Below are 55,607 nucleotides of genomic sequence, written 5' to 3' on the forward strand. Positions count from 1 at the left end.
CGCGACTGGGCGCGTAAAGAGACCTACACCGCGGTGATGGATATCGTGCGCGAGCACTCCGGCGCGTACGGCATGGGCGTCGATTACGCCTACACCATGGTGCACAAAGCGCCGTCTCGCCAGAAGAGCGAGCACCGCACCTTAGCGCCGGTCCCGGCACGCTAAGTTCCGCTGGCGGGCTGGTCCCTCATCCGGCTCGCCGCTGCCTCTTTCTCTGGAGTTCACAATGAGTACTGGGCTGATATCCCTTGCGGCAGGCGTGTTGATTGGCCTGATGTATGCCGTGCTGAAGGTGCGCTCCCCCGCGCCGCCCGCGCTGGCGCTGATTGGCCTGCTGGGGATGCTGGCGGGTGAACAGGCGACGCGACATCTGTTATCCCGTGACGGCGCGCCGCCGCCTCCGGTGACCGTTCCGCAGGTCAAATCGCAGACGGGAGCATCGTCATGAAAGCATGGATAATTTCGCTGGTGTGCGGCGTGGTTGCTGGGGTAATTTACGCCCTGCTCGACGTGCATTCCCCGGCGCCGCCGGTTGTCGCCCTGCTTGGCCTGTTTGGCATGCTGGTGGGCGAACAGCTCATCCCGGTGGGACGGCGTTTACTGAGTCGCGAACCGCTTACCCTCGCCTGGTTTCGTCACGAATGCGTGCCGAAAATCAGCGGCACGGCGCCCCCTGCGCCCGCGAAGGACGATCGAGACGTTTAATGATTTGTGAGAGGAAAGAGAGCATGACGCTGCCGTGGCGCATTGCCATCATTGATGACGAACGATCCGTCCGCAGCGGGCTGAGTAATCTCCTGGAGTCGGAAGGCTATGCCGCCGATACGTTTGATTCGGCAGAGGTGTTTCTGAGCCATCCTTTCGCCCTGTCCGGCGCGGCGCTGGTGATCACCGACATCAAGCTGCGGGGCATGAGCGGCCTGGAGCTGTTTGAAAAGCTGCGGCTGCTGGCGGTACCGCCTCCGCCCGTGCTCTTTATCTCCGGTCATGCTGATGAAAATATGCAGCGGTACGCTCTTGATCTGGGCGCCGCTGCATTTTTGCGTAAGCCTATTAACATCGATATTCTGCTGGATCATATTCAGCGGGAGATGGCCCGCCGACAATAAGGATCGCGGATGAACGAACACGAGCAGCCTGCATTCTGGCCCGCCCAGGGGAATCTTCACCAGGGGCGGGTTTTTGTCCTTAAAGAGGATGTGATTTTTACCGTGCTGGCGCAGGAGGGCGGAATCGCCTGGATGCACGCGCGACATCCTCATTCCGGCGGCTCGTTCATTATCGCCACCGCGGTCAGCGACGAAGAGGAAGAGCGGGCCACCCGGCTGCTTAAAAACGAGTTTGCGCTGCGCGACGCGCTGCAGGACAGCTGGGCCATTCGCGCCGTCGCGTCCACCCAGTATCGGGGGCGCTTCGCGCTGGTGTACGCCCCGTTTGCGTTTGAGCTGCTGGCGCGGCGCGCGGGCAGGGCGATCTCGGGCATCACGCGCTTTATCGAGATGGCGATCCAGATCTGCGTTCCCCTGCGCCAGATGCATCTACAAAACCTGATCCACGGCGATATCAAGCCCGGCACGATTTTTGTTCATCACGATGCCACCTGCCGTCTGGGGAGCTTTGGCCTTTCCAGCAGTCTCTCCGATGCCATCACCCAGACCCGGCTTGCCGTTTCAGGCGGTACGCCCGCGTATATGTCGCCGGAGCACACCACCCGGACCCAGCGCCCCGTCGACGGCCGCAGCGATCTCTACAGCCTCGGCATGGTGCTGTACGAACTTCTGACCGGACGCCTGCCGTTTGAGCTGGGGGAGGACGATCGGGCCAACTGGGCGCACTATCATATTGCCTCCGCGCCGCTGGCCCCGGACGCGATCCGCCCGGACGTGCCGGGAATGCTGTCGACCATCATCCTCAAGCTGCTGGAAAAGCACCCCGATAACCGCTACCAGACGGTCGACGGGCTGATTGCCGACCTCCGCCGCTGCCAGGCGACGCTGACCTGCGAGGGCGAGATCGTCGCCTTTACCCCCGGCCAGCAGGACCGCACCCCGGCGATCCATCTGGCGGACTCCCTCTTCGCGACGCATCCGCAGGCGAATGACGTTATTGCGGCGTTTGAGCGGGTGGGGCAGAGCCTGATGCCGGAGCTGGTGACGATCGGCGGGCCGTCGGGGAGCGGCAAATCTTCGATCATCGCGACGGCGCTCAAAACGCTGCAGCAGCGCACGGTGCTGCTGGCGGTGGGCAAAGTCGACCAGTTTTCGCCATCGCTGCCCTACGGCGTATTAAGTTCCGCGTTCCGCACCCTGACGCTGCACCTGCTGGGGCTGCCCGCAGACGAGGTGGCGAAGTGGAAAATCCGCCTGTCTCGCGCCCTGGAGGGGCACGAGGCGCTGGCCGTCAGCCTCGTGCCCGAGCTGGGCCTGCTGCTTGAGAGCAAGCCGCGCTTCTCGGCCGATACGTTTTCCATAGATGCCCGGGCGCGCTTCAGCCATATGGTGCTGGCGCTGGTAAAAACCTTTGCCTCGCAGGGTTGCCCGCTGGTACTGGTGCTCGACGATCTCCAGTGGAGCGACGCCGCCAGCCTGCACACGCTCAAATATCTGCTGATGAACTGCGGCGCTGTTCCGCTGCTGGTGGTCGCGGCCCACCGGGATATCAGCGCCGTGCCCGACGCCGCCCTGCAGGCGCTGCTTGCGGGCCTGCCGGAAGCGGCGCAAAACGCGAGCGAGATTGTCCCGCAGGCGCTTTCCGTGAAAGCGGTGGCGCGCTGGCTGGCGACGGTATTTCGCACCCGCAGCGCGGCGACGACCGACCTCGCCACGCTGATCCACGAGAAGACGGGCGGCAACCCGCTCTTTGTGCACGAGTTTTTCCGCCGCATCGTGGATGACGGCCTGGTGGTGCACAACAAATATCAGGACAAGTGGCACTACGATCTGCAGGCGATCCGCGCCAGGCACTACACCGAAAACCTCGTCACCCTGGTGCTGGAGCAGCTTGAAGAACTTCCCGACGAGACGCGCCGCCTGCTGGGCAGCATCGCCTGCCTCGGCGGCACGGGCGAGATGGAGATGATCTGCCGCGTGGTCGGCATGTCGATGGCGGAAATGCGCTATGCGCTGCACCCGGCGGTGATGGCCCAGCTCATCGTGCTGGCGGAAAAAAAGTATGCCTTCACCCATGACCGGGTGCAGGAGGCCGCCTTTGCGCTGCTGGATCGGCATGAGAGAAGCCATATTCACCTGACCACCGCCAGCCTGCTGGCCGACGCCGCGCGTCAGGCGGCGGGGAACGAGCTGCTGTTCCGCGCCGTTCACCACGTCACGGCCGCGCTGGACAGCATCCAGCCCGCCCCGCAGCGCGAGATGTTCCGCGAGCTGAGCCTGCTGGCCGCGCGACGCGCGAAGCGCTCGGGGGATTATCCTTCGGCGCTCGGCTATATCCAGACCGCCAGAGCGCTGGGCAACGCCGGGACGGTGTCGGACTTTATGCTCGATATCGAAGAGGCGGGCTGCGAGTTTGCGCTGGGGCACCTGGAGCGCACCCGCGAGCTGTGCGACGCCATTCTCGGCTGCCCCGGCGGGCTGACCGAAAAGGCGCTGGCGGCCAACCTGCTGGTGGAGGTGTACATTCGCCAGTCGGACAGCCGTCTGGCGCTGGAGGCGGCGCTCTGCTGGCTGGGGATTTTCGGGATCCAGATTAGCCGCTATCCGGAAGATGCCGACTGCGACGAGGCCTGGGAACACTTCTGTAACCGCGCGGGTGACGCGCCGCAAACCCTGTTTGCCCAGCTGTCGCGGATGGACAACCCGGAAACCGAAGCGGTGTTGAACCTGCTCTACAGCGCCAGCATTTGCGCCAGCTTCATCTGCCCGCGACTGCACTTTTTGCTGCTCTGCCGCATGATGCACCTGACTCTCGACCACGGCATTACCGGCGCCTCCACCACGGCGATGGCCTGGTTTGGCGTGCTGATTGGCCACCGCTACGCCGAGTATCGCCTCGGGTTTCAGTACGGCACGCTGGCCCGCGAGCTGGTCAATCGCCACGGCTACGACGCCTTTGAAGCCAAAACCCTGCTGCCGCTCGACCAGCTCAGCGTCTGGACCCAGCCTTTATCGTTTACCATCGAGTGCGCGAAGGCCTGCTTCACCTCGGCGGTGACCCACGGGGATATGACGATGGCCTGCTTTGCGGCCTGCCACCAGGTGATTAACTTCCTCTCGCGGGGCGATCACCTGGACGGGGTGCTGACCAGCATCGATCGCGGCCTGGCGTTCGTGCGTAAAACCCACTTCCAGGACGTGGAGACCATTTTGATGGTCCAGCGCGGCTACGTTGAGTTTCTGCGCACGCCGGTCATCGGCACCTGGAGCGCGTCGCAGGTGCTGCCGGAGGCGCTGCTTCCCGCGTCGCCGGAGCAGGCGCCGGAGAAGAACTCCACCATGCTGTTCTGGTACTGGCTGTATCGCGGCATGGCGCACTTTACCTGCGGCGAATATGCCGACGCGCAGGCGGATCTCGAGATGGCGGGCTGGTACGCGTGGTCTGCGCCGGGCCACATCCATCTGCTGGATTACCATCTCTACAGCGCCCTCGCGCTCTCCCGTCAGCTGACGCCGGAGACCTTCTCGGCGAATCACCGCCGCAGCATTCACGCCCACTACGACAAAATCGCCCTCTGGGCGCGCGTTAATCCCGGCACGTTCGCGGATAAAGAGGCGCTGATTTACGCCGAAATCGTGCGTCTGGACGGAATGAACAGCATTGCGCTCGAGCAGTATGAGAAGGCGGTCCGGCTCTCCCGCGAGGGCGGCTTTAACCCGATCAACGCTCTGGCCCACGAGCTGGCGGGCCGCTTTGCGCTGTCCTGCGGTTACCCGACCGCCTCAGACGCCCACTTCCGCGGCTCGATTGCCGCCTGGGGCCGCGCGGGCGCGCAGGCCAAGGTGCGCCAGCTGGAGCAGGATTTCCCGCACCTGCTGGCCTCCGGGCAGGCCAGCGCCTACGACACGGTGGCGTTCGCCCAGAATGAGACGATCCGCGATCTCCAGAGCGTCATCAAAGCCTCCCGCGCGCTGTCGGAAGAGATTAACCTTGAGCGCTTAATCGAAAACCTGATGACCATCCTGCTCGAACGCGCCGGGGCGCAGCGCGGCCTGCTGCTGCGCGTGAGCGAGAGCCTCATCCCGGAGATTGAGGCCAGCGCCTGGACCAGCACCGAGGGCGTGCGGGTGCGGATCCTGAAAGACGTGCCGACGGCGACCGACCTGCCGCTGTCGGTGCTGGCGGCGGTGATCCGCACCGGGCAGGAGATCCGCACCGGCAGGCCGGAGGAGTTCCATCCCTTCAGCCAGGACCCTTATCTGGTGACCTCGGGGGCGGCGGTCATGTGCGTCCCGATGTTCAAACAGGCGCGGCTGGTGGGCGTGCTCTACCTCGAAAACCGCCTGATGCCGGAGGTCTTCACCGCCGAGCACTCGCGCGTGGTGAGCCTGCTGGGCGCCCAGGCCGCGGTATCCCTGGAGACGGCGCGGCTGTACGCCGAGCTGCTGGCGGAGAACATCCAGCGCCGACGGGTGGAGAAAGAGCTGCGATCCAGCCAGACCTCGCTGATGCTCGGCGAGCAGATCAGCCACACCGGCAGCTGGCGCTGGGAGCTGGAGCAGGATCTGATGTTTGTCTCGGAAGAATACGCCCGCATTCTCGGCCTGCCCGGGCAGCAAAAGACGATCTCCATGGCGGAGTTTTTGACCTTCGTCCATGAGGACGATTACGCCCGCATCAGCGCCATCGTCACCCAAAGCGTGCGCGACGGGCTCTCCATGCGCGCGGAGTTTCGCGTTAAGCGTACCGACGGCTCAACGCGCTACATCCTCGGGATTGGCGATCCGGTGGGCGTGGGCAGCGAGGTGAACGAGTATTACGGCATCATCACCGATATCACCGGCCAGCGCGCGGCGGAGGATGCCATGCGGGTCGCGCAGGCGGATCTGGCGCGGGTTTCCCGAGCCACCACCGTCGGGCAGCTGACCTCCTCCATCGCCCATGAGATCAACCAGCCGCTGATGTCGATCGTCTCGAACGCCGGGGCGAGCCTGCGCTGGCTCAACCGCGAGCCCGCCCGGCTGGATAAAGTGCGTGAGGGGCTGGAGGAGATCGCCGCGGAAGGCGCGCGGGCGGGGGAGATCATTCGCAGCATCCAGTCCCTGACGCGCAAGCAGGATCCCACCTTCTCGCGCATCGACATGCACTACCTGATCCACCATATCATCACGCTCTCCCGCAGCGAGCTGGAGCAGAGACACATTAGCGTTGATTATCTGTTACAGGCGCAGAACAGCTTTATCACCGGCGATAGCGTGCAGATCCAGCAGGTGCTGTTGAACCTGGTGATGAATGCGGTAGAGGCGATGGCCGAGGTGAAGGATCGCGCCAGCACCATTACCCTCAGCACCGCCAACGCGGACGGGAAGGTGATCGTCGAGATCGCCGATACCGGGAGCGGCATTGAGCCCGAGCGGCTGGAGCAGATTTTTGACTCGTTCTACTCCACCAAGGCGCAGGGGATGGGGATGGGGCTGACCATCAGCGCCAGCATCATCGAGCGTCACTGCGGGAAGCTGAGCGCGCGCCGCAGGGAGCCGTACGGCACGGTGTTCGCGTTTGCGCTGCCGCTGGCGGCGCAGGAAGGGTAAAGGTTACTCCGCAGGCTGGCTATTGGTCAGGCGCTCAACGGCCCTGACCAGCTCCGCCACGGAGCGCACCTGCATTTTCTCCATCACGCGGCGACGGTGCACCTTAACCGTGATCTCGCTGACGCCCAGCTCGGCGGCAATCTGCTTGTTCAGCATGCCGCTTATCGCCAGCGTCAGCACCTCGTGCTCGCGCGGGGTGAGGGACATGTGGCGCTGCTTCAGAGCATAGTGCTCTTTATTGCGCACGGCGTTGTGTTCCGCCAGCTGAAGCGCGGACTCGATGGCGTCGATAAGCGCGGTGGATTCGACGGGCTTGGTGAGAAATTCGTACGCGCCGCCTTTAATGGCGCGCACCGACATCGGGATAGTGCCGTGGCCGGTAAGAAAAATAATCGGGATTTCGCGCCCGCTGTCCTTAAGGGCATCAGCCACCTCAAAGCCCGAGATGGCGGGCATTTGCATATCGAGGACCACGCACGACGGGAGCTCTTCAAAGCGGTGTTGAAGAAACGCTTCTGCCGATGAAAAGCCGACGGCGTTCAGGTCCGCCGAATCCAGCAGCCCGATCACGGACTGCCTGACCGCGTCATCGTCATCAACCACATACACAATGTGTTCCATTCACCGCCCCGGTGCTGATTTACATGTCGAGGATGCAAACAATCCCGCCGGTTACGTAAGGGACTGTTTATGCTGACTTTCATCTTAACACATTAACTATCATTATCATTTAACAATATGATAACCGTATGAAGATGAAGTATAGCGATCCGTGACCGGAGCGGTGAAGGAACGAAACGCTGATTTTATGCACCCACAAGCTCAATGCGGTTGCCGTCCGGATCCGCAATTACCGCTTCATAGAAGCCGTCCCCGGTCATGCGAGGGGCGCTGAGCAGCGTGCCGTTGGCCTGTGCCCGCTCCGCCATGCTGTCGACCTGCGCTTTGCTGCCGACGTTGATGGCGATATGCGCCCAGCCGATAAACTCCGGGTGCGCAGGGGCGTCGGGCAGATCCGGCAGCGTCATCAGCTCGATGGTCGGCCCGTCATCCAGCGTAATAAAGTGTGATTCGAAACCGGGGCGATTTTTACTGACGTAGCGTTCGTTACTGCGGCCACCAAACACCGTTTCCCAGAACTGAACCTGCGCGTTCAGGCTACGGGTCCAAAGTGCGACATGGGCAATATTCATAAGATCCCTCGTTATTTGTCTGTGAGGACTTTCACCGGTAAAACAGGCTACACTCTGGTTTTGAGCGCGACAAGCTGAGGAAATAACAATGCACTACACACTGAAAGATAGCGACAAGGAAAAAGCGGAAGGGTCAAACGGCGCGGGCGCTCTGCAGCAAAAACTGCTGGAGTCTCGTTCGATTGTGATCTCCGGTGAGATCAACCAGGAGCTGGCGCAGAAGGTCATCACCCAGATGATCCTGCTGCAAAGCGTCAGCAACGATCCGATCAAGCTGTACATCAACAGCCAGGGCGGCCACGTGGAAGCGGGCGATACCATCCACGACTTCATCAAGTTCATCCGCCCGGAAGTGCACGTCATCGGCACCGGCTGGGTGGCGAGCGCCGGGATCACCATCTTCCTGGCGGCGAAGAAAGAGCACCGCTACTCGCTGCCAAATACCCGCTTTATGATCCACCAGCCGCTGGGCGGCGTGCGCGGTCAGGCAACGGATATTGAGATCGAAGCGCGCGAGATCATCCGCATGCTGGATCGCGTGAACAAGCTGATCGCCGACGCCACCGGCCAGCCGCTGGAAAAAGTGAAAAAAGACACCGATCGCAACTTCTGGATGTCTCCGGCAGAAGCGCTGGACTACGGCATTGTGGGTAAACTGATTACCCATTATGACGAGCTGAAGCTCGATTAAGTTTTCGCGGCGTGTTTGAGTCGGGTGGCGGCTTCGCCTTACCCGACCTACACGCCCTCGTTTGACCCATGACAAGTTCCCCCTCTGCCTTCTTGCCTATAATCGCGCCTGTTTCCCCTCTCACTGGTGCTACCCATGGCGTATCAACTGAACCTGAACTGGCCGGAATTTCTTGAGAAATACTGGCAAAAACAACCCGTAGTGCTGAAAAATGCCTTCCCGAATTTTGTCGACCCGATTACTCCGGACGAGCTGGCAGGGCTGGCGATGGAGCCGGAAGTCGATAGCCGTCTGGTGAGCCATTTCAACGGCAAATGGCAGGCCAGCAATGGTCCGTTTGAGCATTTTGACGATCTGGGCGAAACCGGCTGGTCGCTGCTGGCGCAGGCGGTGAACCACTGGCATATGCCCGCCGCGGAGCTGGTGCGTCCGTTCCGCGTCCTGCCGGACTGGCGTCTGGACGACCTGATGATCTCCTTCTCCGTGCCGGGCGGCGGCGTGGGTCCGCATATCGATCAGTACGACGTGTTCATCATTCAGGGGATGGGCAGCCGCCGCTGGCGCGTGGGCGACAAGCTGCCGATGCGTCAGTTCTGCCCGCATCCTGCGCTGCTGCATGTCGATCCGTTCGAGCCGATCATCGACGAAGATCTGGCCCCGGGCGATATCCTCTACATCCCGCCTGGATTCCCGCACGACGGCTTTACCCATGAGACGGCGCTCAACTACTCCGTCGGCTTCCGCGGGCCGAACGGTCGCGATCTGATCAGCAGCTTCGCCGATTACGCGCTGGAAAACGATCTGGGCGGCGAGCACTACAGCGATCCGGATCTGAGCTGTCGCGAACACCCGGGCCGCGTGGAGCAGTACGAGCTCGATCGCATTCGCCAGATGATGTTCGACATGATTAGCAAGCCGGATGATTTCACAAAATGGTTCGGCAGCTTTGTCTCCACGCCGCGCCACGAGCTGGATATCGCCACCGCCGAGCCGCCGTACGCGCCGGAAGAGGTGCTGGACGCGCTGCAGGGCGGCGAAACGCTGTCTCGCCTGAGCGGCCTGCGCGTGCTGAACGTCAACGGCAGCTTCTTTATCAACAGCGAACAGCTGGAGACGGTAGACGCGAAGGCGGCGGATGCGCTGTGCCGCTACACCGAACTCGGCCAGGCCGAGTTGGGCGATACGCTGAATAACCCGGCGTTTGTTGAAGAACTCACCGGGCTGATTAACCAGGGATACTGGTACTTCGACGAGTAACCTGCCTGTTGCCCGGTGGCGCTGCGCTTACCGGGCCTACAGGATCGGTTTTCTCCCTCTCCCTGTGGGAGAGGGTCGGGGTGAGGGCATCAGGCCGCACTACTCCTCCATTGCAATCACAATCGCTTCACCCATCTTCTTCAGCGCCTCGCGATTCTTCTCCGTCGGCGGAAGCGCCACGTTGATCCGCAGACAGTTGCGGTACTTCCCGGAGGCGGAAAACAGCGATCCGGCCGCGGCCTGGATCTTCAGCCGACACAGCTGCTTGCTGACGCACACCATGTCGACCTTCTCCGGCAGCTCAATCCACAGCAGGAAGCTGCCCTGCGGGCGCGTGACGCAAATCTCCGCCGGAAAATACTGCCGCACCCAGCAGGTGTAGGTTTCCATATTCTGCTGATAAATCTGACGCATACGGCGCACGTGGCGATGGTAATGGCCGTCGCGAATAAACGCCGCCACCGCCATCTGCGTGCCCGGCACGTTAAACCCGCCCGCGGCGTATTTCATGTGCATTACCCGGTCGTAATAGCGCCCCGGCACAATCCAGCCGACGCGCAGGCCCGGCGCCACGGTTTTGGTAAACGAGCTGCAGAGGATCACGCGGCCGTCGATATCCATCGAATGAATGGTGCGCGGGCGCGGGTACTCTGCCGCCAGCTCGCCGTAAATATCGTCCTCGACAATCACGATATCGTGCCGCTGGGCCAGGGCTAAGACCTGCTTTTTCCGCGCTTCCGGCATGATAAACCCGAGCGGGTTATTGCAGTTGGGCACCAGAATCACGGCCTTGATCGGCCACTGCTCCAGCGCCAGCTCTAACGCCTCGATGCTGATCCCGGTCTCGGGATCGGTAGGAATTTCAATCGCCTTGATGTCAAACCCGCGCAGCATCTGCATGGTGCCGTGAAACGACGGCGACTCCACCGCCACGATATCCCCCGGCTTGCACACCGAGAGCAGGGCAATCGACAGCGCGCCGTGGCAGCCGTTGGTGATGACAATCTCGTTCGCCGCTACGGTGGAGCCGCCGTCCAGCATCAGGCGGGCGATCTGCTCGCGCAGCTCCAGGCGGCCGTCGAGCACGTCATAGCTCAGCATCTCGGCAGGATTATGCTGCGCGATGCGGCTCATCTCGCGCCACAGGGGCTTCAGGCTCGGCTGGTTAATATCCGGCGAGCCGCCGCCGAAGGAGATCATCTCTTTGTCGGCGCGGGCGTCCAGCAGCATCATCACCTCATCCCACTGGGTGACGTCCACGGGGCGCTGCACCGGGCGCGTCATGGCCGGAACCGGCGGCTGGGCCTTGCGCTGCGAGACAAAATAGCCGGAGCGCGGCTGAGGGGTGATCAGCTGGAGATTTTCGAGGATCTGATAGGCCTGCTGTATGGTGCTGATGCTCACGCCGTGCTCCTGGCTCAGCGTGCGCACCGACGGCAGACGTTCGCCGCTGCGATACAGCCCTTGTTCAATACGTTCTGCCAGAAGGTTGGCCAGATGTTGATAGCGCGTCATGCTGTATCCTTTGTTTTCACCATACAGATTACAAAACCAGTACAGATTGCCGTAAAAATTGGCATGCAGATACTGTTTTAGCGGATCTGTATGTTAAACAAAAGGTGTTTTTGAGTCTGTATTGCACAGGCCGATTTCCAGGATGATAACCCCACTGGTACAGTGAGGAGAGCATCATGGAATTCTATGAGAATCGTTCAAAACGTCCGTTCGTCGTGTTTGTCTGGATCGGCAAAACGATCTGCAACTGGTATCGCATCAACCGCACTCGCCGCATCCTGAGCCAGATGAGCGACGAGCAGCTCAAGGACGTTGGTTTATCCCGCAATGATGTTTAAACCGTAGGCCGGGTAAGGCGTAGCCGCCACCCGGCGATTTCAGCTCAACAGCGCAAGCGTCTGCCGCTTCGGCCTCTCCAGCAACGCCAGCGCCTCTTCATACGACCGCACGTTGTTATAGCCCATCACCAGCCCGTAGCGTTTGCCCGAGCCGCGATACCACTCCGAAAGCGCATTCACCTGCAGCTGCTGTTCCTGCCAGCAGCGCGCCACTTCCCGGTCACCGCTGCCTCTGGTCAGGAACGCCACAATATGCATCCCGCCGTCGTTTTGCTCGGTGAAAAACAGATCGCCATACACCTCGCGGAGAGCCGCAATCATCCAGTCGCGGCGGGTCTGATACAGCGCGCGCATCTTTTTCAGGTGACGGAAAAAATGCCCTTCGTTGAGAAACGCGGTGAGGATCTTTTGCGTCAGCACAGGCTGGCCGCTGGTGGTAATGTCCGCGCAGTCGGTAAAGGCCCCGACGGTGCTGGCGGGCATCACCACGTAGCCCATGCGCAGCGACGGCATGATAATTTTACTGAAGGTGCCCATAAAAATTACCCGGTCGTGCTGGTCGAGGCTTTTCAGCGACGGCAGCACCTTGCGGGTGTAGTGAAACTCACCGTCGTAATCGTCTTCGATGATCCACGCCTCGTTCTGGCTGGCCCAGTCGAGCAGCTGCTGCTTGCGCGGCAGCGATAGCGTGACCGCCAGCGGGCTCTGGTGCGACGGGGTGACGATGGCAAAACGGGCATCGCGATGGTGACGGAGCAGGTAGTCCGTGTCGATACCTGAACGGTCGACCGGCACCGTGTGCAGGCGCGGCACGATCCGCTTGAGCAGCTGCTGGCCCATAAAGTAGCCCGGATCCTCAAACACCACCTTGTCGCTGCGGCTGGCGAGGGTGTCGAGGATCAGCCGCAGGCTGCCGCTGTAGCCGCTGGTGATCAGCACCTGTTCGGCGCTGCAGGACAGCCCGCGTGAAATATTGAGATAGCTGGCGATGGCCTGGCGCAGCGGATACCAGCCCAGAACGGGCGGATTGAGCATCTCCTCCTGACGCATGGCGCGCGTCGCCTGTCCCGCCAGCAGCAGCCATTTTTTATACGGAAAGCTGTCAAGGGCCGGGATGCCGGGGCGCAGAAACCCGGCCCGCTCGCGCTGGCTGATGAGCGATGCCGGAAGCGCGCCGGTGGGCTGTTCCGCAGGGGCACTCTTATCCGGCAACAGCAGATCCGGGTTGACCCGCGTGCCGCGCGCCCCCTGGCTCACCAGATACCCTTCCCCCGTCAGAATGGCATACGCCGTTTCGACCGTTTTACGCGCCACCTTCAGCTCTTCCGCCAGCACGCGGATGGCGGGCACCTTATCGCCCGGCTTCAGCACGCCGCGCGTGATGTTGTCGCGATAGCGGGAATAAATCTCGTGATAGCCCGGCTTCATGTCCTACCTCGTTTCACGCTTTTTGTGTCTTTTTACTATGTCATGAACGGCGTAGATTTGCCTCATCGCATGGCATATGCCGCACAAAAAGAGGAAAGACCATGAGCACTCGCGTCAACCACCATAAAGTTACACCTGCCCTCGCCAACGCCCTGTCCGCCCTGAGCATGGAGGTGGCAAAAACCTCCATCGACCCGGCGCTGAAGCACCTGATCGACATTCGCGTGTCGCAGCTGAACGGCTGTACCTTCTGCCTGGATATGCACTCGAAAGAGGCCAAAATTGCCGGCGAGCGCGAGCTGCGCCTGTACCATCTGGCGGCCTGGCGCGAGTCCCCGCTGTTCAGCGCCCGCGAGAAAGCCGCGCTGGCCTTCACCGAAGCGCTGACCCAGATTGGCGTTCACGGCGTGAGCGACGCGCTGTACCGCAGCGTGGCGGAGCACTTCTCGGACGTGGAGATTTCAGAGCTGAACTTCGCCATCGTGGCGATCAACGCCTGGAACCGTCTGGGGATCACCTCCCGCATGGCGCCGGGCTCGCTGGACGCGGCTTACGGGCTGAACAAGGCTAACCTGGAATAATCCCGCGCTCGCGGATCGTTGCCACCAGCGCCCGCAGGCCTGGCGGAACGTGGCGATGGCCGGGGTAGTACAGGCGCAGTCCGGCAAAGGGCTGCGCCCAGTCGTTTAGGACGCTCACCAGTTCTCCACGCTCCAGCTCTTCACGGATATACAGTTCCGGCAAAAATCCCACCCCTAATCCCGCTTTTACGGCGCGGATCGAGGCAAAAAGATCGGACGTCGCAAAGCGCGGTGGCACGGCAAGGGCGTACGTTTCCCCCCGACGCGCCAGCTCCCAGCGGTAGATCCCACCGTGGGCCATACGCATGCCGATCCCCTGATGCGAAAGCAGATCGTCCGGCGTCTGCGGAATGCCGTGACGGGCAAAATAGTCCGGCGTGGCGGTAACCAGCTGGCGGATCTCCCCGGTCAGCGGCACGGCGATCATGTCCTGCGGCACGGACTCTTCAAGGCGGATCCCCGCGTCGTAGCCTTCCGCGACGATGTCGATCATTCGCGCTTCGCTGACGGTCTCTACGCGCATCTTCGGGTAGCGGATCATAAAGTCGATCAGCAGCTGGTCCAGAAACAGGGTGCCGATATGGTTCGGCACGTTCAGACGCAGCGTGCCGGCGGGTTCCCCGGTGTCGCTGTGGATCTCCTCGCTGGCGAGACGGATCTCCTGCAGGGCCGGGCCGATACGCGCCACATAGCGCTGTCCGGCGTCGGTGAGCGCCACGCTGCGGGTGGTGCGGTTAAAGAGGCGGGTATCAAGGCGGCTCTCCAGCCCGGCGATGGCGTTGCTTACCGCCGTGGCTGACATGCCCAGCTCCTGCGCGGCGGCGCGAAAGCTGCCGCGTCGCACGACCGCCATCACCACTTCCAGCTCTGTCAGACCTGAACGATGCATAGATTATCCTGAAAATCGAAACAACCCTTGCAGCATAGCGTGGATTATCGCAACAGAGAAGCCGTGACAGACTGTGCTCACACAGCCTGAGGAGGTTTATATGCACACCATCGAACAGATCTTTATTAATGGCGAATTTGTTACCCCGCACGGCAACGAGTGGTTTGATTTGTACAACCCGGCGACGGCGCAGGTCATCGGCCAGGTTCGTCTGGCGGATGAGATTGACGCGGAGCGTGCCGTTGCGGCGGCGAAAGCGGTGTTCCCGGCGTGGTCGCAGACCACTAAACAGGAACGCCTCGCGGCGCTAAAACGTATGCACGCCGCCGTGGCCGCCCGTCACGACGATCTGCTGGAAGCGGTCATTGAAGAGTACGGCGCGCCCGCCTCGCGCTCTGCGTGGATGGCTAGCTATCCGGCGGAGGTGATTGCTCAGGCCATTGAGGCGCTGGAGGCGTTTGAATTTATCACCCCCGCAGGCGCAGCGACGGTGCAGATGACGCCGCTTGGCGTGGCCGGGCTCATCACGCCGTGGAACAGCGACGCGGGGTTTATCTGCGGCAAGCTGGCGGCCGCGCTGGCTGCGGGCTGTACGGCCGTCATCAAGCCGAGCGAAATGAGCGCCCTGCAAACCCGGATTGTCACCGAAGCGCTGCGAGATGCCGCGCTGCCGGCGGGCGTGTTTAACATCGTCACCGGACGCGGCGAAACCGTCGGTGAAACCATCAGCCGTCATCCCGACGTGGCAAAAATCTCGTTTACCGGCTCGACGAATACCGGCAAGGCGATCCTGCGCAACGCGGCGGAGAGCTTTAAGCGCGTTACCCTGGAGTTAGGCGGTAAATCGCCGACGATCCTGCTGGATGATGTGGATCTGGCGCAGGCGATCCCGCTGGTGATTCAGGCCGGATTTATGAACAGCGGGCAGGCGTGCGTGGCCGGAACGCGCATTCTGGTGCCGCAGGCGCGCAAGGCGGAGATCGAAGCCGCATTGGCGCAGGCCGTGGCGGCGGTGAAATCGGGCGATCCGCGCGATAGCGCGACGGACGTCGGCCCGATGGTCAGCGAAAAGCAGTGGCAGCGGGTGCAGGGCTATATCCGTAAAGGAATCGAAGAGGGAGCGCGCCTGCTGGCGGGTGGTGAAGGGAGACCAGACGGCACGCGAGACGGCTGGTTTGTGCGCCCTACGCTGTTTGCCGACGTGAACAACCAGATGACGGTCGCCCGTGATGAGATTTTCGGCCCGGTGCTGTGCGCGATCCCTTATCGTGACGAGGCGGAGGCTGTCGCCATTGCCAATGATACCGACTACGGACTGAGCGCGATGGTGCTGGGCGGCGATGCGAACCGCGCGCGACGCGTGGCGCAGCAGATTGTTTCCGGTCGCGTGCTGGTGAATACCCTTGCCCATGAGCCGAAGGCGCCGTTCGGCGGGTTTAAGCACTCCGGCGTGGGGCGCGAGATGGGCGAGTGGGGGATTCGGGCGTTTATGGAGCCCAGGTCGATTCTGAGCTAAAACCTGCCCGGTGGCGCTGCGCTTACCGGGCCTACAGGAGCCCACAGGCCGGATAAGCGCAGCGCCATCCGGCACAACATTTCGCTCTTTGCCGAAGCATCATTCCTCTCTACCCTGCATCCTCTCCCCGACATCACAACGGAGAGACCATCATGATTGCAGTCATTTTCGAAGCCAAAGCCGCGCCCGCCCATCAGGCGCGCTACCTACAGCTCGCTGCCGAACTCAAACCTCTGCTGGCGGACATCGACGGCTTCATTGATATCGAACGTTTTCAGAGCCTGACGACCGACGGCAAAATCCTGTCGCTTTCCTGGTGGCGCGACGAAGAGGCCGTCCGCCGCTGGAAGCAGAACGTCTTCCATCAGGCGGCGCAAGCCGAAGGGCGGGAGTCGATTTTCGCGTACTACCGTATCCGGGTGGCGCAGCTGGTGCGGGAGTACAGTTCCGAAACCGGAGGGCACGCGGATGTATGACGTTCACCTTATTCTGCTGACGGATGATGATAAGCTGGCCGCAGAGATCACCGAACCCTGGGCGACACATGTTAAAAACGAGCCTACCTCCTGATAACGGCGCGGCGCTGGAACAGGCCATTGCCGCGGTGGCTGCCGCAATGGCCGATCCGTCGCGTGTAAAGATGCTGTGCGCGCTGATGGACGGGCGGGCGTGGACCGCTACCGAGCTGAGCGCGGCGGCAGACGTTGCGCCGTCGACCGCCAGCGGGCATCTTGCCCGGCTGGTGGAAGGGCAATTGGTTACCTGCCTGTCGCAGGGGCGGCACCGCTATTATCGTCTGGCGGGGCACGACGTGGCGGCGCTGGTGGAGCAGATGATGGGGCTCTCCTGGAGCCGCATCACCCCGCCGGAAACAAGCGCGCCGAAAGCCATGCGCGAGGCCCGAACCTGCTACGACCATCTTGCCGGAAGGGTTGCGGTGCACATCTACGATTTTATGCAGGCGGAAGGCTGGCTGGAGGCAGACGGTTCAGCGCTCACGCCGTATGGCCGCGAGCAGTTTCTGAAGCTTGGTATTCCGTTAAATCCCAATACACGTCGCAAAGCCTGCTGCGCCTGTCTGGACTGGAGCGAGCGGCGGTTTCATCTGGGCGGTGAGGCGGGCGCGGCGCTGCTCATTCATCTGGAAAGCAAAGGGTGGATCCAGCGGGTGGCTGGGTACAGGGAGGTGGTGGTGACGGCTTCGGGGAAAAGTGCCGTTCAGAGACTTTTTAGCCGCTAAACTCTGCTGCGGGCTGGTGCCCTCACCCCGACCCTCTCCCATGGGGAGAGGGAGAAAATCGTTTCGCAATTCCTGCTCTTTTACCTCTCGTTTCTTGATACTTACCCTGATAACTATTATCGTTACCGCGTGTGACGAGAGGTTTCCCCATGAGCGAAGAAGAACTGTTTAGCCGCAGGCCGATGGGCATGCGGATGGCGATGATCGTGCGCCAGTGGCGTGCCGTCATCGACGACGCCATTCTCGATACCGGGTTAACCCAGTCGAGCTGGACGGTGATGATGCAGCTTCATCAGCTCGGGGATAACGTCTCCGTGAGTGAGCTGGCGGAGGTGCAGGGCATTGAACTGCCGCCGCTGATGCGCACCCTGACACAGCTGGAAAAGCAGGGTTACCTGCTGCGCTCCGTATCGCCTTATGACAAGCGCATCCGGCTTCTGACGCTGACGCCTGAGGGAAAAGCCATATTAAAAAGGCTCACTCAGGTGATTGAGACCTATCAGGCGCGCGTATCGCAAAACATCGCGCCGGAACATATCGACATTTTCAGCGCCACCCTGAATCAATTCGCCTGCAATTTGCGGACAATCCGCGAAGAAGATAACAAGACCGAAAAATAATGACCCCTGAACAAAAGTTTGCCCGCTGGGTAAGGGTGAGTATTGCCTCTTTCCTGCTGATGTTTGTCTACTTTATCGTCGCGGATATCTGGATCCCGCTGACGCCGGACTCCACCGTGATGCGCGTGGTGACGCCGGTTTCTCCGCGCGTCTCCGGCTACGTGGCGGCGGTACATGTCCACAACAACAGCCAGGTGAAGAAAGGCGATCTGCTGTTTGAGCTCGACGACACGCCGTTTCGCAATAAAGTGGAAGCGGCGCAAATCGCGCTTGAGCAGGCACGCCTTTCCAACGACCAGCTGGATGCGCAGATCGCTGCCGCGCAGGCCAGCCTGAAAACCGCCGTGCTGACCGCGCGTAACGACAAAGTGACCTTCGATCGCTACCAGAAGCTGAGCACCCTGCAGAACGTCTCGCAGGCGGATCTGGATAAGGTTCGCACCACCTGGCAGAGCAGCGAGCAGTCCGTCAGCTCTATCCAGGCCAATATCCATAACCTGCGCATTCAGCGCGGCGAGCGGGACGAGCATCGCAACGTGACGCTGCAAAAATACCGTAACGCGCTGGATGAGGCGGAACTTAACCTCGGCTGGACGAAGGTCTATGCCCAGGCGGACGGCACGGTCAGTAACCTGCAGTTAAGCCCGGGCTTTTACGCTTCCTCGGGTTCAGCCGCGCTGGCGCTAGTGAACAACCAGACCGATATCGTCGCCGATTTTCGCGAGAAGAGCCTGCGCCACACCCATCAGGGCACCGACGCCGCCGTGGTGTTCGACGCCTTCCCGGGGCACGTTTTCCGCGCCCACGTGACCAGCAGCGACGCGGGTATACTGGCGGGTCAGGAGGCCGTTAACGGTCAGCTGTCCGAGCCGGAAACCTCCAACCGCTGGGTGCGCGATGCCCAACGCATGCGCATTCACGTGACGCTGGACGAAGAATTGCCGAAGCACCTGCCGACCGGCGCGCGCGCCACCGTGCAGCTCTACAACAGCGAGGGGCCGTTTGCGCGCTTCTTCTCGGGGATGCAGATCCACCTGGTGAGCCTGCTTCACTATGTCTATTAGCACCCTGGCGCGGGTGTTTACCCCGCACGGCAACATCGTCTATACGGCAAACGACTTTCGCCAGACCCTGCGCATCGTCTTCGCCGGGATGATTGCGCTGAGCATCTCCAGCTTCTACAACACCAGCTACGGCGTATTTTTCGTAGTCTATCCGATCATGCTCCTGTCGCTGGTGCCGGTGTTTAACCGCCACGTGGCGAAGCAGTTTATCTTCAGCGCCGCGCTAAACTGCGTCGAAATGATCTTCATTATCGGCTATCTGTCGCAATGGCCGGTCATCATGACGCTGGTGGTGTTTGCCCTGTACGTGATGCGTTTTCGCTTTATGAGCAAGGGGCCGCTGTTCCTGTTTGGCTCAATGGGCGTGGTGTGCCAGAGCGTGATGCTCAACTTTATGAGCTACCCCACTACCAGCTGGCACACGCTGCTGTTTTCCAACATCGAAGCGAGCGTGATGGCGGTGTGCCTGAGCGCGCTGATGAACTATCTCCTGCCGGACGTGGAGCCCCGCAGGCCGCCGCCGCTGATTGAGAAAGACGATGCCCGCGTGCGCCACGAGTCGCTGCTCTCCGGCACCGTCGCGACGCTGATATTCGTGGTGTTTCAGATTAGCGACTTAAGCGATTCGCTTTCGGCGCTGATGGCGGGGATTTTAATTCTGTTCCCCATGCACTACCGCGGTTCGGTGATGAGCTCGATCTGGCGCGTGGTCGGCGTGGTGCTGGGCTGCCTCTACATTCTGGTGGTGCAGCTGATCCTCTACGATCACAGCAGCCATATGCTGTTGATGATGCCGCTGATCGGCCTCGGGCTGGCGTTTGGCGCGCGTCTGCACGTGATGGAAAAGGTGGGGGCGGGCGTGGGGTTTTCCAGCATCACCACCATCGGCATTATGTTCGGGCAGAACATGCACCCGGACACTGACCTGGTGTTCAGCGATCTCTACCGCATCACCTCCGTTACCTTTTCGCTGGTCGCAACGCTGACGATGGTCTTCCTGGTGCACCTGATCCTCAACCGCTTTGAGGCGACGCGCTACGTCATCGCGCCGCCCAAAGTAGATTAATGCCCCAGCACGGCAGGCAGCTGCGAGAGTAAAAACAGGATCAGGCCTATCGTCCCGCCCACCAGCGTGCCGTTGACGCGGATGAACTGCAGGTCTTTACCGATATTCAGCTCTATCTGGCGTGACATGTCTTTGGCGTCCCAGCTTTTGACCGTGTCGCTGATGTGGCGGGTCAGAAACGCCGCGAAATCCGGCGCGAGGCGGTGCGCGGCCTGCTCCAGATGCTCGTTCAGCGACGCCCGCAGGCTGGCGTCATTAGAAAGCGTTTCGCCAAACCACAGCCCTGCGTTGGCGATGCGCTGCTTCACCCGCGAATCCTCGCTTTGCATATCTGCTTTCAGCCACTGGCGCAGGTCAGCCCACATCTCTCCCAGATAGCGGTTAAACGCCTCATCGTTTTTCAGGTAGTGCTTGATGTTGTCGGCTTTCGCCGCCATTTCCGGATCGTTTTTCAGGTTGTCGATAAGCTTCAGCGTGGCGCGGTCGAACGCCTGGCGGATCTGGTGCGTGCGGTCGTGGCTGATATCGTCCAGCAGCGCGTTCACCGCGTTCGACACCATCTCCGCGCTTTGATCGCCCAGCCACTCGGTGGGCAGCACCATCGCTTTGCGCGGGTGTTCGGTCTTCAGCCAGTGGACAATCTGATCGGCAATAAAGTCCCGCGTGCTCTCCCGCTGAATCAGGGTAATCAGACGGTTGATGATCGCATCCAGCAGCACCTGGTGGCGGTTGTTTTTGGTCATGCTCTCCAGCATCACGGCGCTGGTTTCGGTGAAATCGACCTTGTCGATGGCCTTATGCACCGCCCGTTTGAGCAGCCGCTGGATGCGTCCATCGTCGGTGAGTTCGAGAAAACCGCTCATCACCTGCATCAAATGCAGCCCGACGCGCTGGGCGTTGTCGGGCTTGCTGAACCAGGCGCCGATCATCTGGGCAGGTTCATAGCGGCGAATCAACGCGACTAGCGATTGCGTGTCGAGAAACTTCTCCTGCACAAACTGGCCGAGATTGTCGCCGATCCGGTCTTTATTGCGCGGGATAATCGCCGTATGGCGCGAGATAAACGGAATGGGCACCCGTCGGAACAGCGCAACTACGGCAAACCAGTCTGCCAGCGCACCGACCATCGCCGCCTCGGCAATGGCCTTCACGCCGCGCACCCAGAAGGTCTGCGGCAGGAACAGGGTGGTGATAAACGCCGCGGCGGCAACCAGCAGCAGCGACAGCGCCAGCAGCTTGGCGCGTTTGAGTTCAGCTATTTTTTCCATGGGTTAAGGATAGAGGGAAGTTCACTAAAAGTGCAAAACTGGTGTAAGAGGAGGGGATGCATAATCTGAGCGAACAGACCGCTATTATATTAAAAAATATATGTATTAAAATTACCTATTATTCATTTTTATATATTTTTTGTGCTTGTCTATTCTCGGCAGTAAGTTTTTGTGATCTTCATGGTAATTTCTATTTTCTTGTCCATCATAAGATAAAGAACTATTCGTAAAAGGAGGTGGTATTAATGACATGGGAATATAAAGTCTCGACAGGAGTATTGAGCCATAACGGTGAGTTTGTCGCTAACTGCTACAGCGGCGCTGGTGAATCGAAAGATAAACCCGAGTGTGAAAGTCAACGAAACAGAGGGCCCATCCCCAGAGGTATTTATTTTATTGCCGGATGGAATAATCATAAAAGTGCAGAGGCCATAATTCTTGAGCCTATAGCCGGAACCAATACCTTTGGTAGAGATCACTTTCAAATTCATGGTGATAAAAAAGGACTGCCGCCAGGTACTGCGTCAGCAGGTTGCATCATTATGAACGGCCAGGACAAGCGCCATATAATTTATGATTCTGGTGACACAATACTGGTGGTACGATAATGAAATATATTATTGCGCTATTCTTTTTGTCCTTACCGATGGGCTTATTTGCCAAAAATCATACGCCTGAACAGATTTTACAAATGATAAACGACAAGGGGGCCAGCACTGTTGTTGGTGAAATGAACTCAAATGATAACGGTGAGTCGGAATGGTGGAACCATGTCATCCCGAAAATCAGGAGCGGAACACAAGCATGGTTAGCGGTGGCGAGTGCCCTGGAACCCGGAGTAAACGCCAGTACGGCTGAAGATTTAAAGGCGGCGCTTTCAGAAGCCATCCCGCATAACCCTGAGGGTGTCTTAGCAATATTAAAAGACGATAAACCGTTGCTCACTATTGAACAAGTCTGCGCTTTTGCTAATTTCCCTGAGACGGAAGCAGAGAGCAATAAGCTTTATGTAGATTCCATCAGGGAGATGTTTAAAATAAAAAGCCCTGAGGGTAAAAGATGTCTCGCCGTCATGATCGCCACCGTTGAACACTCTGTTCCATTCGATAAGGATATTTAAATGGCCATTCCGGGATATATGTCATTAACTGACGATGCGGGTAATACTATAAAAGGGAGCGTGAAAGTCACAGACCGTGAAAACCAGATTGAGGTTTTAGGGCTCTATCATAACGTAAGCTATAATTCTGACCTGCATAATGGCAGAGTGTTGAGCAAACGCCAGCATCGCCCCTTTCTCATTGAAAAGGAAATTGATGCCTCCAGCGTTTATTTATATAAAGCGCTTAGCACGGGCGGTACGCTCAGGAAAGCGACTATCGACCTTTACAGAATCAATGATGCCGGTCAGGAAGAAATCTATTTCACGATAACGCTGGAATCGGTAAAAGTCGTCACACTGTTTTCATTAATGCATGACGTGAAAGAGACTTATCATGAAAAACAGGGGCATCTTGAGCTTGTTCAGCTTCGTTATGAAAAGATTACCTGGCATTACCGTGACGGTAACGTTATTCATTCGGATGACTGGGATTATCGGTTAGGGGCTTGATTAACTGTCTCCGGGATACGGGCGGTTTCCCGGAGACAGAGCGCGATAACGTTAAATTTCGCCTTTTAATCCCTCTTCCAGCTCATCAAAAAGCTGTAAATCCACGTCCAGCAGCTCGACCGCATTGCTGCGTCGGATGCCGACATTATTCTCAATCAGCAGTTCTAGCAGCCGGTCACCATCTATCAAGGTAATAGGGGCAGCTCCGGGATGCAGAGCCGCTTTTTCACAGTTCCCGGCAAAACGCCCCGTGGTGATGAGTGTGCCCCGGATCGCGCTGTGATAAGGCAACGCACCACGTAACTGGTCGATAACAGGGCGGGTGATATTGCTCTGCATACGCTTAACCTGCACCACTTCCGTGATGGTGGTAATGCCCACCTGTACTCTGCCGACGACATCAACACCCTTATCGCCCGACGCTTTGGTTACTTCCACCTGTTCATAACCCATCGCCTCGAGAAGTTGACCAATCAGATGCTCAAACTTGTAGGGATTCATTGTGCTTATTTGTTCGCGAAGCTGCTCTTTTTGCTGCTGGTTGTAACGCTTCACTGCGTCCAGAAGTTCTTTTCGTGGGTCGGCTTTGCGGGCCGGTAAGGCATTCGCTAACCATGCGCGGCCCTTATCGGTGATGTAGTAGCTCATTCCTTCTCGGGCGACCATATCGCGATCGATCAGGTTATAGAGGCGCGAGTAGAGCGTGCTTTTGATGGAGCTGGTAGAAGCGAATTTTGAATGCAGGTGTAAAAAAGCCTGCCATTCCGGGAGTAAGTCAGCACGACGGGACATTTCACGTCCAGCCAGCAGTTCAAGAAGATGCAGTAACCCTTCTTTATCGTCCAGCGAGCGTAACGTGACATCTTCATTATTCAGAAATTGCTGCCCGCCCTCGGTGGGTACCCAGGTATCTTTCGGCGTCGTTTCCATCAGTGCGAAGACTGAAGAGTTTAGAAACAAATAGCTACCGTAACTATGGCGCGGATTGAGGATGTGATTATCCTGATTCCAGATCCGCAGCGCGATCTCAGCGTCTTCACCTTTGAGGCGTTCGTTGATCCACATATCAGGTTCGGACCAGTCAACCGGGTTTTGCGGCGTGCCGGTTTGTTCCTGAATTGCAGTGATCATGTTACGTACAGAATTCACTGAATAGCCGGAGACGGCTTTCATCATTGCCTGAACCTGCGCATAGGTTGGAAAAAGTGGCGTAATAACTTTGTAATTTTTCACGTTGTTCCCTTAACGATTGCTTTGGCTTTAGCTTGCCACGTCAGGGAATAAATACTCATAACTAAGTCACTTATTTTGTAAGGTAATAATGTTCTTGTAGGTTTTCTATATAGGCAAAACACTTTCTGCCACCAATCGCCACAGCACCCACCCGCCAAATCCCATCAGCACCACCCCCGCCGTGCGCTCAATCCACCACAGCGAACGGCTGAGCTTCTGTTGTACCGCCGATAGCCCCATCAGCGACACCAGCGCGACATCCCACGCCAGCACCACCATCACCATCCAGACGCCGCAGGTCGCCTGCTGAAGCAGCGTGACGTCCGGCCCCAGCAAGGCCGTCATCAGCGCCAGATAGAACAGCGCGTTCTTCGGGTTTAGCAGCGCCGAACCGAGCCCCAGCAGGATCTGCTTTTGCCGTGAGGGAAAGCGCTGGTGGGTTTCATTCAGCGCCAGCGCCTGCTGGCGGCTGCGAATCAGATGCGAGCCGATCCACAGCAGGTACAGCGCCCCGCAAAGCTCGATAAGCGTAAACAGCCACGTAAACTGGCGCAGCGCGCTCCAGCCGATAATCACCAGAAGAATATAAAGCGCGTTGCCCGCGGCAATGCCGAGGCACAGTCCGGCGCTGCCGCGCAGCCGATAGCGCGCGGCGTAGCCCACCAGCAGGAAGAAATCCGGGCCCGGGCTTAACAGGGCGACAAAGTGCGCCAGCGCCAGGGCGAGAAAAGCGGAAGGGAAGAACAGTTCCATAGCGACCTCAGTTAACAATCTGCGGTCAGACTACGGCGCTGCAGAGCCTATTTATTGTCTGATATTGATCGGCCGGTGGCGTACTGGCGCGGCGTGGCGGCGGTATAGCTGACGAAGGTCTTATGAAAATGGCTCTGGTCGGCAAAGCCGCTCTGGTAGCCGACGTCGGCAATATCGTCCCCGGCACGCAGCCGCACCTTGGCGTACTCCACGCGGGAGATGTTGAGAAAGCTGCCCGGCGTCAGGCCGGTGTCCTGCCTGAAGGTGCGAATCAGCGTTTCCTTGCGCAGCGAGAAGCGTTGGGCAAGCTCGTCGAGGGAAGGCGGGCTGGTGAGATCGGAAAGAAACGCCTGCTGAATCTGCTGGCTGGTTCCGCGAAGCGCGTCAGCGTTATCCGCGGCGCGGGGAAGGGAAGAAAGCAGCGTCTCAAGGGACGCCGGAGACAGGGTCTCGACAACGTCCAGGTAATGGGCAAAGAGGGTTGGGCTACGAATCACCTGTAGCGCCAGCGGAAGCCCGGTGTCGATATAGAGCATATGGTAGCTGCGCGGTTGCCCGGCGACGGGGTTGCAGCTGTGCGGCGCACCGGCCGGGATCGCGATGAGGTCCCCTGGATGAAGGATGTACTCTCTGTCATGACATACGCAGCAGGTCTGGCCCTCCACAATCGCGCCGATGGAAAGCTGAGGGTGACTGTGGCGTTTGTACGCCTGCGTGCTCTGCCAGGTGCTGCGCAGCTCAAGGCCTGAGGCGCGGTGAAAAGTCTGGCGGATATGTCGGGTATCGGTCATGGGCGCTCCTTCTGAAGATTTTTTATACCACGTCAGCGAACCGTCCGGCAGCGCTTCATTAAGAACCTTCCGGATATACCCAACTTTACGTCCACAGCCAGTCATGTTGACTACCCTTAATACCCTAAGCGGTAAAACAAGGAGATTCGACATGGCTTATCAGACAGTAAATCCTGCCACTAACCAGCTCATCAAAGAATACCCCTCACATACCGACGCGGATATCGAAGCGGCGCTCAGCGCGGCCGATGCGCTTTATCATTCGGACTGGGCGAAAGGCGACATCAGCCAGCGCCTGCCGGTGCTTTATAAGCTTGCCGATCTGATCGACGAGCGCGTGGAGGATCTTGCGAAAATCGCCAGCCAGGAGATGGGTAAGCTCATCGAACAGAGCCGCGGCGAGGTGAAGCTGTGCGCGCAGATCGCCCGCTACTACGCCGACAACGCGCAGCGGTTCCTTGCCCCGGTGAAGTACGACTCTGAGCTCGGTGAAGCCTGGGTGGAGCATCACCCCATCGGCGTGCTGATGGCCGTTGAGCCGTGGAACTTCCCGTACTACCAGCTGATGCGCGTCCTGGCGCCAAACCTGGCGGCGGGTAACCCCGTCATCGCCAAACATGCCAGCATCGTGCCGCACTGCGCCGAGACCTTTGCCCATCTGGTGCGCGAGGCGGGCGCGCCGGAAGGGGCGTGGACCAACCTGTTTATCTCGTCCGAGCAGGTGGCGAATATCATTGCCGACGATCGCGTGCAGGGCGCCGCATTAACCGGCTCCGAAAAGGCCGGCAGCGTGGTGGCGGCGCAGGCGGCGAAGCACATCAAGAAATCCACGCTGGAGCTGGGCGGTAACGACGTCTTCGTGGTGCTGGATGACGCAGACCTTGAGAAGGCCGTGAAAATTGGCGTTAACGCGCGGCTCAACAATGCCGGGCAGGTCTGCACCGCGGCGAAGCGCTTTATCCTGCATGAAAAGATTGCAGAGGCCTTCCTGAGCAAATTCACCGAGGCGTTTAAGCAGGTGAAGATTGGCGATCCGCTGGACGAAAGCACCACGCTGGGGCCGCTGTCGTCTAAAGATGCGCTCGAAACGCTGACCAGACAGGTTAACGAGGCGGTGAAAAACGGTGCGACGCTGCACTATGGCGGCAAACCGGTACAGCGCGACGGGAGTTTCTTCGAACCGACGATCCTGACGAATATTTCCCGCGATAACCCGGCGTATTTCGAAGAGTTTTTCGGCCCGGTGGCGCAGATGTACGTGGTGAAAAACGACGACGAGGCGGTGGCGCTGGCGAACGACTCCCACTACGGCCTGGGCGGGGCGGTATTCAGCCAGAATATCGAGCGCGCGAAGAAAATGGCGTCGCGGATTGAGACCGGGATGGTGTACATCAACTGGCTCACCGATACCGCGCCAGAGCTGCCGTTCGGTGGCGTGAAGCGCTCCGGCTACGGGCGCGAGCTGTCGGATCTGGGGATCAAAGAGTTTGTGAACCAGAAGCTGGTGGTGGTGCATAAGTAAGAGGTCATAAAAAAACCTGCCAGCCGGCAGGTTTTTTTAAAGGGATTATTGCACTTCGATCTTGTCCCAGCCGCTTTTGAACATGCAGCTGTCAACTAACGTATCCCGGCGATATTCATTCGCGTCTTCAACCGTGTAGCTCGTGGAAATATCCTTTTTCTTGTTCTTTTTGTCCGTTTTTTCCGAGCTGGATCCGGTCACGACGTTATCCGGGGGCAGATCGATCAGCGCCTGCGCTTCGCATTCCGTGAGCTTTTTATTCATTTCCGCATCGCTGACGCCCGGTTTCACCCATTTGTACTGGACGCAGCCGGCGAGCATCAGCGTGAGGCTCAGAACGCAAAGCGCGGTCATGCGGTGTTTCATCAGAAGGTGACTCCACCGCCTACGTATGCGCCGTCAATCAGCGTGTGGCCAGGACGACCGTCTTTGCCGTCCACGCTCACGTGGCGGTAGCCCACTTTCAGGGTCACTGGCGTAATTGGCGTCCAGCTTACGCCGCCGTTGGCTTCGACGTAGTTTTTCACGCTGTTGTTCAGGCCTTCTGGTGCGACATAGCCTTCACCGTACACGTGGATGCTGTCGGTCAGGGCAACGTTTACGCCGCCGCCAATCGGGAACGCCACGCCGTTATCGCCTTTTTTCGGGCCGAGGTAGATGGCTTTTGCGCCCGCGTTCAGCATCACCGGGCCAAGACCCAGGTTGTAGCCTGCGCCCACGCCGCCGGTCTGGGTACCGTCGTCGGTGTTTTTGAGCCAGTTACTTTCCAGATAAACACCGGATGAGGATTTCCCCATTTCCAGATTGAGGTTGGTAAAGTTTTTACCCTGCTCAACGGTGCCGCCCATCGCCAGTGCGGAACCCGATACGGCAGCCAGAGCAGAAAGAAGAAGGATATTCAGTTTTTTCATGTTTTATGCCTCGTCATTAAATTCATCTGGGCGCACCTTAACAAGCGATGTTAATGACTGCAAATGTGATATAAATCGCGGTTTTATACTGATATTGTTAACTTTTTTATTGAAGTTGTTGCAATGATGTTTGATTGTCGGGGTGTCAACAGGGGATGTTTTTAGCGTTTAGGAACCGTTTAGTTTTTTGACTAAACATAAACTGAACGAGGCGGGGATAGTGATTTGAGATGAATTAATTGGGTTTCTAATAATTTCCAAAAATGTTTCGCCTGTCACACAAAACAACAAAGCCTTACATTTCGAGCGATGAATATACGTTCAATCGCGCAGGCCGTTTTCCCTTCCATGTCATTTTTCTGACACGTTTATTCTTTACGTTGTTGGCTTCACTAACTGGATGCTAACAATATGAAAAGAAAAATTATTCCTGTGCTAATCGGCTGTGCGCTCTCTTTCTCTGGCCTGGCGGCGCAGCCCACTGCTGAGCGCTATGTCGTCAGCTTCCCTGAAGGCTCCCACGTGAGCTACAGCGGCGCGTTTGCCAGCGCGTTTCCAAACGGACTCCCTGTGGGAATCGGTTCTGGCCTGCTGTTTACGGGCAAGCAGGGCGACGCCCTGACCTTTGCGACCGTGACCGATCGCGGTCCAAACGCCGATGCGCCCAAAATGGGTAAAAACGAAGCCAAAATATTTGTCACGCCAGATTTCGCGCCGCTGCTGATGACCATCCGCGTTCAGAACGGCAAAGCGGAGGCTGTCGACGCCCGCCCGCTGCATGATGATAAAGGCGAGATCAACGGTCTGCCGCTGCAAAGCGGCGTGATTGGCTCCACCAATGAAGTGGCGTTCAGCGACACCCTCAAGATCCTGAAGGGTGACAACCGTGGGCTGGACACGGAAGGCATCACCCCGGACGGCAAAGGCGGCTACTGGCTGTGCGACGAATATGGCCCGTTCCTGATTAACGTCGACAGCAAAGGGAAGATCCTGGCGATCCACGGGCCGCAGGCCGCGGAAGGGGAGAAATCCATCGCGGGCGGCCTGCCAAACATCATCAAATGGCGCCAGGCGAACCGGGGCTTTGAAGGCCTGACCCGGATGCCGGACGGGCGTATTATCGCGGCCGTGCAAAGCACGCTGGATATCGACGGCAAGAGCAAAAAGCAGGCGCTGTTTACGCGTCTGGTGAGCTTCGACCCGGCGACCGGGAAAACGGCGATGTACGGTTACCCTATCGACAGCGCGGCCTACAGCAAAAACAGCGACGCCAAAATCGGCGACATCGTGGCGCTCGATGACCAGCACATCCTGCTGATTGAGCAGGGAAGCGATAAAAACGACGGGATGCGTAACCTGATTTATAAGGTGGATCTCAGCAAGGCGAGCGACCTTTCCGCCTTCGACAAGCCGGGCGAATACCCGGAGTTTGATGATGAGAAAACCCTGGCGCAGCGCGGCATTACCCTTGCGGCTAAAACGCAGGTCGTCGATCTCCGCGCGCTGGGCTGGCAGCAGGAGAAGGCTGAAGGACTGGCGCTGATCGACAGCAAAACGCTTGCGGTAGCGAACGATAACGACTTTGGCGTAAAGGTTGCGATGCAAAACCCGGTCGAGGGCAAGAAGCTCAAGGATTATCGGGTGAACGCGGAAGGCAAGCTGACGCTGGATGATAAGCCGGTGGAAACCACGCTCAGCGTGAAGCCGCTGAAGAAGCCGGAGTCGGACAGCGAGCTGTGGATTGTGACGCTGCCGGAGGCGGTGAAATAAGTTTACCCTTCTTGCTAAAGGCTGGGGTATCCCCACAAGATAATGCCTGCACAGACGGCTCCCTCTCCCTTGAGGGAGAGGGCTGGGGTGAGGGGGAACATACGGCTGTGGAGGTTATTCCGTTCACTCTATGTTCCTTGCTACTCTGTAACGGCATGACCTGTGAACGTGCCAGGGTGGCTCAATCGCCACCACCCTGGCGACCCGGGCTCCCGGCGGTAAATCGCCGCTTCGCGGTACCCTCAGCTTATTCCTTCAGGCTATCGGGTCGGGCATGAGCCTGCATCCCTGCAGGCCACGCCCTCTCGGCGCATCCCTGCGCCTCGCCCCGGCCTTACGGAAACGCCTCGGCGATTTACAGCCGGACCAGGGCATCGCTGTGAGCCACTAATTTTTCTGAAGCAACATTCATCGCTTCAGGTTAAAAAATTACCGGGGATCCCTCAGCCCCACAGGGGAGAGGAGATGCATAGCGGTTATTTCTTCAGGCCCGCAAACGCCGCCCGAATTTCCTCTTCCGGCAGCTGTATGCCTATAAATACCATCACGCTGTGCGGTGCTTCCTCGCCCCAGGGGCGATCCCAGTCTGCGCTGTACAGGCGCTGCACGCCCTGGAACAGCAGGCGGTTCGGCTCGCCGTCAATCCACAGCATCCCTTTGTAGCGCAGCAGCTTGTCGGCAAACGACAGCAGCAGGTTTTCCATCACGCGCGAAACCTCGCCGATGTCCACCGGGTAGTCCAGCTCCACCACAATCGATGCCACGTCGTTTTGCCTGTCTCCCATAAAGTGGAAGCGCGGTTTTGCGGTGACGTTCTCCTCCAGCATAAAGCCGTTGGTGTTGAACAGCTGAGACAGATCGATGTCGCCATGCGTCACCGTGTAAACCGGCGCGCGGGAGTTAATGCGCGTCAGGCGCTCGCGCAGTTTTTCGCTTTCGCCCGCCACGTCGGTTTTGGTCAGCAGGATGCGGTCGGCGTAGCCCACCTGAGACTGGGCGATGGTGAACTGGTTCATCTGCTCGTCGGCGTGAACCGCGTCGACCAGGGCAATCACGCCGTCCAGCAGGTAGCGCTGGCAGAGGATTTCGTGAGAGAAAAAGGTCTGAATAATCGGGCCGGGGTCGGCCATGCCGGTGCACTCGATCACCAGGCGGTCAAAGTCGATCTCGCCGCGATCGCGGCTGTCGAGTAGATCCAGCAGGGCGTCTTCTAATTCGTTAGAGCGGGTGCAGCAGATGCAGCCGTTGGTCAGGGTTTTGATCTGGGTGGCGCGATCGCCGATCAATTGATCGTCAACGGAGACCTCGCCGAATTCGTTTTCGATGACGGCGATTTTGAAGCCGTGCTGTTCGTTCAGGATGTGGCGCAGCAGGGTGGTTTTACCGGCGCCGAGGAAACCGGTCAGCAGGGTAACGGCAATCGGGGTCATGGTCTCTCCTTTAGCAGCAGCGAACGCCGCCTTCTCCACTTCCGCCGTAGCGCGCTTCCTGACGCTCGCGGAAGAATTCGGTGTAGGTCATGTACGGCTTATCCGGATGGTTGGTCTTCATGTGCTCAACGTAGTTGTCATAGTCCGGAATGCCAATCAGCATTTTCGCCGCCTGACCGAGGTATTTTTTTGCTTCGCCTAAGTTACCAAACATTGTGGGTTCCAGACAGAAAAAGCCCGGCGATGTGAGTCCGCTGGGCTTATGTTCCCCTCACCCCAGCCCTCTCCCAAAGGGAGAGGGGGAGGATTGCGGATTAATGGTGTGAAGAGGTCTTCACGCCGCCTTCCGGCACCGGCACGTACGGGGTTTCTTTATCCGTACGGCCGTCGGCGTTGCGCACGTTCAGCCAGGTTTTGATGCCGTAGAAGATGATGCTGTACACCACCACCAGGAACAGAATGCTCAGACCCGCGTTGGTGTAGTTGTTCACCACGATATGGTTCATGTTGGCAATCTGCTGCGCGGTCAGGTCCGCGCCGCCTGCGGCAATCTTCTCTTTGTACTGGTTAGCCATGAAGAAGAAGCCTTCCAGCTGCGGGTTGGCGCTGAACAGCTTCAGGCCAAGCGCCCAGGTGGTGCAGAGCAGCAGCCACAGCGCAGGAACAACGGTTACCCAGATGTATTTGGTGCGCTTCATCTTCACGAGGACCACGGTACCGAGCACCAGAGCAACGGCTGCGAGCATCTGGTTAGAGATACCGAACAGCGGCCACAGGCTCTTCACGCCGCCGAGCGGGTCGACAACGCCCTGATACAGCAGGTAGCCCCACAGGCCGACGCAGCCCGCAGTACCCAGAATGCCCGCCACCAGAGAGTCGGTTTTCTTCAGGAACGGCACGAAGTTACCGAGCAGGTCCTGCAGCATGAAGCGGCCCGCACGGGTACCGGCGTCCAGCGCGGTCAGGATGAACAGCGCTTCGAACAGAATACCGAAGTGGTACCAGAAGCCCATGTCCGCCCACGGCAGCACCTTGTGGAACACGTGTGCGATACCGACGGCCAGCGTCGGCGCGCCACCGGCGCGGTTCAGTACGGACGGTTCGCCGATGTCCTTCGCGGTTTGCATGATCTGCTCAGGCGAAATCACGAAGCCCCAGGAGCTGACGGTCGCCGCCGCGTGTGCGCTCGCGTCCTTCAGCTGCGCCATAATCAGCGCCGCGTTGTCACCGCCCATCTCGTGCAGGTTTGGCATGGTGATGCCGAGGCCCGCAGGCGGGGTGTTCATCGCGAAGTAGAGACCCGGTTCGATGATAGACGCGGCAACCAGCGCCATGATCGCCACGAAGGACTCCATCAGCATCGCGCCGTAGCCGATCAGACGCGCGTCTTTCTCGTTCGCCAGCAGCTTAGGCGTGGTGCCGGACGCAATCAGGGCGTGGAAGCCGGAGACCGCACCGCAGGCGATGGTGATGAACAGGAACGGGAACAGGGCGCCTTTCCACAGCGGGCCGGTACCGTCGATGTACTGGGTTACCGCAGGCATTTTCAGATCCGGGTTAATCACCAGGATACCGATCGCCAGACCGACGATAACGCCGATTTTTAGGAAGGTCGCGAGGTAGTCACGCGGGGCCAGAATCAGCCAGACCGGCAGCAGCGCGGAGATAAACGCATAGCCAATCAGCGCGAAGGTAATGGTAGTGTCCTTGAAGGTCAGCGCCGGGCCCCAGTAAGGGTCGTGCGCAATCACGCCGCCGAAGTAGATGGAGGCTACCAGCAGCACGATACCAATCACCGACACTTCACCCACGCGTCCCGGACGCAGGAAGCGCATGTAGATACCCATGAACAGCGCAATCGGCACGGTTGAGCAGACGGTGAAGACGCCCCACGGACTTTCGGCCAGCGCTTTCACCACGATCAGGGCCAGCACCGCTAGGATGATGATCATAATCAGGAAGCAGCCGAACAGAGCGATCGTCCCCGGCACGCGGCCCATCTCTTCTTTGACCATCTCACCCAGAGAGGCGCCGTTACGGCGAGAAGAGATAAACAGCACCATAAAGTCCTGCACCGCACCCGCCAGCACCACGCCGGCGAGCAGCCACAGGGTACCCGGCAGGTAGCCCATCTGCGCGGCCAGCACCGGGCCCACCAACGGGCCCGCGCCCGCGATAGCGGCAAAGTGGTGACCAAACAGCACGTAGCGGTTGGTTGGCACGTAGTTCAGGCCGTCATTGTTAATGACCGCCGGAGTGGCGCGCGTCGGGTCGAGCTTCATGACCTTCTGCGCGATGTACAAGCTGTAGTAGCGATAAGCAACAAGATAGACGGAAACCGACGCGACCACGATCCACAGGGCGCTTACGTGTTCGCCCCGGCGTAATGCGACAACCGCCAGACAAAAAGCGCCGAGGATCCCGAGTAAGGCCCAGGGCACGTGCTTCAGTAGTTTTTTAGTATCCATAGTAAGACCTGGTTTTTTATGTAAAGAAAAAAGGGTCAGGGTTCGTTGTGAGGAGGTATTGATTAATGCTGGAGCGATCGTGCCAGATCCTCGCGCGTGTAAAGGACGGTAAATGAATGAGTGGTTGAAAGTGCCGGGTGAGCGGTCAAAGGGGGCGACGAGCGGTTCCGGCTCGCCGCCAGGGGACGAAATTATGTGATTGAGATCACTTGATTATTCGGGTTACGCTCCACCGCCAGATAGTTCTCCAGCGTTCTAATCAGTTTTTCCTTCAGCCAGTTCGGTTCCAGAATCTGAATGTGGGGCAGCCAGTAGAACAGCAGCGGCAGGATCTGGTTTTCGTGCGCCGCCTGGCAGCGCAGCGTGACGCCGCCCTGTTGCTCCTCCAGCAGCTCCTGTTCCGGCAGAAGATCGCGGCGCAGGAAGTAATGTGAAATATTATCTTTGATAAATATTTTCACCGCGAAAGTATTTTCAGACACCCAGGGGTCGAGGCTTTTCTCCAGCAGCTCAAGGACATTTTCTTCGGGCGTGAAGGTCGTTTTCTGAATATCAAACCAGCTAATCTGGCTCAATGAGAAGGATTTCAGGCGGCTATTTTCGGTGGCTTGTAAATACCATATATTTTTTTTGTTAATGAGTTTATAGGGATTAATCAGACGGGTTTTTCCCTTATAAACGATCTGACATACATTATGGTTTTTAATCGATTTCTCGATTTTCGTTAAATGACGGCGAATATCACGTTCTACCGTGTGTTCTGCCTCATTGCCAAGAATGAGAATATGGTTTTCGTCAACGCGCGTTTCAAGCTTTTGCCAGAATTCCATGTTTCTTTCAGGGAAAAAGCTGTCAGCATTCAGGAAGTTAGCAAGGGTGTGATGTAAGCCTTGTCCGCCGGGCGATTGTGCAGAATGGATCAGCCGATATAGCCCGTTACCGGTATGCTCAACAATGGGAGAGAGGGCATTTAAATCCCGGTAGACGGTACGCTCGGTAATTTTAAATTTTTCCATTAGCGCACTGCGGTTTACCACACCGTTTAAATGTAGCTCAACCAGAATATCGACCAGACGTTCAGCCGAGCGGCTCCGCGTCGTTTTAGCCATAAGGTCATCCTGTATATTTAGGTATGCGCTGAATGATGCGGATGCACTGACAAAAGGTGTCAGTATTCAGTCACAGAAAATTTCTCTTATGGGTATATAACGGCGTGATTTAGCGGAAACCTTAGGAGTTTTTGTAGAAAGCGGCGCTGGCCGGAAAAAAAGGCCAGCGCGAGGGGGGATCACACGGCGGCTTCCGCCTCCAGCATGACCGGATGGAAACGGCGCTTGAAGTAGATCAGACCGTGTCCCGCGTCACTCAGAATAATGTTCTTAACTTCAACAAGGTAGACAAGATGCGTGCCGATGGTTTGCACCTGGCTAATCTCGCCCTCAAGGCTGGCGAGCGCGCCCTTGAGCACCGGCTGCGCCAGCGGTCCTTTCTGCCAGCAGGAGAGGGCAAAGCGCTCCTCCATCGTCATACCGGTCATCCCCGCAAAATGGCGAGCCATGATCTCCTGTTCGTGGTTCAGCACGTTAACGCACAGCCTGCCGTTGCCCTGAAATACCGGGTTCATGGCGCTGTTGGCGTTGATGCACACCATAACCGACGGCGGGGTGTCCGTGACCGAACAGACGGCGGTAGCGGTAATGCCGCAGCGGCCCGCCTCGCCCTCGGTGGTGACCACATTGACCGCCGCCGACAGGCTACTCATTGCGTCGCGAAAACGCAGGCGTTGTTCATCTGAATGCATTGCAACCTCCCGCTGCGCTATTTCAGCAGCTTGTCGAGCATGTTGATATCGCTGTTGTTGTGCAGGTGCGGCACCGTCCAGCCGTGCTGGTCGTACTCGGACATGCAGCGGTCGACCATCGCCATCATTTTGTCCATGTTGCCGGAGCTCTGCGCCTGGCGCAGACACTGCAGGCGGATCTCATCCTGGCTGCCGGAGTAGTTGATTTCGTACAGCTCGTGACGGCCGCCAAACTCGCTGCCGATGGCGTCCCACATCAGCTTCAAAATCTTGATGCGCTCGACGTGATCCATGCCGTTGGAGCCGCGCACGTACTTCGCCAGATACTGGTCGATCTGCGGGTTGTTCAGATCCCGGGCGCTGGACGGCAGGTAGATCAGCCCGGACGTCACGTTACGCTCGATGATGTTCTTGATCTTGGCGTAGGCCATCGGCGCCATCACGCGGTAGGTTTGCAGCGCGGCGTGATCCGGCAGATACGCGCCGTTGACCCACGGGGTGGCTTCGGAGCACATGGAGTCGCTCAGCGCCCAGAACATGTTGCGCCAGGCCACCACTTCGCCGAGATCGGCCTGCACGCCGCGGAACTCCAGGGTGCCGGTGCACTCCAGGGATTTCTTCAGCAGGGCGGTGATGAAGTCGAGCTTCACCGCCAGGCGAACGCAGGCCTGCAGCGGGTACATCCGCGCAAAGCCGCCTTCCATCGTCCAGCGACGGCAGCGGTCGAAATCGCGGTAGATCAGCACGTTTTCCCACGGGATCAGCACATGATCCATCACCAGGATCGCGTCGTTCTCGTCGAAGCGGCTGGAGAGCGGGTAATCGTACGGGGATCCGGTTGCGCCTGCCACCATCTCGTAAGAGGCGCGGGAGATCAGCTTCACGCCTTCGGCATCCATCGGCGCGACGAACATCAGCGCGAAGTCCGGGTTTTCGCCCATCACCTGCGCGGAGCCGAAGCCGATCATGTTGTAGTGGGTCAGCGCCGAGTTGGTTGCCACCACCTTCGCGCCGCTGACGATAATCCCGGCGTCGGTCTCTTTCTCCAGCTTGATGTAGACGTCTTTCACCTCGTCCGCCGGCTTGTGGCGGTCGATCGGCGGGTTAACGATGGCGTGGTTGAAGTACAGGCCGGTTTCCTGAATGCGGGTGTACCAGTTGCGGGCGTTCTGTTCGAACTGGCCGTAGAAGGCCGGGTTGGCGCCGAGCGCGCAGCCGAACGCGGCTTTGTAGTCCGGCGTGCGGCCCATCCAGCCGTAGCTCAGGCGCGACCACTCGGCGATGGCGTCGCGCTGCTGGCGCAGGTCGTCGGCGCTTTTCGCCACGCGGAAGAACTTGTGGGTATAGCCGCCGCTGCCGGTGTCGGTGCCCCAGCAGAGCGTGTCCTGCATCTCCGGCTTGTGCAGCGCGTCGTACATCTGTGCGATGGAGGCCGCCGCGTTGCGAAACGCCGGATGGGTGGTGACGTCTTTGACGCGCTCGCCGTAGATATAAATCTCACGGCCGTCCTGCAGGCTTTTTAAATACTCTTCGCCGGTTAACGGACGTTTGGCATCAGCGCGGAAATCTTCAGGCTTCATAGGGACCTCGTATCGGAATAAGGTTGTTAAATTTATGTTTTGTTTTTGTTGTTTAATTGAAGCCTGAGAGGGGCGGAACGTGAAGGGACGATTGGGACAACGACGGGTACTTTTCGCGAGAGATCGCAGAGTGTGATTTCCCTCACCCTAACCCTCTCCCAAAGGGAGAGGGGACGGTTACTTCCTCTCCCTTTGGGAGAGGGCCGGGGTGAGGGGAACAGGCGACACCGGTACTTTCTGCGCCCGATACGCGCTCGGCGAACACCCCACTAAGCGATTAAAAAACCGGGCAAAATAGGCCGGGTCCTTAAACCCCAGCTGCCAGGCAATGTCGCTGACCGCGCTGTCGGAGAAGAGCAGCAGCCGCCTGGCTTCCCGCAGCTGGCGGTCGAAGATCAGCCGCTTCGGCGGGCGGTTGGCGAAGCGGCGGCAGATATCGGTCAGGCGGGATTCGGTCAGGTGCAGCTCGCTGGCGTATTCCGGCACCGTCCAGTGCTGGTGGTAATGAACGTCAATCAGCTGGGTAAAGCGCTGGAACAGCTTCAGCTCGCCGCGCATGCCGCCCGAAGCGTGGTCGTCGAGCTTCGCGTTGCGCAGCAGCAGGGTAAACACCGCCTGCGCCAGCAGGACCAGAGTATGTTCGCGACCCGGCAGCTGTTCCGTGGATTCCCGGGCAATGAGCTGCCAGTAGTGCTTCAGCGCCGCCAGCTCGTCCGGCCTGTCGGCCAGCGAGAGGCAGATCCCCGGCAGGCCAAACGCTTCCCGCGTGCCGGGATAGAGCACCTCCAGCAGCGGCCAGATCAGATCCTCGCGCACCGTCAGCACGTGTCCGTCGCTGTCGGATTCGGTGATAAACGCGTGCGGCACCGACGGCGGCGTGAGGACGAACAGCGGGGCCTGCACCGAGTAGCGGTGATCGTCGAGCTGGAGCTCAATCTGCCCGGTATCGAGAAAGTGCATCTGAAAATACTGGTCGTGACGGTGCGCCTGCATGTCGCGGCCAAAAAAGGCCGCCATGCGCGCGAACGACTGGTAGTGCACGTCGTCGGTGCCCAGACTTTCGTCGTACTCCTTGCTGATATCAATGTTGGCGATAGGGCTCTGGCACATGCTCGTTCCTCTGTTGATCCCGCTGCGTCATCGGGATGCGCGTCAGCACAAGCGCGCCGACCACCAGCAGCCCGGCCACAAACCACAGTCCGGAGCTGAAGCTGCCGGTCGCATCACGCAGAATGCCGATCAGCAGCGGGCTGACGGCGGATCCGACGTTGCCGATCGCGTTGATCACCGCCAGCGCCACCGCGCGGGACTGCAGGCTAATCACCCGATCCGGCGTGGTCCAGAATATCGCCATGGCGGTAAAGGATCCGGTTGAGGCCATAATGATGCCAAGCAGCTGGATCAGGCTGTGATCGGTGGCCGAGGCCAGCATCCATCCCGCCGCGGCGAACAGGTACGGCAGGATGGTGTGCTTTTTTCGCTCTTTCAGCCTGTCGGAGCGTCGGCTCCACCAGATCATCCCGAGAATGGTGCAAAACTGCGGGATCGCCGCCAGCAGACCGATGACGATATTGCTGCTTCCCGTGTTGAAGCTTTGCAGGATCTGCGGCGTCCAGATGTTGATGGCGCTGAGCGTGTTGGTCAGGCAGAAGTAGGCCAGCGTGTAGAGCAGCACCGCCGGGGTCAGCACTTCGCGCAGCGTCGATCGCGGCGTGACGGACTGGGCAATGGCGACCTCCTGCTCGCGGGCGATCATCGTTTTCAGCGCCTGCTTTTCGTCGTCGTCGAGCCAGGTAGCTTGATCCGGCGTGTCGTTGAGGTAAAACCAGGTCACCACGCCGAGCACCACCGACGGCAGCCCCTCCAGCAGGAACAGCCACTGCCAGCCCTTCAGGTTCCACAGCCCGTCCATCGCCAGAATGTAGCCGGAGAGGATCGAGCCGAGCATCATGGTCACCGGCATGGCGATCATAAACAGCGCGTTGGCGCGGGCGCGGTGATAGGCCGGGAACCACCAGGTGAGGTAGACCAAAATCCCCGGCAGGAAGCCCGCTTCGGCAATGCCTACCAGCATGCGCAGGACGTAGAGCGTTTCAGGGCTGGTGGCAAACATGGTGCAGGTGGAGGCGATGCCCCACACCACCATGATCCCGGCGATCCAGCGCCGCGCGCCGATCTTCGCCAGCATGATGTTGCTCGGGATCCCGCACAGCACGTAGGTGACGTAAAACAGCGTCGCGGCCAGGCCAAACATGGTCGACGTGAGGCCCAGATCTTTGCCCATCGTCAGCCCGGCAAAGCCGATGTTGATACGATCGAGAAACGAAAAGACAAACAGGATAAAGAGAAAGACGATCAGGCGTCGGAACAGCTTGTTAATGGCGCGATGTTCAACAGATTTATTATCATGGGTTTGCAGGGTAGAGGTCGTCATGGTGCGCTCCAGATCTTACGTTTAGTAGACGGATTTATTGTTATTAACTGACGTAACCGGTTGTTCGATAAAGCGTGCCGCCAGCGCTTCGGCGCCGCGGGCGAGCAGGGTGGTGTCGACGCCGACGGCGACATACAGCGCGCCAAGCTCGAGGTAGCGTTTCGCCAGCGGCTCGTTCGCCATCAGGATGCCGGGGGCTTTGCCCGCGCTGAGGATGTGCGCGATAGCCTGCTCGATGGCGGCCTGCACCTCCGGGTGCTGCGGATTGCCGGCAAAGCCCATGTCGGCGCTCAGATCCGCCGGGCCGATAAACACGCCGTCGACGCCTTCCACGTCGAGGATCTGCGGCAGATTTTTTAGCGCCTCGCGGGTTTCAATCTGCACCAGCACGCACATGGCGTCGTTGGCCTGCTGCAGGTAATCCGGGATGCGGTTCCAGCGCGAGGCGCGCGCCAGGGCGCTTCCGACCCCGCGAATGCCCGCGGGCGGGTAGCGGGTGGCACGTACCGCCAGCCGCGCTTCGTCGGCGTTTTGCACCATCGGCACCAGCAGGGTTTGCGCGCCCACGTCCAGCAACTGTTTGATCTGCACCGGGTCGTTCCACGACGGGCGCACCACCGGCTGGCTGGGATAGGGCGCGATGGCCTGTAATTGGGTTAAGACGGTTTGCACGCTGTTCGGCGCGTGCTCGCCGTCGATCAGCAGCCAGTCGAAGCCTGCCCCGGCCAGCAGCTCGGCGCTGTAGCCGCTGGTGAGCCCCAGCCATAAACCGATTTGCGGGCGGCCCGCCTTCAGCGCCGCTTTGAATGCGTTTTGCATGGTTATCTCCTTACACAAAGCGGCAGCTGATGGAGCCCATGTTGCCGTAGTCGACGTGGAAGGTGTCGCCTCTGCTGGCGGGCACCGGGCGGGTAAAGGAGCCGCCGAGAATAATCTGGCCAGGCTCAAGCTGCACGTCGTACGGTGCCAGCTTGTTCGCCAGCCACGCCACGCCGTTCGCCGGGTGGTTAAGCACGCCTGCGGCGACGCCGGTCTCTTCGATCACGCCGTTGCGGTAGAGCAGGGCGGAGATCCAGCGCAGATCCAGCTCGTCGGGCTTAATCGGACGGCCGCCGAGGATCACCCCCGCGTTGGCGGCGTTATCGGAGATGGTATCGAACACCTTGCGCGGGCGCTGGGTTTCCGGGTCAACGTTGTGGCAGCGGGCGTCGATCAGCTCCAGCGCGGGGATGACGTAGTCCGTGGCGTTGTAGACGTCGAAGATGGTGCAGTTCGGGCCGCGCAGCGGTTTTGCCAGCACGAAGGCCAGCTCCACTTCGATGCGCGGGACGATGAAGCGATCGACCGGGATGTCGCTGCCGTCGTGGAAGAACATGTCGTCCAGCAGCGCGCCGTAGTCCGGTTCGCTAATCTGCGAGCTGGCCTGCATCGCTTTGGAGGTCAGGCCGATCTTGTGGCCCTTCAGCACGCGGCCTTCGGCGATCTTCAGGCTGACCCATTCGCGCTGGACGGCGTAGGCGTCGTCGATGGTGATCGTCGGGTAGTCAAGGGAGATCTGGCGGATCTGCTCCCGGGACTGTTCCGCCTGATGCAGACGATGGGCGATCAGGGTATGGGTATGTTTGTCGAGCATGGCGATATCCTGTTTTACGTTTGTTTTCTCCCTCTCCCCGTGGGAGAGGGACGGGGTGAGGGCATCAGGCCGCAGAGATTTCCCCTCACCCTAACCCTCTCCCAAAGGGAGAGGGGACGGTATTACTTAAACAACGCGTGCACGTTGTTTTGTTTGTAATTGAGCGTCGGATGCAGCTCCTCGAGCTCGAACGACAGCGCCAGATAGCGGTTCGCCATTAGCGCCGAGAAGTGCGTTTTGATCAGCGCAAACAGCATCTCCCCCACGGCTTCCCGGCTCTCCAGGCTGCGCCCGGAGCCAATCTTCAGCGTCATATGCACAAAGGCGTAATCGTGCCTGCCGTCGGCCATCTGCCAGGTGTCCAGCCAGTGGGCGCGGCTGCGGATGCCGCCGATGGGGAAGATGCCCGTGGCGGCCAGCGCCTCATTCACTTTGGCAAACAGCCCCGGCAGGTCGGCCTGCTCGCGGATGTTGTCGGTACATTCAGCAATAAAGTGCGGCATGGTGGCTCCTTACGCGGGCAGCGGGAAAACGGCGTTAACCTGGCCGGTGCCGGAGCTGGCGAACAGCTCGGTGAGGAACTCCACCTTGCCGTCGTATTTGTCCCAGCCGAGCATCCCCAGCAGCATCACCGTGTCGTGCATGTTGCCCTCGCCGTAGCAGTAGTCGGCGTACTCCGGCAGCATGCTGCAAAACTCTTTGAACTGCCCCTCGCGCCACAGCTTCACCACGCGCTCGTCCATCTGGCGGTCGAACTCGCGGGTGTAGCTGTTCATCCCTTCCTCCGCGCGCTGGTCGTCGATAAAGCGGTGCGACAGCGAGCCGCTGGCGAGCACCGCCACGGTGCCGTCGTATTTTTCGATGGCGCTGACGATGGCCTCGCCCAGCCTGCGGCTGTCGGCGAAGTCGTGGACCGTGCAGAACGCCGAGATGGAGACCACTTTGAAGTGTTTATCCGCGTTCATGTAGCGCATCGGCACCAGCGTGCCGTACTCCAGCTTGAGGCTCGGGATGTTGTGCGCTTTGGCGCGCACGCCGAGCTTCACCGCCTCGTCGGCAATCAGCTGGCCGAGCGCCGGGTTGCCGTCGTAGTCGTAGGTCATGTCGCGGATAAAGTGCGGCAGCTCGTTGCTGGTGTAGACGCCCGCAAAATGGTCCGCACAGTTGATGTGGTACGCGCTGTTCACCAGCCAGTGGGTGTCGAACACGATGATGGTGTCCACGCCCAGCTCGCGGCAGCGCTTGCTGATTTCTTTATGCCCGTCGATGGCCGACTGGCGGCAGCCGTGGTTTTTCCCCGGCAGCTCGGAGAGGTACATCGACGGAACGTGGGTGATTTTTGCCGCTAACGCTAATTTACCCATGGTCAGATCCCCCACTTTGGAATCGGATGGTCGCCCATGGAGATGCAGACGTTCTTCATCTCCGCGAACACTTCGAAGCTGTACTCGCCGCCCTCGCGGCCGGTGCCGGAGGCCTTCACGCCGCCAAACGGCTGGCGCAGGTCGCGCACGTTCTGGGTGTTGACGAACACCATCCCCGCTTCGATATTCCGCGCCAGGCGCAGCACTTTGCTGACGTCCTGGGTCCAGATGTATGACGCCAGGCCGTACTCCACGTCGTTGGCCAGCCGCAGGCCTTCCGCTTCGTCCTTAAACGGCAGCAGGCAGGCCACCGGCCCGAAGATCTCCTCCTGCGCCACGCGCATGCGGTTGTCGACGTCCGCCAGCACGGTCGGGCGCAGGAAATTGCCGCCCTTCAGGTGTGCAGGCAGGTCGGTCGGTTTGTCCGGGCCGCCCGCCAGCAGGGTTGCACCCTCTTCAATGCCGAGGCGGATGTAGCCGGAGACTTTCTCCCAGTGCTGCTTGCTGATGAGTGCGCCGATCTGGGTGTTCGGATCGGTCGGGTCGCCCACGCGCAGGCGGTTGGCGCGCTCGGCAAAGCGCTTCACGAATTCCGGGTAGATGCTCTGCTGGATGAAGATGCGCGAGCCGGCGGTGCAGCGCTCTCCGTTGATGGAGAAGATGGTGAACAGGGCGGCGTCCAGCGCGCGCTCGATGTCGGCATCTTCAAAAATCAGCACCGGGGATTTGCCGCCCAGCTCCATGGAGTATTTCTTCAGCCCGGCGTTTTTCATGATGTTGCGCCCGGTGGCGGTGCCGCCGGTGAAGGAGACGGCGCGCACGTCGTGATGGCGCACCAGCGCGTCGCCTGCCGTCGCGCCGTAGCCCTGCACCACGTTGAGCACGCCCGCCGGAATGCCCGCCTCCAGCGCCAGCTCGCCCAGACGGTCGGCGGTCAGCGGGGAGAGTTCAGACATCTTCAGCACCGCGGTGTTTCCGAGTGCCAGGCACGGTGCGACCTTCCAGGTGGCGGTCATAAACGGCACGTTCCACGGCGACACCAGCGCGCAGACGCCCACCGGCTGCACCAGGGTGTAGTTGAGCATCTTGTCGTCGACCGGGTAGGTTTTGCCGTTCATCTGCTGGCACACCTCGGCGAAGAACTCGAAGTTGTGTGAGGCGCGCGGGATCAGCACGTTTTTGGTCTGGTGGATCGGCAGGCCGGTGTCGGCGGTTTCCATGGCGGCGATCTCGGGCACGTTCTGGCCGATCAGGTCGCCCAGACGACGCATCAGGCGCGCGCGCTCCTTCATCGGCAGGTTGGCCCATTTCGGGAACGCCTCTTTGGCGGCGGCGACGGCCTGGTGAACTTCAGCTTCACCGCCGGCGGCGACTTCCGCTAATACCTCGCCGGAGGCCGGGTTGGTAGTGTGGAAGTACTCGCTTCCGGCGACGTTTTTACCGTTGATCCAGTGGTTAATCTTTTTCATTTTGCAGTCTCCTCGCTGACAATCCGGTTCACCAGGCGTCCCACGCCTTCCACTTCCACCACCACTTCATCGCCCGGCACCACGTCGGACAGCCCCTTCGGCGTGCCGGTGGCAATCATGTCGCCCGGCTGCAGGGTCATAAAATCGCTCAGGTACGCAATCAGGTACGGGATGCTGAAAATGAGATCGGCGGTGGTGCCTTCCTGGCGCAGCTCGCCGTTGACGAAGGTGCGCAGGGCGAGGTTGTGCGGATCGGGGATGGCTTCTTTTGGCACGATGTTTGGGGAAATGGGGGTCAGCCCGTCCCGGTTTTTCACCCTCAGGTTCGGTCGGTAGTAGTTTTCCAGGTAGTCGCGGATGGCGTAGTCGTTGCAGACCGTATAGCCCGCAACATAGTCCATCGCCTCGGCTTCGCTGACCTTACGCGCGGTTTTACCGATGACCACCACCAGCTCCGCTTCGTAATGCATGTATTCGATATTGTTCGGGCGCACCGACGTCTGGCCGTCGCCGTTGAAGGTGTTTGGCGCTTTGATAAATACCAGCGGCTCGGTTGGCGGCTTAAAGTCCAGCTCGCTGGCGTGGTCGGCATAGTTCAGACCGAGGGCAAACAGCGTGGCGTGCGGCGGCGTGCTGTGCGTGAAAGCGACGTCGCGTTCATCTACCACCGGGTTTTCCAGCGGCGGAAAACCTTCCGCCAGAATACGCACGCGATCGCCCGGGCGGATCTCAACGCGGCTTTGCGGGGTGCCGAGCAGGATCGCATCGCCGGGATTGAGGGTGGCGAACTCGCTGAGGGCGCTCAGCAGTTCGGCGGCGCTGCGCTGAAGATCGGCCGTGTTCCAGTGGTCCGCTTCGCGGCCGTTGATCTCGGTGATGATGGTCAGGTTATCCACGTTATCAGCGGCAACCAGCTCGCCGAGCGGGCAAAATCCGTCCCGGCATTTGGCCTTGATGGCCGGGCGGTAGAAGCTCTCTTCCGGCAGGCTCACCTCGTTGGCGAGCGCATATCCCGCGATGTACTCCGCGGCGTCCTCCACGCGAACCTTGCTGGCGGTTTTGCCCACGACCAGTGCCACCGTCGCGCCGCTTAATACCGTTTCCCCGTGCGGGAAGGGGATCGGCTCGCCCGCGCGAATCACCGTGTTATGCGGTTTGATAAACCACACCGCCGTTTTCGGCGGCGTGTTGTAGGGAGCTTTTTCAAAGGCCTCACGCCAGGCTTCACGCTGGCTTTGATGGTTGAGGGCGACGGCAAAAACGGTACCTTTCATTCATATACTCCTCACCCCGGTGGTCCGGGTTGTGATTTCATTAATATGTTAATGATCTGGTTTTATGCTTTTGCTGTTTATTTCGCAATCAGAAGTGAAAGATTTGTGATGTGAATAACAATAAATTTACATACTGGGTTTTATTGATAATAAAATCATACACTTAATAAAATTGATGGGTTTCTGTTAGACTTTTTGACGGAAAACGTGTTGTTTATAAAAGCATCTTTTAGGGATTGTTTACTTGTTAATGATGGGAAGGGGAAAGGCTATGCATGATTCATTAACCATCGCGCTGCTGCAGGCGCGGGAAGCGGCGATGTCGTACTTCCGCCCGATCGTGAAGCGCCATAACCTGACCGAGCAGCAGTGGCGCATCGTGCGCGTGCTGGCTGAACATCCGTCGATGGATTTTCACGATCTGGCGTTTCGCACCTGCATCCTGCGCCCGAGCCTGACGGGCATTCTGACGCGAATGGAGCGCGACGGCCTGGTGCTGCGCTTAAAGCCGGTGAACGACCAGCGCAAGCTGTACGTGTCGCTGACCAAAGAGGGGAATGCGCTGTATGAACACGCCCAGGCACAGGTCGAAGAGGCGTATCAGCAGATCGAGGCGGAATACACGCCGGAGAAGATGAAACAGCTGACGGCGCTGCTGGAAGAGTTTATTGAACTCGGAAACCGGCATAACGCAGCGCGGGAAGAAGAGTAAAAACCACAAATTCCAGGATGATTTTCGTAAAGTTTTCCCTTTCCAGGCCGAAAATTCTGTATCTGTCTGAGGAATGAGAAAACATGTTAAACCGTATCAAGATTGTCACCAGCTTAATGCTGGTTTTAGCGATATTTGGCCTTTTACAACTCACGTCCGGTGGTCTTTTCTTTAATGCCCTTAAGAATGACAAAGAGAATTTCACCGTCCTGCAAACCATTCGCCAGCAACAATCCACGCTGAACGCCAGCTGGGTAGCGTTGCTGCAAACCCGTAATACCCTGAACCGTGCGGGTATCCGCTACATGATGGATCAGAGCAATATCGGCAGCGGTGCGACCGTTAACGATTTGATGCAAATCGCGTCTACGTCTCTGAAACAGGCGGAAAAAAACTGGGCTGCCTACGAAGCCCTGCCGCGCGATCCGCGTCAAAGCGATGCGGATGCCATGGAGATCAAGCGTAACTATGATATTTACCACGGTGCGCTGGCGGAGCTGATTCAGCTGCTGGGTGCCGGCAAAATCAACGCCTTCTTCGACCAGCCGACCCAGAGCTATCAGGACGGTTTTGAGAAGCAGTATGTGAGCTACCTGCAGCAGAACGACAAGCTGTATCAGACGGCGGTCGAAGACAGCAACAGCTCCTACAGCCAGGCTATCTGGGTGCTGATCAGCGTCCTGATTGCCGTGCTGGTGGTGATCGTGGCCGTCTGGCTCAACATCAAGCAGACGCTGATCTCTCCGCTGAATCGTCTGATCGACAACATTCGCCATATCGCCAGCGGCGACCTGGTGAAGCGCATTGAGGTTCAGGGCACCAACGAGATGGGTGAACTGGCCGACTCGCTGCGCCATATGCAGAGTGAGCTGGTGCGTACCGTCGGCGACGTGCGTAACGGCGCGAACGCGATCTACAGCGGCGCGAGCGAAATTGCGATGGGCAATAACGACCTCTCTTCCCGTACTGAACAGCAGGCCGCTTCCCTGGAAGAGACCGCTGCCAGCATGGAGCAGCTGACGGCAACCGTTAAGCAGAACGCCGAAAACGCCCGTCAGGCGAGCCACCTTGCGCTGAGCGCCTCTGAAACCGCGCAGAAAGGCGGCAAAGTGGTGGATAACGTGGTGCAGACCATGCGCGATATCGCGGGTAGTTCGCAGAAAATTGCCGACATTATCAGCGTGATCGACGGCATTGCCTTCCAGACCAACATTCTGGCACTGAACGCGGCGGTAGAAGCGGCGCGTGCGGGCGAGCAGGGCCGTGGTTTTGCGGTGGTGGCAGGTGAAGTGCGTAACCTGGCCCAGCGCAGCGCCCAGGCGGCTCGCGAAATCAAGAGCCTGATTGAAGACTCCGTGGGCCGCGTGGAAGTGGGCTCAACGCTGGTAGAAAGCGCCGGTGAAACCATGGGTGAGATCGTGAACGCGGTGACCCGCGTAACGGACATCATGGGTGAAATCGCCTCTGCGTCTGACGAGCAGAGCCGCGGTATCGACCAGGTGGGTCTGGCGGTCGCTGAGATGGATCGCGTGACCCAGCAGAACGCCTCGCTGGTAGAGGAATCTGCCGCAGCGGCGGCCGCACTGGAAGAGCAGGCGAGCCGTCTGACTCAGGCCGTGGCGGTATTCCGCATTCAGCAGGAGCAGATGAAAGCGCGCGAATTCGCTGCGGCTAAAGCGGTTTCCACGCCGGTGATGGCGCGTAAAACCGCGACGGCCGATTCAGGCGATAACTGGGAAACGTTCTAACCCTGTGCGTTGTGCCGGGTGGCGGCTACGCCTTACCCGGCCTACGGAAGGTTGTTGCAGGCCCGGTAAGCGCAGCGCCACCGGGCGATATCAAAGCGGCAGACGCATGGCACAGCGGGAGTTATACGCTAAGCCGTGCGCTGCTTCTTCTTCACGTTTTTCACGCAGTTCAGGCGTGAGTTCAGCTACGTATTCAAACCCCAGCTTTGCATAGAACGGCGCGTTCCACGGTACGTCCCTGAACGTCGTCAACGTCAGCGACGCCAGCCCCAGCGTGCGGGCATGGTCTGCCACGCAGGCGATAAGCTGCCTGCCGATCCCTTTTCCCTGCCAGTCCAGATCAACCGAGAGTTCGACAATAAACAGTGATGAAGGGTGGGCCTCGGCAAGGATAAACCCGACGGGCTGGTCGTTCGCCAGCGCCAGCCAGCTTAGCCCACGTTCGGTATATTCAAGGTGCTGCTCAGCGGAAATGACCTCACCGTCGGCAAGCCAGGCGAGCTCCGGGTCTTCACGAAAGCGCTCGCCCGCCGCGCGTTCAATGGCGGGCAGGGAGGCAACGTCGCCGGGACGCGTGGGGCGGACGGTGAGGTTAAGGTCGACCATTAGCCTGCGCGACTCACAATTTTAATTTCGACCATGCCAATGCCGAGCTCTCGCGGTGAATGGCCGAGAATATTCCCTTCATTGGTGGACTGCGGTTCCGGCGGCACGATCACCAGGGTATTGCTGCGGGATGGGTTCTCAAAATGCAGCGTGTGCGTGCTCACGTCGTTCCCGAGCGTCAGTATCTGCTCCTGGCTGCCCACGCGAACCGGTACGGGCTTGTTAGCGTTGGGGCCATACGCTCTGGCGGTGATCACCAGGTCGAATTGTTCCGGCAGGGGATGGGCGTACTCAATTTTCACCTCATTGCCCAGCTGCGCGTTGGACCAGCGCCCCCAGGACTCCGGACGCGAGATGCCGCTAAACTGCTTCACTTCCTCGGGCGCGCCGGCCACGTTAAAGATAAAGCTGTCCGCTTTGTAGCGAATGTCGTTATCGCTGATTTTCAGCATGTCGACGTTACGCTGATAGCGCGCGGTATCAATCACCGTATCGTTAAACGCGGTTTTGCCTTTCCACTGGGCTTTATCCACGTGCTGTACGGTTTGCTCCCCACCGAGCTGACCCTGAGAGACGCACCAGTCGGTAGAAAGCGCCAGCGGCTGCGACCAGAGCTGGCCCATCTTGTAACATCTGTCGACCCAGACGAAGTTATCGCGTGGGGCAAAATCGGCCAGCTGATAGCGCAGCGGCGCGGAATATTCGCTTTCCGGCAGCGGCTCGACGCGCCCCGCCGACACGCGCACCAGCAGCGGCAGACGGAAGCTGCTGCCCGAGAAGGAAATCGTGTTTTTATCCCGATCGACGGTGAAGTCCTTCATCTCTTTCGGGAAGTTCCACAGGCGGATGATGTCTGGCTTCCAGGCGAGGATTTTATCCTTCATGTTGAGGAAGACTTCCGACAGGGATTGCCCCGACAGCGTGCTGCGGCCCAGGCCAATAAAGTTGTCGCCTCCCAGAATGTCCAGCACGGTTGCGCCGTTATCCATGGAGTTGCGTTTGGTGGCAATGACCTCCTGCTGCGGCTGGTCGCCGCGCAGGACGAAGAACAGGTTGCTGCGATCCTGCTTGTTGAGCCGATCCCAGGCGCTGTTTTTCATCGCCAGATGGTCAGACGAAACGACGATGACCGTGTTTTTGAACCAGGGCGAGGCTTTGATTTTATCGACCAGCGCGGCAATGTGCTCCTGGCTGCAGGTCACGGCGCTGAAAGACGTGTTGTTTTTGCCATCCACGTCATAGCTTTTGCGTTTGCAGCTGCGCGAGACGAACCCGTCCGGATGGTGGGTGTCCACCGTCAGCGCAAAGAGGGAGAAACGCTTGCCCGCGCGGGAAAGCTCCTCGAATTTCTTCCAGGTTTCGTCGAGTACCGTATCGTCATAGAAGCCCCAGTCGTTGCGGTAGTTCGGATCGGCAACCGTCGTTTTTAACTCCTCTGAGCCATACAGGTGGTCAAAACCGTGGGATTTCAGGAACACGTCTTTTCCGGCAAAGCGCAGGTTTGCCCCCTGCACAAAATAGTTTTCGTAGCCGGAGTTTTTCAGGATATCGCCGAGGCAAATATTCTGTGGGAAGAACGTCGACATCGAGGCTGAGGCGTTACCTTCAAAAGGCGCGAACAGCGGGATACCGCACTGTGAGGCAACCATCCCGGCAATCGTATAATCCGTACCCGGCAGCTGCATGGTGTGGCTGAAGTCGAGACCTTCGTTTTTCAGCGCGCCCAGGTCCGGCGTCAGGTTCGGGAAAGCATCGTTATCAAAGTACGTGCGTTCCAGGCTTTCGCCGTAGATGTAGACCAGGTTGAGCTTCGGGCTGGCGATCGTTTTGGACGGTTCTTTGTAGTAAGCCGCGAAATCCGGATCGCCGTCGCGCGACTGGGATTTCACCAGCTCGGTGATCTGATGGAACGCCGGGCTGGCGTCGACGGAGGCCAGCGCCAGGAATAACGCCAGCAGGCTGTAGCCATGATGGTGCGGAAGATGGCGACGTCGACGCAGCACCCAGGCCAGCGCGCCAAAAATCGTCACCAGCGCGACGATAAGGCCGAGCCCCGGAAGAATGTACTTGCCCACACCCGCGCCCGTCAGGCTGTTCGTTAGCGTGTAGAGCACCGCATCGTTAATACCGTCACCGGTAAAGTAGTCGCTGGCGTATAAGGTAATGTTTAAAATAATAAAAATGCCGAGTACCACCAGCGTGGCGATAAACCACCAGGTGTGACGGCCGGCTTTCCAGGCGTAAACGCCGACAGAAGCCAGAAAAAGGATAAGAGACATGAATTCTGACAACAGCATATCCTCATGACGCCAGGTGCTTCGCTGGCTAACTGTTTATTTTTTGGGTCATACAATGTAATTGCGATGTCGTTAAGCTGCAATTTTAGTGTCACGAAAGTGTGCTGTTGTTAGGATTTGGTTTAGAAAATCGTTTTTATGAAGAAGGTCGCATCCTGACAAACGGACGCTGAGACGGTGGCAGGTGGGAAAAACGCTCGTTTAGCGCCGCGTTGTAAGACTATCGCATTAAACGCGGCGTGTTGTGGCAGAAAAAGGGGTGGATCAGGAGATGAAATTAACGCCTTGTTTCAGCACCAGATCGCAGGCCTTGGTTTTCACCTGTTTTGCCAGAGAAGAGTTGCCGAGGGTGCTCAGGTTAAGCTGCTGCCCGTTTTGCGCGTTAAGCAGGCCCTGAATGCCGTCCATATAGTTGGTGTCCGCTTTTTGCTCCTGGGTATCCAGACCCAGTTTACCCAGCACCTGGTTTTTCACGTTTTGCGCGTCGGTCACGGAGGCCAGCTTTTGCTTCGCGCAATATTCCAGAATCCCCGCCGCGTTGTTCATCGTGCCCGCGCTAAGGCTCTGAGAGCTGTTGCCCAGCAGGCTGGTGAGGGAAGAGGCGGAGAGTCCACCCTGAGAGCTGCTGCTCTCTTTGGTCAGCTCATTTGCCGCGCTTGACAGGGACTCCTGCCAGGACGCCGCTTGCGCTGCGCCGGTCACCAGCAGCGCGCCTAAAAAGGTGCTGATTAGAATGTGTTTTTTCATCATGGCTCTCTCAAAAAGGTCCGTTTTGGGCCGAAGGGGTTCCAGTATATACCTGTGCCCAGGCGGCGATTCCTGGAACTGTCTTAATACTCTTTGCCGGTAACGCGGCTGCGGTAACTTTCCCAGTCGAAGATGACATAAAGACTGTTACCCAGCTTCATGCGGTCCATGACGCGTTCACCCAGTAAGCGGGTCATCTCGTCGATATTGTGGTTCGTCAGCATGCCGGTGGGGCGTTTGGACGAGGAGCGGCGGTCGACAATCTGGTTGATGATCACTTTTTCATAGCGGGATTCTGTCTGAACGCCAATCTCGTCGATGACCAGTAAATCGACATTGCTCAGATCGTTGAGCAATTGCTCTTCGCTGGTTTCGCGGTTGCTGAAGGTGTCTTTCATCGCGGACATGATATCGGCCACGGTGATGATAAGAACCGATTTACCCCGCAGAAGCAGCTCGTTGCAGATGGCGGCTGCAAGGTGGTTTTTTCCGGTACCCGGCTTGCCGCTAAAGATGAAGCTGGCGATATTGCCGTCGAATTCATCCACGTACTGACGGGCGGCGGCAAGGGCGTTCATTTGTCCGTTGGTTTCGACTTTATAGTTATCGAACGAGCAGTTCTGGTGGAGGGGACGGATACCGGAGCGGTTAAAGGTGCGCTGCATTTTCATCGCCCGGTTTTCCCTGGCGAGCGCGGCGGCGCGGATCTCACCTTGCTCTTTTTGCCACGCCAGCAGCTCTTCACCCGTGGTGAAAGCGGGCTTCACGTTGGCAGGCATCATTTTTTGCAGACGTTTCATCAGGTCGCCGACGTTCTTCATTTCGCACCTCGGAATCCGCTGGGGATCTGTTTATCCGGTTCGGAAAACGCGTTGATATCGCGTTTGGGCTGGCCGTTGTTGCCGGCGCGGGTAATTTGAAGATGACGCGCGAGCTTTTGCTGCCACTGAATGTGGGTGAAGACTTTCCCTTCCGCCTGCCACCAGGCGGTAAACGCGGCGAGCTCTTCCGCGGTGGCCGGCTGGGTTAGCGCAATGCCCCACAGCGCGGCCTGCCGCTGAAAATCCGTATCCGGCTGCCAGCCCGCGTACAGGGCAAATTTTCCCATCGGAACGGTCACGGGAACGTTGACCGGCTCATCAAAGAACTGGTTGTCCAGCGTGATATCGCTCGCCGGGCGTGACAGTTGCGCTTCAATCTCCAGAAGCTGTGCCAGACGTTCCGGCGTGATTGCGTAAAACGCCGGCGCGTTGTCGGCAAAAACCGCAACCGTGCCGCCTTCGGCATGGGTCAACACACCGCGTGGGTCGCGCATAAAGGCATCAATGCCAGCAATGCTGGTGGTCAGAATTCTGGAGGACATAACGCTTACTCTACTGATTACTACGGGCGTGATATGGGCTTATGGTAGCACAGAGAGAGGAAAGGGAAGGAGGGGATTTCCCCGGTGGCGCTGCGCTTACCGGGGCTACGGTCGTAGACCTGAAAAGCACAGCGCCATCAGGTATTTATCACGCGATGATATTCAGGGTCACGTCGATGTTGCCGCGGGTCGCGTTAGAGTACGGGCAAACAATGTGCGCCGCATCGACCAGCTTTTTGGCTTCCGCGGGATCCATACCCTCAACGTGGATGTTCAGTTTTGCCTCGATACCAAAACCGGTAGGCAGCGGTCCAATACCCACTTCGCCTTCAATAAAGGCATCTTTTGGCAGGGTGAATTTGTCGCGTGCGGCCACGAACTTCATCGCGCCCAGGAAGCAGGCAGAGTAGCCCGCAGCAAATAGCTGCTCAGGGTTCGTCACTTCTCCGCCCATGCCGCCCATCTCTTTTGGCACGCCCAGTTTTACGTCCAGTACGCCATCGGAAGAGGTCGCGCGGCCGTCACGGCCACCGGTTGCTTTTGCTTTGGCGGTATACACTACTTTTTCTAAAGACATGGCAGGTTCCTCATCTTGCTTTAATGTGTGCTATTAAATAGCGTGCGATATATATGGGTAATAATCACGCGTAAAGTATAGCTTTACGCGCGGTGTAGCTGTTGTCGCAAAAGTTCGAGCTGCTGTTTGAGCGCCAGCAAAGTGTCGGTATCACACTGCGCTGCGCAACCCACCGCATGGGGAATACCCAATGCCTGCTGCTGCAGTTCACGTCCCGCTTCGCTCAGGGTAACGGCGACCTGACGTTCGTCTTTACGCGAACGGTGACGGTTGATTAACCCACCGCTTTCCAGCCGTTTTAACAGCGGCGTCAGTGTCGCAGAATCCAGAAACAGGCGTTCGCCGATGTCCGACACCGTGACGTCATCCTGCTCCCACAGCACCAGCATCACCAGATATTGCGGGTAAGTCAGGTTCAGCGGTGCTAGCAGTTGCCGGTATAGCTTATTAAGCGCCAGATTTGCCGAATAGAGAGCAAAGCAGAGCTGGTTATCCAGCTTGAGCGCAGCGGTTGCGTCGTTCGTTTTCGCGTTCATAAGATGAATATAGATAGTGTGCGATTTAATTGCAAGCAATTTTATGGGCAGGTGTAGCGGAGCGCCACCTGAACGGCCATTTTGCGGTAGTGCTGGCGCTGAGCCTGTTCGTCCGCCCCGTCTTCAAACAGGAGCGTGAAGGTGTAGCTGTTGGCAACGTAGTGAAAGCTGAAGCTGCTTATCAGGCGGTGAAGATCGCGGGCGTCAACCGTCTGGCTGAAGAGCTGCTTTTCTTTGCCCCGGAGCAGGATGCCCTCCAGCAGGTCTAGCGCGCTACGGTTAACCTGGCGAAGATAGCTCGACTGCTGCATAAAGCGGCCCCGCTGCATGTTTTCCATGCAGATAATCCGGATGTAGTCCGGGTGGTCGGCATGATAGTCAAAGGTGGCTTCAACCAGGTTGACCAGCGCTTCGACGGGGGGCATTCCCGCCAGGCTTAGCGCTTTTTCACTGGCGCGAATCTGGGTGTAAACATGTTCCAGAACCAGGAGATAGAGATTCTCTTTATTCTTAAAATGATAAACCACCATGCGTTTGGTGGTACCCGCTTTCTCCGCGATCTGCTCCATGCGGGCACCGTTCAATCCATACTCGGCAAAAAGCGCGATGGCGCTCTGAAAAATTTTCTCTTTCAGGCTGGATTCTTCGCTGTGCTCGGGGTGTTCGCTGCCAGGGTTAGCCACATCCTTTCCTTATTTTCACCAAACGGACCAGAAAGATTATCTCCATGGCAGCGAAATAACACAAATATCAAACGCGTGGGCGTTTGCGGTACAGCCACAGCCCGGGGATCGACAGCCCGATAGAGAGCGCGCCGACGATGGACGACGCCTTAAGAAAGTTGCTCAGGAGAAGGATCATCTGAGGCTCGGTGTAGCCAAAGTGGCTGATTTTCACCGCGGAAATCATCGCCGTATAGGCAGATATGCCGGGGAACATTGGGATCACGGCGGCGACGGTGAACACCTTGGGATGCGCCAGATACCAGCGCGACCACTGAATGCCGATACTGCCAACCAGCATGGAGGCCATAAATGTCGACCATTCGATGTTAAATCCTGCGGTCATCATCACCATTCGCGAGCCATGGCCAATCGCGCCCAGCAGCGCACACCATCGCAGAGCGCGTTGCGGAACGTTAAACACCATCGCAAAGCCGACGGCAGGAATGGCGGCCAGAAGCATGTCCTGTGCCAGCGCCAGCAGAAAACCTATCACGCCCATCCGCGTAACCCCCAGAGTGTCATGGCCATCACAACGCCGATGCAGGTCGCCAGCGTCAGCAGGCTGGCAATAGCCCAGCGTGCCAGACCGGTATTGATGTGTCCTTTAAACATGTCGGCGACGGCGTTAATCAACGGAAAGCCCGGAACCAGCAGAAGCACGCTGGCGGCCATGGCAATTGTCGGGGTAGTGGCAAACTGCGGCAGGCGCAGCAGCAGGCCGGAAACCGTGGTGGCGACAAACGCGGTAATGCAGAAGTTAATTTGCGGATGCAGCTGCCGGTGCGTCAGCAGCTGGCGAACATACATGGCGATACTGCTGGCGAAAAAGGTGACGATCGCGCCGTCCCAGCCGCCTTTATTGAGCTTACAAAAGCAGGCGCAAG

The 55,607-nt window shown here is 58.9% G+C and carries 57 protein-coding genes and 1 pseudogene (2 of these 58 running past the window's edge); 23 read left to right on the top strand and 35 right to left on the bottom strand.

Annotation, left to right across the window (positions count from 1 at the left end):
- The 5 genes from NI40_RS02690 to NI40_RS02710 all read left to right on the top strand — a co-directional run.
- A protein-coding gene (locus NI40_RS02690; RefSeq protein ID WP_023334356.1) for a hydrolase crosses the window boundary here: on the top strand, nucleotides 1-165 show its 3' portion. 522 nt of this gene lie to the left of the window's left edge; the window shows 165 of its 687 coding nt (coding positions 523-687); its start codon lies beyond the left edge, outside the window; it ends in the stop codon at nucleotides 163-165.
- 61 nt (nucleotides 166-226) lie between these two features.
- Nucleotides 227-448, top strand: a complete 222-nt coding sequence (locus NI40_RS02695) for a DUF1427 family protein (protein ID WP_039260948.1) — start codon at nucleotides 227-229, stop codon at nucleotides 446-448.
- The gene (locus NI40_RS02700; protein WP_010427264.1) at nucleotides 445-705 is read left to right on the top strand and encodes a XapX domain-containing protein; all 261 of its coding nucleotides are present in this window, start codon (nucleotides 445-447) and stop codon (nucleotides 703-705) included. The genes NI40_RS02695 and NI40_RS02700 overlap by 4 nt, the downstream gene beginning before the upstream one ends.
- 23 nt (nucleotides 706-728) lie before the next feature.
- The gene (locus tag NI40_RS02705; RefSeq protein ID WP_033144522.1) at nucleotides 729-1,109 is read left to right on the top strand and encodes a response regulator transcription factor; all 381 of its coding nucleotides are present in this window, start codon (nucleotides 729-731) and stop codon (nucleotides 1,107-1,109) included.
- A 9-nt stretch (nucleotides 1,110-1,118) separates the two neighbouring features.
- The gene (locus NI40_RS02710; protein WP_039260951.1) at nucleotides 1,119-6,701 is read left to right on the top strand and encodes a trifunctional serine/threonine-protein kinase/ATP-binding protein/sensor histidine kinase; all 5,583 of its coding nucleotides are present in this window, start codon (nucleotides 1,119-1,121) and stop codon (nucleotides 6,699-6,701) included.
- 3 nt (nucleotides 6,702-6,704) lie between these two features.
- On the opposite strand, the gene NI40_RS02715 is transcribed toward NI40_RS02710, so the two are convergent.
- Together NI40_RS02715 and NI40_RS02720 are read right to left on the bottom strand one after the other, a co-directional pair.
- On the bottom strand, nucleotides 6,705-7,322 hold the full coding sequence (locus tag NI40_RS02715) for a response regulator transcription factor (protein ID WP_033144524.1): 618 nt from the start codon (nucleotides 7,320-7,322) through the stop codon (nucleotides 6,705-6,707).
- Nucleotides 7,323-7,507: 185 nt separating this feature from the next.
- Nucleotides 7,508-7,894, bottom strand: a complete 387-nt coding sequence (locus NI40_RS02720) for a VOC family protein (protein WP_039260954.1) — start codon at nucleotides 7,892-7,894, stop codon at nucleotides 7,508-7,510.
- A gap of 88 nt (nucleotides 7,895-7,982) precedes the next feature.
- Here NI40_RS02720 and NI40_RS02725 point away from each other — a divergent pair, with 88 nt between their 5' ends.
- Together NI40_RS02725 and NI40_RS02730 are read left to right on the top strand one after the other, a co-directional pair.
- Complete coding sequence (locus NI40_RS02725) at nucleotides 7,983-8,585, top strand: ATP-dependent Clp protease proteolytic subunit (RefSeq protein WP_023310243.1); 603 nt, start codon at nucleotides 7,983-7,985, stop codon at nucleotides 8,583-8,585.
- 135 nt (nucleotides 8,586-8,720) lie between these two features.
- Entirely contained in the window at nucleotides 8,721-9,842 is a 1,122-nt protein-coding gene (locus NI40_RS02730) for a ribosomal protein uL16 3-hydroxylase (protein WP_039260955.1), read from the top strand.
- Nucleotides 9,843-9,941: 99 nt separating this feature from the next.
- On the opposite strand, the gene NI40_RS02735 is transcribed toward NI40_RS02730, so the two are convergent.
- Entirely contained in the window at nucleotides 9,942-11,357 is a 1,416-nt protein-coding gene (locus tag NI40_RS02735) for an aminotransferase-like domain-containing protein (RefSeq protein WP_033144539.1), read from the bottom strand.
- 176 nt (nucleotides 11,358-11,533) lie between these two features.
- On the opposite strand from NI40_RS02735, the gene NI40_RS22385 reads away from it, so the two are divergent.
- A complete protein-coding gene (locus tag NI40_RS22385; protein ID WP_039260956.1) occupies nucleotides 11,534-11,695 on the top strand; it encodes a DUF1127 domain-containing protein in 162 nt (53 codons plus the stop codon).
- A 39-nt stretch (nucleotides 11,696-11,734) separates the two neighbouring features.
- On the opposite strand, the gene pdxR is transcribed toward NI40_RS22385, so the two are convergent.
- Nucleotides 11,735-13,123 (bottom strand): MocR-like pyridoxine biosynthesis transcription factor PdxR, encoded by a 1,389-nt coding sequence (gene pdxR, locus NI40_RS02740; RefSeq protein ID WP_039260957.1) that lies wholly within the window; start codon nucleotides 13,121-13,123, stop codon nucleotides 11,735-11,737.
- Nucleotides 13,124-13,224: 101 nt separating this feature from the next.
- Between pdxR and NI40_RS02745 the strand changes: the two genes are divergently transcribed.
- Complete coding sequence (locus tag NI40_RS02745; protein ID WP_014882392.1) at nucleotides 13,225-13,704, top strand: carboxymuconolactone decarboxylase family protein; 480 nt, start codon at nucleotides 13,225-13,227, stop codon at nucleotides 13,702-13,704.
- On the opposite strand, the gene NI40_RS02750 is transcribed toward NI40_RS02745, so the two are convergent.
- Nucleotides 13,691-14,593, bottom strand: coding sequence for a LysR family transcriptional regulator (locus NI40_RS02750; protein ID WP_033144541.1), 903 nt, complete (start codon nucleotides 14,591-14,593; stop codon nucleotides 13,691-13,693). The genes NI40_RS02745 and NI40_RS02750 overlap by 14 nt on opposite strands.
- Nucleotides 14,594-14,693: 100 nt before the next feature.
- On the opposite strand from NI40_RS02750, the gene NI40_RS02755 reads away from it, so the two are divergent.
- From NI40_RS02755 to NI40_RS02780, 7 genes and pseudogenes are all read left to right on the top strand, one after another.
- Nucleotides 14,694-16,109, top strand: coding sequence for an aldehyde dehydrogenase family protein (locus tag NI40_RS02755; RefSeq protein WP_039260959.1), 1,416 nt, complete (start codon nucleotides 14,694-14,696; stop codon nucleotides 16,107-16,109).
- Between the two features lie 152 nt (nucleotides 16,110-16,261).
- Entirely contained in the window at nucleotides 16,262-16,585 is a 324-nt protein-coding gene (locus tag NI40_RS02760) for an antibiotic biosynthesis monooxygenase family protein (protein ID WP_033144543.1), read from the top strand.
- Nucleotides 16,586-16,589: 4 nt separating this feature from the next.
- A pseudogene (locus NI40_RS24435) lies at nucleotides 16,590-16,679 on the top strand (amino acid-binding protein); the annotation flags it as partial.
- Nucleotides 16,654-17,349: an ArsR/SmtB family transcription factor gene (locus NI40_RS02765; protein WP_039260960.1), complete on the top strand. Its 696-nt coding sequence runs from the start codon at nucleotides 16,654-16,656 to the stop codon at nucleotides 17,347-17,349. The pseudogene NI40_RS24435 and the gene NI40_RS02765, both read left to right, overlap by 26 nt.
- A 149-nt stretch (nucleotides 17,350-17,498) precedes the next feature.
- Nucleotides 17,499-17,969, top strand: coding sequence for a MarR family winged helix-turn-helix transcriptional regulator (locus tag NI40_RS02770; RefSeq protein WP_033144545.1), 471 nt, complete (start codon nucleotides 17,499-17,501; stop codon nucleotides 17,967-17,969).
- Entirely contained in the window at nucleotides 17,966-19,033 is a 1,068-nt protein-coding gene (locus tag NI40_RS02775; RefSeq protein WP_127353288.1) for an HlyD family secretion protein, read from the top strand. The genes NI40_RS02770 and NI40_RS02775 overlap by 4 nt, the downstream gene beginning before the upstream one ends.
- Nucleotides 19,023-20,099 (top strand): DUF2955 domain-containing protein, encoded by a 1,077-nt coding sequence (locus NI40_RS02780; protein WP_023310256.1) that lies wholly within the window; start codon nucleotides 19,023-19,025, stop codon nucleotides 20,097-20,099. The genes NI40_RS02775 and NI40_RS02780 overlap by 11 nt, the downstream gene beginning before the upstream one ends.
- Here NI40_RS02780 and NI40_RS02785 read toward each other — a convergent pair.
- Nucleotides 20,096-21,367: a DUF445 domain-containing protein gene (locus tag NI40_RS02785; protein WP_039260963.1), complete on the bottom strand. Its 1,272-nt coding sequence runs from the start codon at nucleotides 21,365-21,367 to the stop codon at nucleotides 20,096-20,098. The two genes, NI40_RS02780 and NI40_RS02785, sit on opposite strands and share 4 nt — an antisense overlap.
- 245 nt (nucleotides 21,368-21,612) lie before the next feature.
- Between NI40_RS02785 and NI40_RS02790 the strand changes: the two genes are divergently transcribed.
- Genes NI40_RS02790 through tssD form a run of 3 tightly spaced genes read left to right on the top strand, consistent with a single transcriptional unit; the run spans nucleotide 21,613 to nucleotide 22,979 of the window.
- On the top strand, nucleotides 21,613-21,975 hold the full coding sequence (locus NI40_RS02790) for a tlde1 domain-containing protein (protein WP_039262252.1): 363 nt from the start codon (nucleotides 21,613-21,615) through the stop codon (nucleotides 21,973-21,975).
- Nucleotides 21,975-22,487 carry a hypothetical protein gene (locus tag NI40_RS02795; protein ID WP_039262254.1) on the top strand — a complete coding sequence of 171 codons (513 nt, stop codon included), beginning with the start codon at nucleotides 21,975-21,977 and terminating at the stop codon, nucleotides 22,485-22,487. Before NI40_RS02790 ends, NI40_RS02795 begins: the two co-directional genes overlap by 1 nt.
- On the top strand, nucleotides 22,488-22,979 hold the full coding sequence (gene tssD / locus NI40_RS02800; protein ID WP_039262256.1) for a type VI secretion system tube protein TssD: 492 nt from the start codon (nucleotides 22,488-22,490) through the stop codon (nucleotides 22,977-22,979).
- Nucleotides 22,980-23,030: 51 nt separating this feature from the next.
- Here the strand turns inward: tssD and NI40_RS02805 are convergent, their stop codons facing one another.
- From NI40_RS02805 to NI40_RS02815, 3 genes are all read right to left on the bottom strand, one after another.
- The gene (locus tag NI40_RS02805; RefSeq protein WP_039262257.1) at nucleotides 23,031-24,212 is read right to left on the bottom strand and encodes a restriction endonuclease; all 1,182 of its coding nucleotides are present in this window, start codon (nucleotides 24,210-24,212) and stop codon (nucleotides 23,031-23,033) included.
- Nucleotides 24,213-24,317: 105 nt separating this feature from the next.
- A complete protein-coding gene (locus NI40_RS02810) occupies nucleotides 24,318-24,965 on the bottom strand; it encodes a LysE family translocator (RefSeq protein ID WP_039262259.1) in 648 nt (215 codons plus the stop codon).
- A 47-nt stretch (nucleotides 24,966-25,012) separates the two neighbouring features.
- Entirely contained in the window at nucleotides 25,013-25,756 is a 744-nt protein-coding gene (locus NI40_RS02815; RefSeq protein WP_039262260.1) for an AraC family transcriptional regulator, read from the bottom strand.
- A 151-nt stretch (nucleotides 25,757-25,907) separates the two neighbouring features.
- On the opposite strand from NI40_RS02815, the gene NI40_RS02820 reads away from it, so the two are divergent.
- On the top strand, nucleotides 25,908-27,278 hold the full coding sequence (locus NI40_RS02820; protein ID WP_039262262.1) for an NAD-dependent succinate-semialdehyde dehydrogenase: 1,371 nt from the start codon (nucleotides 25,908-25,910) through the stop codon (nucleotides 27,276-27,278).
- Between the two features lie 45 nt (nucleotides 27,279-27,323).
- Here NI40_RS02820 and NI40_RS02825 read toward each other — a convergent pair whose 3' ends face one another.
- Nucleotides 27,324-27,644, bottom strand: coding sequence for a hypothetical protein (locus NI40_RS02825; RefSeq protein ID WP_039262264.1), 321 nt, complete (start codon nucleotides 27,642-27,644; stop codon nucleotides 27,324-27,326).
- A complete protein-coding gene (locus NI40_RS02830; RefSeq protein ID WP_023310269.1) occupies nucleotides 27,644-28,189 on the bottom strand; it encodes a YfaZ family outer membrane protein in 546 nt (181 codons plus the stop codon). The genes NI40_RS02825 and NI40_RS02830 overlap by 1 nt, the downstream gene beginning before the upstream one ends.
- A 411-nt stretch (nucleotides 28,190-28,600) precedes the next feature.
- Between NI40_RS02830 and NI40_RS02835 the strand changes: the two genes are divergently transcribed.
- A complete protein-coding gene (locus NI40_RS02835; RefSeq protein ID WP_039262266.1) occupies nucleotides 28,601-29,959 on the top strand; it encodes an esterase-like activity of phytase family protein in 1,359 nt (452 codons plus the stop codon).
- A gap of 476 nt (nucleotides 29,960-30,435) precedes the next feature.
- Here the strand turns inward: NI40_RS02835 and yjiA are convergent, their stop codons facing one another.
- The 14 genes from yjiA to hpaG form a co-directional block, all read right to left on the bottom strand.
- Nucleotides 30,436-31,389, bottom strand: coding sequence for a GTPase (gene yjiA, locus NI40_RS02840; RefSeq protein WP_039262268.1), 954 nt, complete (start codon nucleotides 31,387-31,389; stop codon nucleotides 30,436-30,438).
- A 10-nt stretch (nucleotides 31,390-31,399) separates the two neighbouring features.
- Entirely contained in the window at nucleotides 31,400-31,603 is a 204-nt protein-coding gene (locus tag NI40_RS02845; protein ID WP_003856610.1) for a YbdD/YjiX family protein, read from the bottom strand.
- Nucleotides 31,604-31,703: 100 nt separating this feature from the next.
- Nucleotides 31,704-33,857 carry a carbon starvation CstA family protein gene (locus NI40_RS02850; protein WP_023334384.1) on the bottom strand — a complete coding sequence of 718 codons (2,154 nt, stop codon included), beginning with the start codon at nucleotides 33,855-33,857 and terminating at the stop codon, nucleotides 31,704-31,706.
- A gap of 191 nt (nucleotides 33,858-34,048) precedes the next feature.
- Complete coding sequence (locus tag NI40_RS02855; RefSeq protein WP_039262271.1) at nucleotides 34,049-34,966, bottom strand: helix-turn-helix transcriptional regulator; 918 nt, start codon at nucleotides 34,964-34,966, stop codon at nucleotides 34,049-34,051.
- A gap of 179 nt (nucleotides 34,967-35,145) precedes the next feature.
- The gene (locus tag NI40_RS02860) at nucleotides 35,146-35,658 is read right to left on the bottom strand and encodes a 4-hydroxyphenylacetate 3-monooxygenase reductase subunit (RefSeq protein WP_023310274.1); all 513 of its coding nucleotides are present in this window, start codon (nucleotides 35,656-35,658) and stop codon (nucleotides 35,146-35,148) included.
- Nucleotides 35,659-35,675: 17 nt separating this feature from the next.
- Nucleotides 35,676-37,238, bottom strand: a complete 1,563-nt coding sequence (hpaB, locus tag NI40_RS02865) for a 4-hydroxyphenylacetate 3-monooxygenase, oxygenase component (protein ID WP_033144556.1) — start codon at nucleotides 37,236-37,238, stop codon at nucleotides 35,676-35,678.
- 177 nt (nucleotides 37,239-37,415) lie between these two features.
- The gene (hpaA, locus tag NI40_RS02870; protein WP_039262273.1) at nucleotides 37,416-38,348 is read right to left on the bottom strand and encodes a 4-hydroxyphenylacetate catabolism regulatory protein HpaA; all 933 of its coding nucleotides are present in this window, start codon (nucleotides 38,346-38,348) and stop codon (nucleotides 37,416-37,418) included.
- Entirely contained in the window at nucleotides 38,320-39,672 is a 1,353-nt protein-coding gene (gene hpaX / locus NI40_RS02875; RefSeq protein ID WP_039262275.1) for a 4-hydroxyphenylacetate permease, read from the bottom strand. The genes hpaA and hpaX overlap by 29 nt, the downstream gene beginning before the upstream one ends.
- A 21-nt stretch (nucleotides 39,673-39,693) precedes the next feature.
- Entirely contained in the window at nucleotides 39,694-40,491 is a 798-nt protein-coding gene (hpaI, locus tag NI40_RS02880; protein ID WP_039262278.1) for a 4-hydroxy-2-oxoheptanedioate aldolase, read from the bottom strand.
- A 10-nt stretch (nucleotides 40,492-40,501) separates the two neighbouring features.
- Nucleotides 40,502-41,305 (bottom strand): 2-oxo-hept-4-ene-1,7-dioate hydratase, encoded by an 804-nt coding sequence (gene hpaH / locus NI40_RS02885; protein WP_039262280.1) that lies wholly within the window; start codon nucleotides 41,303-41,305, stop codon nucleotides 40,502-40,504.
- Nucleotides 41,306-41,427: 122 nt separating this feature from the next.
- Nucleotides 41,428-41,808, bottom strand: a complete 381-nt coding sequence (locus tag NI40_RS02890) for a 5-carboxymethyl-2-hydroxymuconate Delta-isomerase (RefSeq protein WP_039262283.1) — start codon at nucleotides 41,806-41,808, stop codon at nucleotides 41,428-41,430.
- A 9-nt stretch (nucleotides 41,809-41,817) separates the two neighbouring features.
- Nucleotides 41,818-42,669: a 3,4-dihydroxyphenylacetate 2,3-dioxygenase gene (gene hpaD / locus NI40_RS02895; protein WP_039262285.1), complete on the bottom strand. Its 852-nt coding sequence runs from the start codon at nucleotides 42,667-42,669 to the stop codon at nucleotides 41,818-41,820.
- Nucleotides 42,670-42,671: 2 nt separating this feature from the next.
- Nucleotides 42,672-44,138: a 5-carboxymethyl-2-hydroxymuconate semialdehyde dehydrogenase gene (gene hpaE / locus NI40_RS02900; RefSeq protein ID WP_039262287.1), complete on the bottom strand. Its 1,467-nt coding sequence runs from the start codon at nucleotides 44,136-44,138 to the stop codon at nucleotides 42,672-42,674.
- Entirely contained in the window at nucleotides 44,135-45,412 is a 1,278-nt protein-coding gene (gene hpaG, locus NI40_RS02905) for a 4-hydroxyphenylacetate degradation bifunctional isomerase/decarboxylase (protein WP_039262288.1), read from the bottom strand. Before hpaG ends, hpaE begins: the two co-directional genes overlap by 4 nt.
- 271 nt (nucleotides 45,413-45,683) lie before the next feature.
- Here hpaG and hpaR point away from each other — a divergent pair, with 271 nt between their 5' ends.
- Together hpaR and tsr are read left to right on the top strand one after the other, a co-directional pair.
- Complete coding sequence (hpaR, locus tag NI40_RS02910; RefSeq protein ID WP_023334396.1) at nucleotides 45,684-46,124, top strand: homoprotocatechuate degradation operon regulator HpaR; 441 nt, start codon at nucleotides 45,684-45,686, stop codon at nucleotides 46,122-46,124.
- A gap of 83 nt (nucleotides 46,125-46,207) precedes the next feature.
- On the top strand, nucleotides 46,208-47,872 hold the full coding sequence (gene tsr, locus NI40_RS02915; protein ID WP_033146482.1) for a methyl-accepting chemotaxis protein: 1,665 nt from the start codon (nucleotides 46,208-46,210) through the stop codon (nucleotides 47,870-47,872).
- A 90-nt stretch (nucleotides 47,873-47,962) separates the two neighbouring features.
- On the opposite strand, the gene NI40_RS02920 is transcribed toward tsr, so the two are convergent.
- The 10 genes from NI40_RS02920 to NI40_RS02965 form a co-directional block, all read right to left on the bottom strand.
- A complete protein-coding gene (locus tag NI40_RS02920; protein ID WP_039262289.1) occupies nucleotides 47,963-48,478 on the bottom strand; it encodes a GNAT family N-acetyltransferase in 516 nt (171 codons plus the stop codon).
- Entirely contained in the window at nucleotides 48,478-50,769 is a 2,292-nt protein-coding gene (opgB, locus tag NI40_RS02925) for a phosphatidylglycerol--membrane-oligosaccharide glycerophosphotransferase (protein WP_039262293.1), read from the bottom strand. Before opgB ends, NI40_RS02920 begins: the two co-directional genes overlap by 1 nt.
- A gap of 270 nt (nucleotides 50,770-51,039) precedes the next feature.
- Nucleotides 51,040-51,522, bottom strand: coding sequence for a DUF2501 domain-containing protein (locus tag NI40_RS02930; RefSeq protein ID WP_080338145.1), 483 nt, complete (start codon nucleotides 51,520-51,522; stop codon nucleotides 51,040-51,042).
- An 83-nt stretch (nucleotides 51,523-51,605) separates the two neighbouring features.
- Entirely contained in the window at nucleotides 51,606-52,343 is a 738-nt protein-coding gene (dnaC, locus tag NI40_RS02935; protein WP_023334409.1) for a DNA replication protein DnaC, read from the bottom strand.
- A complete protein-coding gene (gene dnaT, locus NI40_RS02940) occupies nucleotides 52,340-52,885 on the bottom strand; it encodes a primosomal protein DnaT (RefSeq protein WP_039262291.1) in 546 nt (181 codons plus the stop codon). Before dnaT ends, dnaC begins: the two co-directional genes overlap by 4 nt.
- A gap of 148 nt (nucleotides 52,886-53,033) precedes the next feature.
- Nucleotides 53,034-53,462 (bottom strand): organic hydroperoxide resistance protein, encoded by a 429-nt coding sequence (locus NI40_RS02945; protein ID WP_023310299.1) that lies wholly within the window; start codon nucleotides 53,460-53,462, stop codon nucleotides 53,034-53,036.
- Nucleotides 53,463-53,545: 83 nt separating this feature from the next.
- Nucleotides 53,546-53,998 carry a MarR family winged helix-turn-helix transcriptional regulator gene (locus NI40_RS02950; RefSeq protein WP_033146484.1) on the bottom strand — a complete coding sequence of 151 codons (453 nt, stop codon included), beginning with the start codon at nucleotides 53,996-53,998 and terminating at the stop codon, nucleotides 53,546-53,548.
- Nucleotides 53,999-54,039: 41 nt separating this feature from the next.
- Entirely contained in the window at nucleotides 54,040-54,681 is a 642-nt protein-coding gene (locus NI40_RS02955) for a TetR family transcriptional regulator (protein ID WP_033144567.1), read from the bottom strand.
- Between the two features lie 67 nt (nucleotides 54,682-54,748).
- The gene (locus NI40_RS02960; protein ID WP_039262292.1) at nucleotides 54,749-55,222 is read right to left on the bottom strand and encodes a threonine/serine exporter; all 474 of its coding nucleotides are present in this window, start codon (nucleotides 55,220-55,222) and stop codon (nucleotides 54,749-54,751) included.
- Nucleotides 55,213-55,607, bottom strand: partial view of a threonine/serine ThrE exporter family protein gene (locus NI40_RS02965; protein WP_023310303.1) — the 3' portion only. The gene runs 382 nt beyond the window's last position; the window shows 395 of its 777 coding nt (coding positions 383-777); the start codon falls outside the window, past its right edge — the gene reads right to left on this strand; the stop codon is at nucleotides 55,213-55,215. Before NI40_RS02965 ends, NI40_RS02960 begins: the two co-directional genes overlap by 10 nt.

The sequence above is a fragment of the Enterobacter sp. E20 genome (assembly GCF_000801755.2).
Classification (GTDB): domain Bacteria; phylum Pseudomonadota; class Gammaproteobacteria; order Enterobacterales; family Enterobacteriaceae; genus Enterobacter; species Enterobacter asburiae_B.

Bases quoted from the DNA above. Each gene is read 5' to 3' on its own strand.
- NI40_RS22385 (WP_039260956.1), top strand. From the start codon at position 11,534: ATGGAATTCTATGAGAATCGTTCAAAACGTCCGTTCGTCGTGTTTGTC.
- NI40_RS02945 (WP_023310299.1), bottom strand. From the start codon at position 53,462: ATGTCTTTAGAAAAAGTAGTGTATACCGCCAAAGCAAAAGCAACCGGT.
- NI40_RS02920 (WP_039262289.1), bottom strand. From the start codon at position 48,478: ATGGTCGACCTTAACCTCACCGTCCGCCCCACGCGTCCCGGCGACGTT.
- NI40_RS02835 (WP_039262266.1), top strand. From the start codon at position 28,601: ATGAAAAGAAAAATTATTCCTGTGCTAATCGGCTGTGCGCTCTCTTTC.
- NI40_RS02755 (WP_039260959.1), top strand. From the start codon at position 14,694: ATGCACACCATCGAACAGATCTTTATTAATGGCGAATTTGTTACCCCG.
- hpaA (WP_039262273.1), bottom strand. From the start codon at position 38,348: ATGTGCCAGAGCCCTATCGCCAACATTGATATCAGCAAGGAGTACGAC.
- NI40_RS02795 (WP_039262254.1), top strand. From the start codon at position 21,975: ATGAAATATATTATTGCGCTATTCTTTTTGTCCTTACCGATGGGCTTA.
- hpaD (WP_039262285.1), bottom strand. From the start codon at position 42,669: ATGGGTAAATTAGCGTTAGCGGCAAAAATCACCCACGTTCCGTCGATG.
- NI40_RS02725 (WP_023310243.1), top strand. From the start codon at position 7,983: ATGCACTACACACTGAAAGATAGCGACAAGGAAAAAGCGGAAGGGTCA.
- hpaB (WP_033144556.1), bottom strand. From the start codon at position 37,238: ATGAAGCCTGAAGATTTCCGCGCTGATGCCAAACGTCCGTTAACCGGC.
- NI40_RS02770 (WP_033144545.1), top strand. From the start codon at position 17,499: ATGAGCGAAGAAGAACTGTTTAGCCGCAGGCCGATGGGCATGCGGATG.
- pdxR (WP_039260957.1), bottom strand. From the start codon at position 13,123: ATGAAGCCGGGCTATCACGAGATTTATTCCCGCTATCGCGACAACATC.
- NI40_RS02695 (WP_039260948.1), top strand. From the start codon at position 227: ATGAGTACTGGGCTGATATCCCTTGCGGCAGGCGTGTTGATTGGCCTG.
- NI40_RS02715 (WP_033144524.1), bottom strand. From the start codon at position 7,322: ATGGAACACATTGTGTATGTGGTTGATGACGATGACGCGGTCAGGCAG.
- NI40_RS02720 (WP_039260954.1), bottom strand. From the start codon at position 7,894: ATGAATATTGCCCATGTCGCACTTTGGACCCGTAGCCTGAACGCGCAG.
- hpaH (WP_039262280.1), bottom strand. From the start codon at position 41,305: ATGCTCGACAAACATACCCATACCCTGATCGCCCATCGTCTGCATCAG.
- NI40_RS02730 (WP_039260955.1), top strand. From the start codon at position 8,721: ATGGCGTATCAACTGAACCTGAACTGGCCGGAATTTCTTGAGAAATAC.
- hpaG (WP_039262288.1), bottom strand. From the start codon at position 45,412: ATGAAAGGTACCGTTTTTGCCGTCGCCCTCAACCATCAAAGCCAGCGT.
- NI40_RS02710 (WP_039260951.1), top strand. From the start codon at position 1,119: ATGAACGAACACGAGCAGCCTGCATTCTGGCCCGCCCAGGGGAATCTT.
- hpaE (WP_039262287.1), bottom strand. From the start codon at position 44,138: ATGAAAAAGATTAACCACTGGATCAACGGTAAAAACGTCGCCGGAAGC.
- NI40_RS02765 (WP_039260960.1), top strand. From the start codon at position 16,654: ATGTTAAAAACGAGCCTACCTCCTGATAACGGCGCGGCGCTGGAACAG.
- NI40_RS02750 (WP_033144541.1), bottom strand. From the start codon at position 14,593: ATGCATCGTTCAGGTCTGACAGAGCTGGAAGTGGTGATGGCGGTCGTG.
- NI40_RS02830 (WP_023310269.1), bottom strand. From the start codon at position 28,189: ATGAAAAAACTGAATATCCTTCTTCTTTCTGCTCTGGCTGCCGTATCG.
- dnaT (WP_039262291.1), bottom strand. From the start codon at position 52,885: ATGTCCTCCAGAATTCTGACCACCAGCATTGCTGGCATTGATGCCTTT.
- NI40_RS02820 (WP_039262262.1), top strand. From the start codon at position 25,908: ATGGCTTATCAGACAGTAAATCCTGCCACTAACCAGCTCATCAAAGAA.
- NI40_RS02845 (WP_003856610.1), bottom strand. From the start codon at position 31,603: ATGTTTGGTAACTTAGGCGAAGCAAAAAAATACCTCGGTCAGGCGGCG.
- NI40_RS02850 (WP_023334384.1), bottom strand. From the start codon at position 33,857: ATGGATACTAAAAAACTACTGAAGCACGTGCCCTGGGCCTTACTCGGG.
- NI40_RS02890 (WP_039262283.1), bottom strand. From the start codon at position 41,808: ATGCCGCACTTTATTGCTGAATGTACCGACAACATCCGCGAGCAGGCC.
- NI40_RS02825 (WP_039262264.1), bottom strand. From the start codon at position 27,644: ATGAAACACCGCATGACCGCGCTTTGCGTTCTGAGCCTCACGCTGATG.
- NI40_RS02930 (WP_080338145.1), bottom strand. From the start codon at position 51,522: ATGAAAAAACACATTCTAATCAGCACCTTTTTAGGCGCGCTGCTGGTG.
- yjiA (WP_039262268.1), bottom strand. From the start codon at position 31,389: ATGACCCCGATTGCCGTTACCCTGCTGACCGGTTTCCTCGGCGCCGGT.
- NI40_RS02950 (WP_033146484.1), bottom strand. From the start codon at position 53,998: ATGAACGCGAAAACGAACGACGCAACCGCTGCGCTCAAGCTGGATAAC.
- NI40_RS02780 (WP_023310256.1), top strand. From the start codon at position 19,023: ATGTCTATTAGCACCCTGGCGCGGGTGTTTACCCCGCACGGCAACATC.
- NI40_RS02700 (WP_010427264.1), top strand. From the start codon at position 445: ATGAAAGCATGGATAATTTCGCTGGTGTGCGGCGTGGTTGCTGGGGTA.
- tssD (WP_039262256.1), top strand. From the start codon at position 22,488: ATGGCCATTCCGGGATATATGTCATTAACTGACGATGCGGGTAATACT.
- NI40_RS02745 (WP_014882392.1), top strand. From the start codon at position 13,225: ATGAGCACTCGCGTCAACCACCATAAAGTTACACCTGCCCTCGCCAAC.
- hpaR (WP_023334396.1), top strand. From the start codon at position 45,684: ATGCATGATTCATTAACCATCGCGCTGCTGCAGGCGCGGGAAGCGGCG.
- NI40_RS02705 (WP_033144522.1), top strand. From the start codon at position 729: ATGACGCTGCCGTGGCGCATTGCCATCATTGATGACGAACGATCCGTC.
- hpaX (WP_039262275.1), bottom strand. From the start codon at position 39,672: ATGACGACCTCTACCCTGCAAACCCATGATAATAAATCTGTTGAACAT.
- NI40_RS02810 (WP_039262259.1), bottom strand. From the start codon at position 24,965: ATGGAACTGTTCTTCCCTTCCGCTTTTCTCGCCCTGGCGCTGGCGCAC.
- NI40_RS02760 (WP_033144543.1), top strand. From the start codon at position 16,262: ATGATTGCAGTCATTTTCGAAGCCAAAGCCGCGCCCGCCCATCAGGCG.
- NI40_RS02785 (WP_039260963.1), bottom strand. From the start codon at position 21,367: ATGGAAAAAATAGCTGAACTCAAACGCGCCAAGCTGCTGGCGCTGTCG.
- NI40_RS02790 (WP_039262252.1), top strand. From the start codon at position 21,613: ATGACATGGGAATATAAAGTCTCGACAGGAGTATTGAGCCATAACGGT.
- NI40_RS02860 (WP_023310274.1), bottom strand. From the start codon at position 35,658: ATGCATTCAGATGAACAACGCCTGCGTTTTCGCGACGCAATGAGTAGC.
- NI40_RS02815 (WP_039262260.1), bottom strand. From the start codon at position 25,756: ATGACCGATACCCGACATATCCGCCAGACTTTTCACCGCGCCTCAGGC.
- tsr (WP_033146482.1), top strand. From the start codon at position 46,208: ATGTTAAACCGTATCAAGATTGTCACCAGCTTAATGCTGGTTTTAGCG.
- NI40_RS02855 (WP_039262271.1), bottom strand. From the start codon at position 34,966: ATGGCTAAAACGACGCGGAGCCGCTCGGCTGAACGTCTGGTCGATATT.
- hpaI (WP_039262278.1), bottom strand. From the start codon at position 40,491: ATGCAAAACGCATTCAAAGCGGCGCTGAAGGCGGGCCGCCCGCAAATC.
- dnaC (WP_023334409.1), bottom strand. From the start codon at position 52,343: ATGAAGAACGTCGGCGACCTGATGAAACGTCTGCAAAAAATGATGCCT.
- NI40_RS02960 (WP_039262292.1), bottom strand. From the start codon at position 55,222: ATGGGCGTGATAGGTTTTCTGCTGGCGCTGGCACAGGACATGCTTCTG.
- NI40_RS02735 (WP_033144539.1), bottom strand. From the start codon at position 11,357: ATGACGCGCTATCAACATCTGGCCAACCTTCTGGCAGAACGTATTGAA.